31 protein-coding genes (1 of these 31 running past the window's edge) are annotated in these 57,671 nt (G+C 64.2%); 15 read left to right on the forward strand and 16 right to left on the reverse strand.

Annotation, left to right across the window (positions count from 1 at the left end; all coding sequences use genetic code 11):
• The 12 genes from HF203_RS09505 to HF203_RS09560 all read left to right on the forward strand — a co-directional run.
• Positions 1–3,220: hypothetical protein (locus tag HF203_RS09505; RefSeq protein WP_168669032.1), on the forward strand; the 3,220-nt coding region annotated here is incomplete at its 5' end.
• Positions 3,213–4,010 carry a phosphoadenosine phosphosulfate reductase domain-containing protein gene (locus tag HF203_RS09510; RefSeq protein WP_168669034.1) on the forward strand — a complete coding sequence of 266 codons (798 nt, stop codon included), beginning with the start codon at positions 3,213–3,215 and terminating at the stop codon, positions 4,008–4,010. The genes HF203_RS09505 and HF203_RS09510, both read left to right, overlap by 8 nt.
• Before the next feature lie 159 nt (positions 4,011–4,169).
• Positions 4,170–5,213 carry a phosphorothioated DNA-binding restriction endonuclease family protein gene (locus HF203_RS09515; protein ID WP_168669036.1) on the forward strand — a complete coding sequence of 348 codons (1,044 nt, stop codon included), beginning with the start codon at positions 4,170–4,172 and terminating at the stop codon, positions 5,211–5,213.
• A 232-nt stretch (positions 5,214–5,445) separates the two neighbouring features.
• Positions 5,446–6,828: a hypothetical protein gene (locus HF203_RS09520; protein ID WP_168669038.1), complete on the forward strand. Its 1,383-nt coding sequence runs from the start codon at positions 5,446–5,448 to the stop codon at positions 6,826–6,828.
• Positions 6,825–8,489, forward strand: coding sequence for a hypothetical protein (locus HF203_RS09525; protein ID WP_168669040.1), 1,665 nt, complete (start codon positions 6,825–6,827; stop codon positions 8,487–8,489). Before HF203_RS09520 ends, HF203_RS09525 begins: the two co-directional genes overlap by 4 nt.
• Before the next feature lie 52 nt (positions 8,490–8,541).
• Entirely contained in the window at positions 8,542–13,962 is a 5,421-nt protein-coding gene (locus HF203_RS09530) for an ATP-binding protein (protein WP_246221723.1), read from the forward strand.
• A 13-nt stretch (positions 13,963–13,975) separates the two neighbouring features.
• A complete protein-coding gene (locus HF203_RS09535; RefSeq protein ID WP_168669042.1) occupies positions 13,976–14,863 on the forward strand; it encodes a hypothetical protein in 888 nt (295 codons plus the stop codon).
• A gap of 68 nt (positions 14,864–14,931) precedes the next feature.
• Positions 14,932–19,431, forward strand: a complete 4,500-nt coding sequence (locus HF203_RS09540) for a coiled-coil domain-containing protein (protein WP_168669044.1) — start codon at positions 14,932–14,934, stop codon at positions 19,429–19,431.
• A 234-nt stretch (positions 19,432–19,665) separates the two neighbouring features.
• Complete coding sequence (locus HF203_RS09545) at positions 19,666–22,254, forward strand: DNA phosphorothioation-associated putative methyltransferase (protein ID WP_168669046.1); 2,589 nt, start codon at positions 19,666–19,668, stop codon at positions 22,252–22,254.
• Between the two features lie 208 nt (positions 22,255–22,462).
• Positions 22,463–22,963, forward strand: a complete 501-nt coding sequence (locus HF203_RS16265; protein ID WP_281349813.1) for a GAF domain-containing protein — start codon at positions 22,463–22,465, stop codon at positions 22,961–22,963.
• 51 nt (positions 22,964–23,014) lie between these two features.
• Positions 23,015–26,368 carry a PAS domain S-box protein gene (locus HF203_RS09555; RefSeq protein ID WP_168669050.1) on the forward strand — a complete coding sequence of 1,118 codons (3,354 nt, stop codon included), beginning with the start codon at positions 23,015–23,017 and terminating at the stop codon, positions 26,366–26,368.
• Positions 26,365–27,549, forward strand: coding sequence for an EAL domain-containing response regulator (locus tag HF203_RS09560; protein ID WP_168669052.1), 1,185 nt, complete (start codon positions 26,365–26,367; stop codon positions 27,547–27,549). The genes HF203_RS09555 and HF203_RS09560 overlap by 4 nt, the downstream gene beginning before the upstream one ends.
• Positions 27,550–27,623: 74 nt before the next feature.
• Here the strand turns inward: HF203_RS09560 and HF203_RS09565 are convergent, their stop codons facing one another.
• The 3 genes from HF203_RS09565 to HF203_RS09575 all read right to left on the reverse strand — a co-directional run bounded on the left by HF203_RS09565 (position 27,624) and on the right by HF203_RS09575 (position 33,117).
• Positions 27,624–28,886: a Mur ligase family protein gene (locus tag HF203_RS09565; protein ID WP_168669054.1), complete on the reverse strand. Its 1,263-nt coding sequence runs from the start codon at positions 28,884–28,886 to the stop codon at positions 27,624–27,626.
• Positions 28,887–28,957: 71 nt separating this feature from the next.
• On the reverse strand, positions 28,958–31,498 hold the full coding sequence (locus HF203_RS09570) for a YbcC family protein (protein ID WP_168669056.1): 2,541 nt from the start codon (positions 31,496–31,498) through the stop codon (positions 28,958–28,960).
• Between the two features lie 14 nt (positions 31,499–31,512).
• Positions 31,513–33,117 (reverse strand): NADH-quinone oxidoreductase subunit L, encoded by a 1,605-nt coding sequence (locus tag HF203_RS09575; RefSeq protein ID WP_168669058.1) that lies wholly within the window; start codon positions 33,115–33,117, stop codon positions 31,513–31,515.
• Positions 33,118–34,190: 1,073 nt separating this feature from the next.
• Here HF203_RS09575 and HF203_RS09580 point away from each other — a divergent pair.
• Entirely contained in the window at positions 34,191–39,350 is a 5,160-nt protein-coding gene (locus HF203_RS09580) for a RecQ family ATP-dependent DNA helicase (protein ID WP_168669060.1), read from the forward strand.
• A gap of 43 nt (positions 39,351–39,393) precedes the next feature.
• On the opposite strand, the gene HF203_RS09585 is transcribed toward HF203_RS09580, so the two are convergent.
• The 4 genes from HF203_RS09585 to HF203_RS09600 form a co-directional block, all read right to left on the reverse strand.
• On the reverse strand, positions 39,394–39,588 hold the full coding sequence (locus HF203_RS09585) for a hypothetical protein (RefSeq protein WP_168669062.1): 195 nt from the start codon (positions 39,586–39,588) through the stop codon (positions 39,394–39,396).
• A gap of 1,246 nt (positions 39,589–40,834) precedes the next feature.
• Complete coding sequence (locus HF203_RS09590) at positions 40,835–41,296, reverse strand: hypothetical protein (RefSeq protein WP_168669064.1); 462 nt, start codon at positions 41,294–41,296, stop codon at positions 40,835–40,837.
• A gap of 165 nt (positions 41,297–41,461) precedes the next feature.
• Entirely contained in the window at positions 41,462–41,902 is a 441-nt protein-coding gene (locus HF203_RS09595) for an NUDIX domain-containing protein (protein ID WP_168669066.1), read from the reverse strand.
• A gap of 22 nt (positions 41,903–41,924) precedes the next feature.
• Complete coding sequence (locus HF203_RS09600; RefSeq protein WP_168669068.1) at positions 41,925–42,860, reverse strand: DUF808 domain-containing protein; 936 nt, start codon at positions 42,858–42,860, stop codon at positions 41,925–41,927.
• A gap of 127 nt (positions 42,861–42,987) precedes the next feature.
• Between HF203_RS09600 and ubiT the strand changes: the two genes are divergently transcribed.
• Entirely contained in the window at positions 42,988–43,458 is a 471-nt protein-coding gene (gene ubiT / locus HF203_RS09605; RefSeq protein WP_168669070.1) for a ubiquinone anaerobic biosynthesis accessory factor UbiT, read from the forward strand.
• 99 nt (positions 43,459–43,557) lie between these two features.
• Here the strand turns inward: ubiT and HF203_RS09610 are convergent, their stop codons facing one another.
• From HF203_RS09610 to mnmL, 9 genes are all read right to left on the reverse strand, one after another.
• Positions 43,558–44,055 (reverse strand): universal stress protein, encoded by a 498-nt coding sequence (locus HF203_RS09610; protein ID WP_168669072.1) that lies wholly within the window; start codon positions 44,053–44,055, stop codon positions 43,558–43,560.
• Positions 44,052–45,452, reverse strand: a complete 1,401-nt coding sequence (locus tag HF203_RS09615; RefSeq protein ID WP_168669074.1) for a TRAP transporter large permease — start codon at positions 45,450–45,452, stop codon at positions 44,052–44,054. Before HF203_RS09615 ends, HF203_RS09610 begins: the two co-directional genes overlap by 4 nt.
• Positions 45,449–45,994 carry a TRAP transporter small permease gene (locus HF203_RS09620; RefSeq protein WP_168669076.1) on the reverse strand — a complete coding sequence of 182 codons (546 nt, stop codon included), beginning with the start codon at positions 45,992–45,994 and terminating at the stop codon, positions 45,449–45,451. Before HF203_RS09620 ends, HF203_RS09615 begins: the two co-directional genes overlap by 4 nt.
• A gap of 172 nt (positions 45,995–46,166) precedes the next feature.
• Positions 46,167–47,174: a TRAP transporter substrate-binding protein gene (locus HF203_RS09625; protein ID WP_168669078.1), complete on the reverse strand. Its 1,008-nt coding sequence runs from the start codon at positions 47,172–47,174 to the stop codon at positions 46,167–46,169.
• 611 nt (positions 47,175–47,785) lie between these two features.
• Positions 47,786–49,147 carry a sigma-54-dependent transcriptional regulator gene (locus HF203_RS09630; RefSeq protein WP_168669080.1) on the reverse strand — a complete coding sequence of 454 codons (1,362 nt, stop codon included), beginning with the start codon at positions 49,145–49,147 and terminating at the stop codon, positions 47,786–47,788.
• A complete protein-coding gene (locus tag HF203_RS09635; protein ID WP_246221724.1) occupies positions 49,144–51,012 on the reverse strand; it encodes a sensor histidine kinase in 1,869 nt (622 codons plus the stop codon). Before HF203_RS09635 ends, HF203_RS09630 begins: the two co-directional genes overlap by 4 nt.
• Positions 51,013–51,097: 85 nt before the next feature.
• Positions 51,098–52,036, reverse strand: coding sequence for a ubiquinone anaerobic biosynthesis protein UbiV (ubiV, locus tag HF203_RS09640; RefSeq protein ID WP_168669082.1), 939 nt, complete (start codon positions 52,034–52,036; stop codon positions 51,098–51,100).
• A gap of 152 nt (positions 52,037–52,188) precedes the next feature.
• The gene (gene ubiU / locus HF203_RS09645) at positions 52,189–53,184 is read right to left on the reverse strand and encodes a ubiquinone anaerobic biosynthesis protein UbiU (RefSeq protein WP_168669084.1); all 996 of its coding nucleotides are present in this window, start codon (positions 53,182–53,184) and stop codon (positions 52,189–52,191) included.
• Positions 53,185–53,204: 20 nt separating this feature from the next.
• Positions 53,205–54,179: a tRNA modification radical SAM protein MnmL/YtqA gene (gene mnmL / locus HF203_RS09650; protein ID WP_168669086.1), complete on the reverse strand. Its 975-nt coding sequence runs from the start codon at positions 54,177–54,179 to the stop codon at positions 53,205–53,207.
• Between the two features lie 206 nt (positions 54,180–54,385).
• Here mnmL and HF203_RS09655 point away from each other — a divergent pair, with 206 nt between their 5' ends.
• Positions 54,386–57,671 carry the 5' portion of a DUF3683 domain-containing protein gene (locus HF203_RS09655; RefSeq protein WP_168669088.1) on the forward strand. 572 nt of this gene lie beyond the right edge of the window, so 3,286 of the gene's 3,858 nt are visible here — the first part of the coding sequence; its start codon is at positions 54,386–54,388; its stop codon lies off the right edge, out of view.

Genomic DNA, 57,671 nt, shown 5'->3' on the forward strand with positions numbered 1-57,671 from the left:
TAGCAAGCTCCACCAAGCCGATCCCGCCCTGGCCGCGCGCTTCAGTACGGCAGTCGATGGCTCACAGGGTCTGCTGCGTGTTCAAGTCAACGGCATACCGGATTCTCTGACCCGCCAATTGATGCTTGCTCTGGCACGTGCAGCTGAGCAGGCTGGGCTACCCTCCGCTTTGGTCAACCGTATTCAGGCCGCCGCCAGCCCCGACGCGCGCATGGATCACGTCATCGAGCTGGTCGGCGAGGTCAAGGATGGCTGGTCTGAGAGGGGGGGGCGCGGGCTGTTGATCGAACTCGACGAGCTCGGCAAGCTCTTGGAGTTCGAAGCGCACGGCGCCGGTCGGCACGAGATCCATCTCCTCCAGCTCTTGGCGGAAAAGGCTGCCGAGCCGAGCGATGCGCCGCTGTGTATTCTGGTAATGCTGCACCAGGCCTTCGAGCATTACAGCGCGCGTCTCGGCAAGACCCTGCGTGACGAATGGAAGAAGGTGCAGGGCCGATTCAGTGCCATCGCTTTTCTCGAACCCGCCGAGCAATCCTTGCGCGTTGCTGCTGCCGCCTTCAATCGTAGCGCCGATCTGGGCGAAGATCTCGAGGCCGAAATCTTCGAGTTCGCCACTCGGTTGACCGAGTGCTCGGCCCTACCGCTGGGGCTCGATCTGGCTGCAGCCAGCACGCTGTTCGAAGCTTGCTATCCGCTGCATCCAACCACACTGCTGATCCTCCCGGTCTTGTGCCAGCGCGTCGCCCAGAACGAGCGTACCCTGTTCTCCTATCTGGCCAGTACCGAGCGCTTCGGCCTCGCCCGTCGGCTCCAAGAGCTGCGCCCCGGTGACTGGGTCGGCCCCTGGGAGCTTTACGATTACTTCATTCTTAACCAGGCAGGCGGATTCTCCGACCCGCTGACCTATCATCGCTGGGTTGAGGTCATCACCGCCTTGGAGCGCTATGACGGCAATGCCGACAGCAGCGGTGACGACCCGGCGGTGCGGCTGCTCAAGACCATCGGTCTGCTGAATCTCGTCGGTGCTCAACGTGGTCTCAAGGCATCCAAAAACGTCCTCCAGCTGCTCTTCGGTGACGAACTCGACGGGTTGTTGGCAGCGCTGCAATCGGCCTCCATCATTCATTTTCGCGGCTACGCTCAGGAGTACCGCGTCTGGCAAGGCAGCGATTTCGACCTGCACGCTGCCTTGGAACAGGCCACTGCGGAGCAGAGTGGTCGGCTGTTGCCGGATACCCTCAACGCGCTTGCTCCCTTGCCGCCCGTGGTTGCGCGCCGGGCTAGCATTCAGACCGGTACTCTGCGCAGCTTCCAAGTCCAGTTCACCTCCACCGAGCGTTGGCCGCCAGCCAACACGGACGCGGAGCTGAGCCTATGGCTCTATTTGGCCGAGCCGGGTGAGTGCCCCGACTTGAGCGACGCGCCCGATCAGACAGTGGTCGCGATCTGCCGATCTACCGAGCATCTACGCGAGCTGGTGGCCGAGTGGCAGGCCCTAGTCGATCTGCCTAGACAGCATGCCCAGCTCCAGCAAGACCCCGTCGCTAAGCGTGAGCATCAAGCCTGGCTCGAGAACGCCGAGGCGGAGGCCATTGGTGCCATTCGCGCGCTGTTGGAATCACCCGAGCAGCTGCGCTGGTATTTCGGCGGGGAGCATCGACCGATCCAGAGTCGGCGCATGCTGCAATCTCAGCTCTCGGACTGGGTGACGAGCCATTGTTTTCCGCTCACCCCGATTATTCGCAACGAGCTTATCAATCGCGAGCGTCCATCCCCCTCGGCTAGCACTGCGCGCAAAAAATTGGTGGCCGCCATGCTCTCGGTGGCCGATCGTGACGGTCTCGGCATCGCCAAAAGTCCGGCAGAAAAGAGCCTCTACCTCTCTCTGCTACGCGAGAGCCGCCTCCACCGGCCAGACGTCGACGGCCGCTGGGACTTTCGGCCACCAGAGCCGCTGCACGACCCTTGCAACATTCGTCCAGCCTGGAGTGCGATTCACCAGGCTCTTGGCGATGCCGGGCAGCGGCAGGTGCCGGTCCCCGAGCTCTACCGGATTCTGCAAGCGCCGCCGCTGGGGATGCGGCTCGGGGTGCTGCCTATCCTCATCATCACTTATCTGATCGCACACCGCCGCGAGATCGCCTTGTATCAAGAAGGCGCCTTTAGCGAGCGGCTTAGCATCGCCCAAGCCGAGCTACTGTGTCGTCGGCCGGCGCTCTTCGCCGTCGAGCGGTTCGAGCTGAGAGGGCTGCGCGGCGAGTTATTCCAGCGCTACCTCGGCTCCATCGTCGGAAGGCTGACCGAGGATGCCACACTCCTGGATATTGTCCGGCCGCTGATGCGCTTCGCCCAGCAACTGCCCGAATACAGCCTGCATTGCAGTGGTCTCAGTGCAGATGCCGAGCGTGTGCGCGCCGTCTTCCGCCAGGCCAAGAGCCCTGGGCAAATGCTCTTCACAGACCTGCCGCGTGCTTGTGGCTTCGATCCCAAAAGCCTTTTCGCGGGCGATACCGACACAGCCAAGGGTGAAGAGAGCGGTTCCTTGAGCAGCGCTGCGGTGGAACCCTTCATCGCTCGCCTCATCGCTGTGCTGCGCGAGCTCAACGGCGCTTATCCGGCGCTGCTCGAGCATTGGCACCATCGCATCGGTCAGGCGCTGCTGCAGCGCACCGAGGTCGACGACCTTGGCGCCACTCGTGCGGCCTTGGCCGTACGCTATCAAGGACTGGATCGCTATGCTGCTCAACAAGGGACGGCGGGCGCTTTCATTCGCCGTCTGTGCGAGACCCAGCATCAGGATCACCAGGCCTGGCTGGAATCGGTCATGACCTTGTTGGCTAAGGTCCCGCCAACCAAGTGGCGTGAGCCCCATCGGATCAACGCTGAGCTGCGGCTCGACGAAATGGCCGTCCAGCTCGCCGATCTCGAGGTGCTGTGCCAGAGTCTACCGGCTGCAGAGCTGGATGGTCCGGATGCAGCCAATACTTTCCTGTTTAAGCTCGTTCGCCCGGGTGGCGCCGAGCGCCGCCATCTGGTGCGGCTGGATGCACGCCAGCGCCAAGCGGCCGATGCTGCAGCCGAGGACCTGGAAGCAAAGCTGACAGGGCTGGATGCGGTAACGCGCGTGGCGGTACTGGCGAAGCTGATGGAAAGTTTTGCCTCAGATGAGTCGTCGGTGCCCATGACGCAAACCACAGATGGAGAAGCCCGCGATGACTGACACCACGGACAAGCCTACTCGACATCTGCTTGGCCTCTCCGGAGGCAAGGACAGCTCCGCGCTCGCGATCTATCTGCGCGATCGGGTGCCGGAGATGGAGTATTTCTTCGCAGATACCGGCGCCGAGCTTCCCGAAACTCTGGAGTACGTTGACCTCTTGGAAGACTACTTGGGTAAGCCTATTGTGAAGCTGAATGCGGAGCGTGATTTTGAGTATTACCTAAAGTTAAATGGAAACTTTCTTCCAACAACTAAGACTAGGTGGTGTACATCTGAGCTGAAAATCAGGCCGTTCGAAGAGTATGTGGGTAACGATGATGCTATTACCTACGTCGCAATTCGCGCGGACGAAGCGCACCGTAAGGGGTACCTGTCGACTAAGCCTAATATCTCTGCGCGCTATCCCTTTATTGAGGATGGTAAAAATAAAGAGGATATTATGGATATCCTTGAGCAATCAGGTTTAGGTATGCCTGGATATTATGATTGGGGGAGGAGTCGGTCAGGTTGCTACTTTTGTTTCTTCCAACAAAAAGTTGAGTGGGTACATTTGGCTGAAAAGTACCCAGAACTTTTTGCTAAAGCAAAAGAATATGAGCAAAGACATAAGGAAGAAGGTCGCATGCAGACATGGTCTCAAGGAGAATACTTGGAAGATATCTGGGCTCGTCGCGCCAAGATTCTTGAGGAGGCGGCTCAACGTAAGCGAGAGGAATCAAAAAAGCACAAAAAGAAGCTCATCGATGTTGTAAATCCTGACGAAATTCCTTGTCTGCATTGTTTTCTCTAATCAATATAATCTGCTGCGCCTCAGTGTTTAGTGTGAATGTGCAGGTAACCTGAAAAAGCTGATTTTTAAAACGGACGACTGGAAAGTAGCGCTTTCTATTGGCGGTTTTATTAGCTGCTGCTGTCGGATTTGATCGGCGTCGATCTCAAGGAGAGTGTCATGGATATAGTTGAGCGCTTCGCCGCGATTAACGCCAAGCCAAGCGGCGATACGGTTAAGCCTCATAAACCCCTGCTTTTGCTGATTGCTCTTTCCAGGGTATGGCGAAGAAAACCTCGTCTTTCGCCATTTACTGAATATGAGGAGGAGCTTAAGTCATTTCAGGACTTGTTCGGTAACCTCGTTGCGATATATCCGTTTGGAAGGCTTGTCTCTGATGGTATATGGGAAGTTACTGATTGGGAATTATTGACGCGTAATAATTCCGGTGATTTAGTGAAAGCGGATTTGGTTTTAAAAGGCGCTCTCGGTGGGCTTACGCAAGAGATTTACGAGCGTATTTTAAGTGACGATGCGTTAATCAAAAATATTACAAGCAATCTGCTCGAAAAGTTTTTGCCGGTTGAGTTTCACGAGGAAATTTTTAGGCGGCTCGGGTTCTCCAAGATGCGAACGGTATATCGTATCTCTGAATCGTCTGTAGAAGCAACTTTTTCATTTTCCGAGTCGGGAGCCTCTGAGGGGCAGGGTGAATATGGAAAAAGTATGAAGAAGGATAGCGAATTTATTGTTTACCTGAACTCCCTTCACAGCATTCGCGCGATCGGTGCAAACGCCCTCGCGGAGTCTCAGGCGATCAATCCATTTTTCGGCGATCTTTACGAACCGTTTCCGCTGTCGAAGTCTTTGAAAGACCTGCTCCGTGATCAGACGCCGCGTGTGGTGATCCTGAGCGGCCATGCCGGCGATGGCAAGTCTACGGTTGCTCTAGACGTCTATAAGGCACTGCATCGCTTGGACCCGAAGGAGCCGCTGAAAGCGCCGCTTCGTGAGCGGGAAGAGATCCCGGTCGGCTCGCACTCTGTCACTATCGTCAAGGACATGAGTGAGCTGAGCGGCGCGCAGCGGCAGGATTGGTTGCGCGAGGCCTTTGCCGAGGGATCGGGGAGCTGGCTCATCGTCAGCAACACCGGACCAGGGCTATCGCATCAAGCACCCCTAATATTCGATTACGCTAATATTAGATATAATTCAAAGCGATAGGGGGTTCTGCACTCGTTGCTTAAGACGAGGTTTCGCCGAGGGCTCGCTTCTTGGCGCCATGATCAAGACGAAGCCTCGCTCCAGTTGCGGATCTTGTCTTGCACAGTCCGAGATCTTTCGTGGGAATAAGGACGGAGTTTCGATGCACGATGGCGACAATAGACTGATATCAAAAGATATTGGCATCTTATAATATTAGAGATCCTTGATGCGATAGCCCTGCACCGGACCTTTGCTGCACAGCTTGCGTCAATATGCCAAGGGTCGCGGGCGGCCCCAGGTAGAGGACGACATCCTCGAGCAGCTGGATTTGCCTCTGAACGCCGAGCATCTCGAGCAGCATGTCCTCGACGGCTTCGAGAAGCCCCTAATGATCCTGAACCTGAGCCGGTTCGACAATACCGAGCTTGGCGCGCGTTTGCTCAGGCGACTCGTCGACCATCCAGGCTGGCAAGGTTGCGACGGCTGCACCGCATACCACACGCCCTGTCCGATCCGCCTAAATCGCCAAGCACTGCTCGACGTCGGCGAACTGGCCGAGCAACGGCTGCGTTGGCTTTACAGGCGTATTAGCGAGTATGAGCAGCGGTTGACGCTACGCCAGATCGTCGCTCAGCTTGCCTTTTCCCTCACGGGCGGAATGAGCTGTGCATTGGCCAAGGCCGCCATCGACCAGAGTAGTGCGGAAGGAATCGCCCGTGGGACCGAGGCCCTGGGGGACATCGTCTTCAGCGAAGGCTTCTTTGGCTACCGTGGTGGCCGTCCCTTTCCTGACGCTCAAGGGCTGCGGGCCGTGGAGCTGGCGCATCGCATGCATTTCGGTGGTCCGGTGAGTCCTGTCTACGAGCGTCGGTTGCTGGCAAAGACCGCCGAGGCGTGGCCGCAGCTCCCCGAGTCGTTGCTCCACCTTGCCGAGACATGGCGAAAATCGGGCAATAGTCCGCCGCGGCGTGCGGCATTGCGTCGCATGTTGCTGTTGTTCGGCCGTGCCCGTCCCGGTAAAGAGGACGACATGAATGCATTTGTCGACGCTCTGCTGCGTTCGCCGGGGCTGCGAGTATTGGACGACTCGCGTCAGCAAGGGCGACTGGCAATGAGCCGAATCGAGGTTGGCTCGCGGCGCAATGCCTGTTTGGACGTGTTGCGTGAAGCTTTTTCCGGTTTTACTGCCAGTCAGTTCGGCCCACGCGACGATGACCTCTATATGACCCTGCGGCGACCCGATCGGGCCGTGGTGCAGCCGACCCAGTTGGTCGTCGGTAGCCTGTCTTTCAAGGATTTCGACCTCGACTATGATCCGGTCGCACGGCTGCCCGTACTGACCTACAGGCGAGGCCGTCGACACGCGCCGGTCGAACTTCGGCTCTCGCTGCCGCTGCTGGACTACATCCTGCGTCGGGCCGACGGCGAGTTGGGAGCGGCCCTGGACCCTATCCACCAGGCGCAGCTAGACGGCTTCCAAGCGAAACTCCTGCATCTGGACGATGCCCGCTCGCGCCAAGAAGGCGAGATCACCTTGCTGCGAGCTGATATCAGCGGGTCTGTGGAGGTGTATAGCTATATCCTCGATAAGGACGCGAATGGCAAACCGCAGCGACTGGTGATGCAGAGATGAGTCAACGTTTTCCTTATAACGACACCAGCACCGATGGTGCAGATAATCCGGCGATACAGATCTATGGGCGCAGGTTTTACAAGGACCAAACGCCGGTTGAGTACTTGGCAGAGTTTCTGTTGGTCTTTGCCTCGCCGAAAGGGCCCAGTCCTGATTTAAGTGAGGACGAGGGCGAGCGTCCATGCGTATTTAGCTTCAGTGTTGGAGATGGGGCAGCTCCAGTCGAATATTGGCCAAAAGACCGTGTGGCGTTAAAGCTCTTTGCGTTCTTTCCAACTTCGAAATTAGATACTAGGCATGACGCCCATCAAAAGGCTTACTCAGAAGCATTAAGTAAGCTAGCGCAGGCTATTAAAGCGGGGGAGGTAGAAAAAAACGAAGCGATCCGTCTTTTGCAAAGCCTATTTGCAGGATTTGTTGGAGTTGCGAAAACGCGAACGTGGGTGACACAAAGTTTTCTACCTGTATCCGATGCTCTGCTCGCTCGCGAGGTTACATGGAAACATCCTGAAGCACTTAAGAATAAGGATGGAAAAGATGAGGCTTCCTGGGAGGAGATGTGTGCCTATTTCGACCGTGGGACGCACAATTTCATGGGGCGTGGCGGTGAGCTGCTTTTTATGCAGCTTGCCCATTTGTTTCATTGCTTACCTAAAGAAAAGATGGGCGATCTCCTGCCGGCTCAGGTTAGTGAATCCGCGAAGCGCTTGAAGGTTTGTGAGGTTAGGGATGTATTAGAAGATTCTCTGCAAAGGCTTTTGACAGAGTCAATCGGTCCGGTTGGAGAATTGGCGCGTTTTTGTGAAGAGTTGCTTTGCGATTACCAGCTTTTTGGTAAAGATAGTGCCCTCAAGAAGGATTCTTCTAATAGGCTTGGGTGGGTTCCGGTGTCAACAATTCCGGAAGCTGCGTTATTTGCAATAGAAGCCTACCATATAGTGATAGCGGAATTGAGCCCGCTGGAAAAGATTGAGCGTCTGCAAACGCTTTGTTTGATGCAGGTTCTTAGAAGCCTGTGCTTTAATGCTGTCCGTTATCTGCGGGAGGCTGTCTCAGATGAGTCTGGTGACGATTTTAAAGTTCCAGGCACGCAGGGTGATTACAGTTGGATATGCGCAAATCCGACAGTAAGTTCCACGCATGCGTCGGGAAAAATGGCGCAAAGATCGATGGAGAATATCGAGAGTATTCTCTATCGCGTAATTCGTTTGCCAGATTTTTCTCATGACCTGCAAAAAGTTGGGGAAAAGAAGGTTAGTCAGGCGCTTAAAAATGGTGATGATAACTGCTTTCGCTTGTTCCGCAAAATTGGTAAAGATCTAGGGCTTGTAGTTCCTCGAGTAGGCAAGGGACAACGCTTCGTCCTTCCGCCGCATCTACTGCACTTTCTTGTGATTGCAATAATCGAGCCCGGTGGCCGAATCCCCCTCGACACTTTCTACGAGCGTGTTTTCGCGCACTACGGCATTGCACTCGGTCCTCGGCAGCTTGCGGCAGCGCTAGCGGGACAAGGTCAAAATGGCGCCGCCCATCATGAGTACGCGGTTGCTGCCGATACGCGCTGGATCGAAGAGACCCTGCGACAGGGAGACTTCCTGGTAGAGCTGTCGGATGCGGTGAGCATCGTGCGCAACCCGACGGCACGTGCGGCGCTAGCCTGATTAGTGCGATCCACGGTCATAACGAAAATAGAAGACAGGAAGGAGACGACGGATGAATCTCTTCGTCGAGGCGTTGGCCAATCACATCATCTCCACCTGGGATGACGGGCTCAAAAGCGAAGGTGCAAGTGAGGTCCGGTTCATTCTGCAGAGTCTGGGCCCGGTCGAGACGCTGTCTCTCTTTGAGACGCTGGATGCGCACGCCAAGAAAGACTATGACCCAGGCACTACGGGCTGTTTCTTCCGCGCCGCAACTGGGCTTTGGAATGCTTGGCAAGAGGCTTCCGGGGGCGCAGATGCCGCTATCCAGGGGCTCGAGGCCCAGGGGTGGATCGACAAGCAGGATCAGCTTACGAAGTACCGTAATTTGCTTGCCAAGGATGAGGGTAAGGCATCCCTGGTCGTGGTCCTGGTGGGCCTGAATCACGCAACGGATCAGGGAGGACTCGCCGACTTCCATGTGGTCGATGAGCAGCGCATTGCTCAAGCGTTTGGTGGGGGGTTCCGCCCTTGGATTGGGCGTATCGCCGAGCGCCTTGGTCTGACGCCGAGTGATGGGCAGGTCAAGAATTTTGATGAGCTGCTACGCACCCTGAGCCAGCTGCGACCGATGCAGTTAGGTCGGTTGGCGAGTTTTCTCGAGCCGATGATTCAGGAGGGAGATTGCTTCGGTCTGGATGAGTTTCGGACCCGCGTGCTGCAGGCCCTCCCAGCATGGGATATTCCCCCCTTGCTGCCGGATGCCTCGGGCACCGTGCCAAGCGGCAAAGAGGCGGTGAAGGCATTAAAGGATGCGGAGGCCTTCATTTCGCACGTCGGTTACAAGACGCGTGCGAAGCAGCAGCGCGACTTTGGGAAACTCGAAAAGGCGATCAATGAGCCCGACTTCACTTTGCCGACTAGGGCTAACGGCGCTAAAGAATTCGATAATAAGAATGACTATCTGAATTGCCTGCGTATCTTTATCGAACGTGCCGATCCAGATGCCCGAGAGCGACTGCTTCGGGTCGATGCCATGCCAATCGTCAAGGCGCTTCGCCGCAAGGGAGACAGTTCCGGATCCACGTCTTCAAAGGAAAAGGTCAAGGCATTCGACGATCTGAGCTTGTTCGCCTTCCTTCAAGCCTTGTGGGATGCGTTGCTCGACTTCGAGAAGTCGCTCGCGAATGACGAGCACATCGATGAGCTGTTGGGCGACATGCGCATCACCCTCGTCACACTGGAGCACGACTGTCGCGATAGTGGCAACGACGGTGGTGCGAACGCAGCGGCCCAAAAACTTTTGGCTGGACTGCTTGGCGGTCTCGAAGAACGTTTGAGCGAGATTGCCGAGAACTTGTCTGAGCGTTGGCAGCGCCAGATTGCGATTGACTGTGAGCCGGATGACGGAGGGCTTAAGGTCCAACCTGTCAGGGGGAGCAAACGTCCTAGCCTGCTGTTCCGCGTCAGTATCGCTGATATCAATCATACGCTTCGGGTCGAGGACAAGCCCTATCGCTGGTTCCTCGACGCCACTCAGCCCGAGCGCGTTCGTCACTTCTGCATCGAGAAGACGAAGCGCGAGCGCAAGAAGCTCGGTGTCGACGGGCAGCGGCTGCTGCCCGCATTTCGCGTCGGTAAGGTGCATCTGACCGCCCTGTTCTATGCCGCCGACGCCGAAGAGGGCAACCGCCTAGTCGCCAATGCCATGCAAGATATGACCTTGATGGATCTGCTGGAGGGCTTGCGGGAGTTCGGTCTGGATCCAGAGCTGCAGTCCCCGCTTGAGACATTTGTCGAGCGCTATTGGAAGTGGCTGGATGCGACCCTCGAGAAAGGTTATTACCGGGCACTCGCTCAATATGAGCCGCCGCTTCGACAAGCCTATACGGCTCTGTGCACGAAGCTGCTGGATACGGGGCTGGCTGGAGCGCGCGACCTGCTGCACCGGGTCTACAAGGCATTCCTATTGGTTGACGATTCGGTTCAGCCCAGCGATTCCTATCTCGCTTACTGCGCAGCATGGGGGCTGAGTCCGGCGGTCTTGGAGCTGAGTCAGGCACAGACTTGCTTTCTGCGCGACTACTTCCCGGAGGCATTGGACGAGCTTGCAGAGCGCGGTGTGCCACATGGCAAAAAGGTGTTCGAGCGCCTGCTGGGTCTAGCGCGCATGCAGCGGCCGGTGACGGCTCTTGTGAAAAACAGCACTGGCGCGCTGACGACGCGGACCCGAGGCATGGGGCTGTTGCACTGTGTGGGCGAGGTGGAGTCAGATGCCAAGAGTCTGGCGGTGCAGACCCTCTTGAAGGAAGAGGACGAAGGCGACGAGGAGGAGGAGCTGACGCGCATGCTGAGGCCCTGCGCGGAGCAGCAGATCGTGCTGCGAGTGCTGAAACTCTACGCCGAGCTGCACGACTACGCCGCAGACGGGCTGCGTATCCTGGCGGTGAACGTGGCCGACCTTTCGATGATTCTGCTGGGGGTCGAGCAATATCTGAAGGGCGTCTGTGAAGACCATCCGGATTATCCGCCGTTCGAGTGTACCTTGATGGTGTATTCCAGTGCCGCATCACCACTCGCCATGGAGAACCGGCTCTCGCGCTGGCGCGAACGGGTGGTGGAGGCTTGCAAGGAGAGCGAACGACCCTTGCTGCTGACGGTGGGGCATCGCTACGCGCCTCGCGAGAAGTTAGCCGAGCAGGTGAGCAAGGAGCGGCATGGCTATGATTTGGCATTCCTTTTCCACTTCCTGCGCGCGGATATGGAAGGCAAGATCGAGGCCGCTCCGGCGTTTGACGGGTCGTCCGACGCGGCGTCGAGCATCTTCCCGATCTCTGAGTATCCGCGTCCCATCCAGGAGGATCAGCCGGACCGGCGCGAGATGCTGCTCAGCAACCGCCGTCTCATGGTGCAGACACATCACGCGGATCTCTCCGCGCGCCTGCACTACCAAGGGGACCAGGCGGAGCACCACCTCGTGTTGGGGCAGGTGAGCTTCAATGGCTGGTCGGAGTCCGTCAAGGCACTGCACAAGCAGGCGCAGTGGGTCGCCTGCATCGATCCCTTCGTCGACAAGCGGCTGCTGGGCCCGCGTCGCTCGGCTGCGGGGGGGGCGGTTGGCTCGTGGCGCAAGATCGTCGGTTTCGAATCCGGCGTCGGCGATTATGGCGAACTGAACCTGACCATCTCGACCGAGCAGGACACCCTCGAGCGCCTGATGCAGCGGGTTGCGGGCGAGCTGAGTGTGCTTCTACCACATGCGCCCGAGGCGGCGAGCAGTCAGGCCGCCGCGCGCATCGTTGCGCAGGCTGAGAAGATCGCCGGGCTGGCCTCGCTGCGGGCTGTGCTCGGCGAGGGTGAACAGATCCGCGAGGTGGTCGGCTATGGTGCGATCAAGCGCATGCTAGAGACCGGCGATGTGCTGATCTCGCAGCTGCTGCCGCTCGATGCCATGCGAAACTGGATTGCGGCGCCAGGCCCTCAGAACGAATACCGTCCGGACCTCTTGCAGCTGTCCTTGGCCTTGACCGACGAGGGCATGCCGCATATCCAAGCTACCGTGATTGAATGCAAGGTAGCAGCCCGAAACCAGGTTCATACCGCCAAGGCACTGCGGCAGGTGCGCAGCGGCTTGTTCCAGCTGAGTCGGGTGTTGGCGCCGCGCTGCAAGCTGTTCGCCGGGTTGACCTTCGACCGCCGCTATTGGTGGGCCCAGCTCCAGCGTGCCATTGCGTCGCGCAGTGAGGTGAGGCTCTCGGCGGACGATTGGACGCGGCTCAATGCCGCCCTTGAGCGTGTCGCCGAGGGTCAGTACCTCATCTCCTGGCGGGGCATGGTCTTCACCTTCTGGTCGGATGTCGCGGGTCCGGAGCCGGAGGTGATCCCTCATCAGCTCACCGAGCAGATGGTGCCGACCTCGGTCGAAGTGCCGGAGGGTTTCTGCATCGAGCAGGTGGTCTTGGGGTATCAGGGGCTGACGAATTTGTTCGCGACCAGCGAAGTATCGGAGGCGCTCAAGGTCAAGCCGACCTCGCCGCCGATCTGTATCCGCTACAACGCTGTCACCACTTCACCCTCGCGCGAGGTCGCACCGCCGGAAGACATGATGCCGCCGGAGCTTGCCGAGCCGCAGGATGAGGAGATGCCAGTGGATGCCGACCAACCGAGTGGGGATCAGGCGACGGTCGCAGTGCAGCCACAGGATGGCTCATTGGACGGGGCGCGTCCTGCTGGTTCCGAGCCGGTCGTTGCCAAGACGGGGGCGGTTGAGACGCAATCAGTAGGGCAGTCCGATCCTGGCGTCGAGCAAACCAAAGACGATGCGAGGGCGGTAGGCACCGTGGACGCGACCGATGGTGGGATCGCAGCTACGCCGGCGTCAGGGGTGCCGGACCGGATCCTCATCGGGACGCGCACGAATGGCGAGCCAGTCTATTGGTATTTCGGGCATCCCAAGCTGCTCAATCGGCACCTGCTGGTGTTCGGCAACTCGGGAACCGGCAAGACTTACGGGATTCAGTGCCTGCTGGGGGAGATGGCGGTCGCTGGTATGCGCTCGCTGATCGTGGATTACACGGATGGTTTTCTGCCAGCACAGATGGAGCAGCGTTTCCAGGAAGTTGCGCGACCGAAAAGCCACTTCGTCATTACGGAGCGGCTGCCGATCAATCCCTTTCGGCGGCAGCGGCGGAGCATCGATCCGTCATTGCCCGTGATCGAAGAGAACAACTATCAGATCGCCTCGCGCATTGCGAGTATCTTCGAGTCGGTCTACGCAGTTGGTGAGCAGCAGCGCGCGGCGTTGAGCCGTTCCTTGCAAAAGGGGTTGGACATGGGAGCGTCATTCTCGCTCGATGCGCTGTTGTCGCTTTTGAGAAACGACGGCTCGGAGGGGGGAACGCTCGCGAGCAAGATTGAGCCCTTCGTTCAAGCTCAGCCGTTTCGGGGCGCTTCGGAGTCGGCGTGGGAAGAGCTGCTCGGTGCGCCCGATCACGGCGTGCATGTCCTGCAGCTCGGCGGATTGTCGCGCAAGATCCAGCGCATGGTCACGGAGTTCGTGCTGTGGGACCTTTGGGATTATGCCCAGAACGCCGGCAATAAGGATCGTCCGCTACCGATCGTGCTCGATGAGATCCAAAACCTGGACCATCGCAGCGATTCGCCGATCGACAAGATGTTGCGCGAGGGGCGGAAATTTGGTGTTGCGCTGATGTTGGCGACACAGACGACGAGCAACTTCAAAGCCGAGCAGCGCGATCGCTTGTTCCAGGCTGGGCATAAGCTGTTCTTCAAACCCGCGGATACCGAGATCGACCGCTTCGCCGATATCCTTTCGAAGACAACGTCTGGTGTGAGCCGGCCCGATTGGGCGGACCGGCTGGCACGTTTGGATAAGGGGCAATGCTGGTCGCTAGGTCCCGCTCTGCAAGCCGACGGTACCTTCAAGCAGGTCGCCACGCTGGTCAAGGTCACGGCGCTCGAGCAGCGTTTCTAAAGGGGATTGATGGATGACGGATGCTGCCGCCATGGCCTGCGAGCCGCTGCGCCTGAATTTCCCCCAAGACTTTCTGCCCGACCGCGCTCTGCTTGCCCGCCTGCTGGACTTCGCCGCCAAGGGTGGCGTCGGCGACAAGCTAGCGATCAGTGACGCCACGGGGATTCCGACTGGCAAGAGCACCGGGAAGGTGGAGCCGATGATCCACTATGCCCGGGGAATGGGCTTGGTCACCGGCGAGTCCGAGCGGGGTATTTGGCGCTTACGGGCTACGGGGCTCGGGGAGCGTGTCGTCAGCGAAGACCCCTTTCTGGGCGAAGCGGTGACGCAGTGGGTTTGCCACCTGTTGCTGTGTCGTCGCAGCGGTCCGGAAGAGCCGGCGCGCGGTCTCGCCGACGCTTGGTTCCTGCTGTTCGCCGAGGGCGCGGCGCGGCTTGGCAGCCGTTTCAGTCGAGATGCTTTCGAGCGCGCGCTGCGCGATCGCCACGGCGAGGCGAGCTACCTACGTGCCCTCTCCGGGTTGGTCCCTCGTGCTTATTTGGAGCCTGGATGTTTCGGGGAGCTTGAGGTGCTGCGCCGTGTCGGTAGCGGCAGCGACGAGCTCTATGAGCGGATACCCGCGTCAGCGGGTCGCCCCCTGTTTCCGGCATTCACAGTCGCGCTCTTTCTCGCCTGGGAAAGGCTGTTTCCGGCCCAGCAGCAGGTGCCGCTGCAAGGACTGCTCGACGGCTCGCGCCTGCTTGGGGTGCTGCATTGGCGCCGTCGCGATGCCGAGCCCTGGATCAGTTGGATGTGCGATCGCCGCCTGATCCGGCTGGACCAGCTCACTGGTGACACGGTTGCGCAGCGTCTCGTCCCGACACAGGCGGTGGTGCAGGGGCTCTACGACGAGCTGGTTTAGGGCTGCATTCGTCTGAGGCATCCGCATTGGTGCCACCCCAAAGGAAAAGAATCAAAGGAGGTGCGGTCGTGAAAATCGGAGAGGTCGTTCGGTTTCAAGAGGAGCGTTTCTTCAATGGCGCCGTCCAGCTCGGTTGGGTACGGCAGCAGCCTCAGCTGGCGCAGGAGGTGGCACGGGCCTTCGTCTTTCACGGACCTCGCTATCATGGCGCCGATGACGTCGGCGGCGAAGATCTCGAATCCAGCTATCGGTTGGTCGATACCGCGAGCTTCCTGCTCAAGCTGCTGCGTGCTCGCGACCAGGCCCGCAGCGGCGCGGAAATCAATCCTTTTTGGCTTGCCATCGCCGGCTATGGCTCGGGTAAGTCACATCTTTCTGTCACCCTGACCGAGCTGCTGTCGGATCCCGCTGGCGCGACTGCGGAGACCGTGATCCAGCAGCTGGATCATGCCGACGCGGCCATTGCCGCCGAGACGCGGGAATTGCTGGCTGCCCAGGAGAAGCCGATGCTGGTGCTGCCGGTGGACGGCTCCGCCGGCAGCTTCCACCTGGGCTCGGTATTGAGTCGAACCGTATTTGCGCAGTTGGCGCGCGCCGGTGTGGATGCTGATGCCGTGCGCGCCTTGTCGCCGCGCTTCGAGACGGCATCGGAATTCGTCGAGCGAAACTACGCCCTGCGCGCAGAGTCGTTCGCCCGTCAGCTCCCCGGTCGCGATGCCGAGTCGATCTGCGCCGCCCTCGCCGAGCAGGACGAGGATGCTTTCGATGCAGTGAGCGCGGTCTATCTGGAGGCGAATGGTCATCCAATCCCCATCGAAGGGCAGGAGTCTGCTCAGGCCCTTTTGGAGACCTTAGCTGCTCAGTATTGCGGAGACCAAGGGCCGTTCTCCCATGTGCTGGTCTTGTTCGATGAGCTGGGGCTCTATCTGGAGCACGCCGCGGAGCATCCCGAGCGTGCCGGTGCGCGCGCCCTCCAAGAGATCTTTCAGGGGATTCAGGACAACCGCTCGCGTATCCATTTCCTCGGCTTCATCCAGTACGAGCTGAAGGCCTATCTGCAGCGCTTCGGCGGTGCGGATCTTCGCCATCTGCAGCGCTATCTCACGCGCTTCGACGGCGCCGACAAGGCCTATCTCTCGACCAACCTGGAGACTCTGTTCGCGCATCTGATCCATAAGGATGAGGCTGCCCTGAATAGGCTCTGGGCTCAGGCCGATGCGGAGCATGCCGCCTTTACGACCTGGCAGCGCCTGTCGCTCGCGCTTCCCGGGCTCGCCGAGGTGTCGCCGTGGCGGGAGCAGGCCGCGTTCGGTCAGGTAATCGCCCGGGGCTGCTGGCCGTTGCACCCGATGGCGGTGTGGCTGCTGACGCGGCAGGGCGATCTCATCCAGCAGCGCTCGGCGCTCGCCTTCGTGAAGCAGGCAACCACGGAACTGGCTGGCGCAGAAGCGGTTCAGGACGGGCAGCTTCGGCAGGTCAGTGCCGCCGAGCTGTTGCATGACTACATGCTCGAGCAGTTTGCGGCCAGCGACCGCCTGCCGGGCGGAGTGGTCGAGATCTTGATGCACCTGCTGGACAAACATGGCGCGCGACTGGATCGACCAATGCGGCTCGTCATGACCGCTGTGGCGGTGCTCGACAAGCTGCGTGCCGAGAGGCAGGCGCGAGAAAACGCGGATGCACTCCTCTGCGAGGCCACGGCGCTGCCTCACGTGGTTGTGGAGCAGGCCGTGGATGCCCTGGTCAACATGGGCGTGCTGGACTGGAACGAGGATCTGGCTCAGTACGAGCTGCTGAGCGACGGCGCTAGTCGCGGACAGTTTCAGCAGTGGCTGCGGGCGCAGGCGGCTCAGCTGACTCGCTCCGAGGTGCGCAATGTCTTCGTGCGACGCGGCATCGTCGACTGCAATTTGATGCATCCGGTGCGAACGGATTTCGGTCCCTTAAATGAGATCAAGACGCCGGATTGGCGGTTTGATGCGATAGCTGCGCAGATCGATACCGTCGATCAATCGATCGCGCAGGCATTCCAAGACTGGCGACAGGCGCGGCTGCCGGATGCCGCCAAGGGGCGGCTGATCTATCTGTTCCTCGATGAGGAAGCTGATCCTAGCGATGCCGACGAGCGTGTCATCAAGGCCCTGGCGCGTGAGCTGAACAAGTATGCCGTGCAGTCGGCGCCGATCTGGGTGGTGGCTGTCACCGATTCCCACGGCAGCATTGGCGGGGCTTTGGCGCGGCTCACGGTGCTCGACGAGCAAGCGAGTGCTGCGGATAAGGACCGTTTTCGTCGCTTCATCGATGACGAGCGCGGGAGGATCGTGGAGCGCTTGCGGTCGGCAACCGATGATGCGGTGAGGCAGCGGCGCTATTGGGTTGCAGGCTTTGCCGATCCGCCGATGCTCCCACTGCGTAAGAGTGCACTTGCAATCTTCGAGCGTGTCTATCCTAACGCGCTGCCGTTCCCGTTCGATGGCTTCTCCACCTCGAGCGGTAACGGGCCGCGAGATCTATCGGCCATCGCCAAGAGCCTGATGATGGGCGAGATCAATCAGGCTTGGATTTCGACCCAGCCTGCCGCTCGGCGCAATCGAATCGATGAGGTCCTCATTGGCAGCTGGAAGGCTTTGGACGCGACCGGTACGCCGTGTGTGCCATGCGCGCAGGCGTTGGGGGCCATTTATCAAACCCTGGAAGCAGCGCACAAGGCAGATTCGGGTCGGGCGCTGGCGGTATCCTTCAACGAGCTGATCGCACCGCCTTATGGTATGAGCGCGGCATCTGCAACCCTGATGCTGGGCTTGCTGATCGGCTTGCCGAGTCCCCAGCGGGGGCTATTGCTCGACAGTACACCGGTGAATGCGGCCGACTGGGTGAGTTCTGCCTTCCCGCGTGCCAAAGCGAAGCACTATCTCGACGAGGCCGTGCTAGCGCGCACGCGATTGCAGCTTTTCGATGAGGATGCCGAAAGTCGGTGGCGTCGTTTCCTCGACGACTGGGAGTCGGAGCAGCGGATTGACCGTATCGCCATGCTTGGGATGCAGGCTCAAGAACGTCTGCAGAATGATCCGATTCCGCCTTCCTTGGCCGAACGACTGGCGCGACTTAAGGTCGAGGCCGAGGGCGCCAATGCGCGCTTTCTGGAAATGACCGTGCGTTTGCAAAAATTGCAGCGTGAAGCCGAGCAGGCGGTGACGCGCGAGAGTGTGCACCACTGCCTGAAGTGGGGCCATGAGCTGCGTAAGACCCGAAACGAGCTCTCGGAGGGAAACCGCTGGCCTGAGACGATGGCGCAAGAATGCGACGATACCTTGCGGATGATTGGCGAGGTGATTCAAGCGTACATCACAGACTGGATACCTCGCCAAACGGCACGCACTGTTGCTCAGGCGAGCGATTTCCGTCATCGCACCGAGGCGGAGGTGCGTTGGCTAGAAGAGCTGGGTTACCGTGCTGAGGCAAAGGCCTTGGGGCAGCAGGCGGCAAGCGTCTTACACCGTCTGAGCGAACTGGAGAAGCATGCCTTGACGTTGGCGCTGGCGGGGGATTATCCCCGCCAGCCTTTGCCGCGTGGTAACGAGCCGGTGCTCGCTCTGCGTGAAGACGCGAAGCATGGGAAGGATATTGCCGAGAATCTTGCCAAGATTCAGAGTCTGACCGAAGGTGAGCGGCAGGCCCATATTGCGGCGATCGAACGGCGCGTGGCTCAGGTGCAGGAAGTCATCGCACAGCAAGAGAAGCGTTTGACGGATTTTTCGTCCATCCAAATCTCGAGTGAGGAAGAGCTGCGCGAAGCTATTGCTACCGTCGAGCAGCTGCGTGCGATCTTCTCGGGCGATCGCAATGAGGACTACATCAACGAGCTTGCGCGCCATCTGCGTCGCATCAGCGAGGACCTGGAGGCCTGGGAGCACGACGACTTATCCCCAGAACGCCTTGCGGTCGTTTTGGAGGATCGGGTCGGCCATCAAGTGTCTGCTTTTGAGGCATGGGTCGACGCGGATGACGAGTTGGATTCGCCCCCCTGGGAGCTGCGTAGCCTCTATCAAAGTCTGGCAGCCGAGCGAGTTGCGTTCGCGCGGCGGCGCTCGGGCGAGTGGATGCGGCCTTGGTTGGGTACCGAGGGGGAGGCCCCGACGCTGAATCTGGAGAGGGCGCGTCGGTTGTTGTCGGAGCTAAATGCGGTGCCTCGGTTTCTGAGCGAGGTCGATGCTAACGCGCTCTCACTCATTCGTGATGCGCTCGAGAAGCGCGTCGCTGTTTTGGAAGAAGAGGCGCAGCGACGGCAAATCTCGGCTTGGCGTTCAGGCTTTCCTGATCTTGCTGGGATTGAGGCGCTGGGGAAGAGGCGGATCACAGAGCTGTTGACGGCATTGCGAGAGCCGCCGGCCCCCCTGGCCGAAGACGATCTTTCGTGGCGGGAGCAGATGACCGAGGTGCTGACCGCGCAGCTCGATAGGCTGAGTCTCGATGCGCTCTTAGAGCGCATCACGCGGTTGTCTCCCGATATGCGCCGTCAGCTTCTCGAACGGCTAGATGCCTTGGTCAGAAACGCGAGCACCGGGTAGTGGCGACGGCGCCAATTATGGTGCCATGACGGCGGTATCTGCTGGGTGCAATCGTGTCGTGCTCCCAGCACGAGCCTTGATGATCGACAAACAGGTTTCGCCGCGGGGATCTGAAGCGGCATATACACGAGATTCGCTATCCTGTTGGGTCTCCAGGATTCGATAAGTCAACATTATCTGTCAGACGCAGAAGATGTGTCTCATATCAAAGTGGTCAGCTGCAAAGGATTCTCGATGAAGTTGGTTCCGAGAAAAGTCGTCGCAGGCCAATCCTATGTGCTTGTTGACACTCTATCTCTGCTTGATTCGGAGAGTGCAAGGCGCGTGGCCCGAGCCGAACAGTTGGCAAATGTAAATCGTCACTGTGAATTCAATCTTGTTCGCTTTGACGATGAGGTATCCCGTGTTGCGCTGCTGAGTTATCCGGAACTCGCCGAGGATCCCTTTCCGGCTCTGCGCGAGAGCTGGCTCGTCGACCTCGAACTCGAGACAGTCAGCTATCGAAGCTATAGCGATTCGCTCAATCCGCCGATCCTGCATCGCAAGGAGCTGCTGTTTGCCGACGATGATCCGCGCCGTGCTAAGTACGCAGCCCTGACGTCTGCTTGCGAGGTTGTGGGTCTGTTCGATGATCCTCGGCGGATTGGTTATCGCCGCCAATGGCTCGCCCTGATCCGTGAACGAGGTTATCGGCTCGAGGGGCACGCCTTAGTGCCCCTTGGAAATGAGGAATCCGACGTTGACTTGGAGGTATCGACAGAGGGGCGGGCGCCCTGGCTGACTGGCTGGGAGGCCTCTCGTCACCTCACCGCTCTGGTTCGCTATGGCTTTTCGGCTCCCATTCAGTCCCTGGCTCGCCATGGCTTCCTCGACGGGCGCCATCGGCTGTTCGATTATGGCTGTGGTCGCGGCGATGACGTGCGCGGTCTGGTTGAGAACGGTCTGAGTGCGGCTGGCTGGGATCCCTACTATGCGCCGGACAATCCGATCGCATCTGCCGATCTGGTCAATCTCGGCTTCGTCATCAACGTCATCGAAGATTTCGACGAGCGGTTGGAGGCACTGACTCGCGCCTGGTCCCTGGCCGAGCGTCTGCTAGTGGTCTCGGTGATGCTATCGAATCAGAACGATCCGCGCGGTGAGCGCTTTCGTGATGGCGTTATGACTCAGCGTGGTACTTTTCAAAAGTATTACACCCAGGCCGAGATCAAGGCCTTTCTCGAGCAGGTGCTCGACGAGGAGGCGATCCCGGTCGCGCCGGGTGTGCTCTATGTCTTCCGCGACAAGGATGCCGAGCAGCGCTTTCTCGTCGACCGCTACCGCAGCCGGCGCAACCGCTTGCGCGATCCGACTGTACGGCCACCTGATCGGGTGCGCGCACGGCGTGATCGTGCAGCCGAGAAATATGCAGCTTATCAGGTTCCGCTGGAGCGCCTCTGGGAGCAATGCATAACGCTTGGGCGCTGGCCGGACAAGTCCGAGGTTGAGGATCTGATCGTACTGACCGAGGGCTTTGGCTCACTGCCCAAGGCGCTGCGTTTCTTGGAGGCGCGTCATGAGACCGAGGCGCTCGAGCAGGCCGCTGCGTCCCGGACCGCTGACCTTGAAGTCTACTTTGCCCTCCAGCAGTTCGAGCGGCGCAAGCCCTACAGTCATCTCGAGCGCGGTCTGCAGCGCGACATCAAGACCTTCTTCGGTGACTATGCCACGGCCAAGACCCAGGCTACTGAGCAGCTCTTTCGCATCGCCGATATCGGTGCCATTGAGGACGCCTGCCGCGCCGCTGCTGAGCATGGTCTCGGCTGGCTGGAGCCTGGCCAGTCACTCCAGCTGCATGTCAGCCTGGTCGAGCAGCTCCCGCCGCTGTTACGAATCTATGTTGGCTGTGCCGCTGTGCTCTATGGTGACTATCGTCATGCTGATCTGGTGAAGATTCACATCGCCTCGGGCAAAGTCAGCCTGATGCGCTATGACGACTTCCAGGGCCAACCACTGCCGCGCTTGATCGAGCGGGTCAAGATCAAGTTGCGGGATCTGGACATCGAGTATTTCGCCTATGGGGAGGACTACGAGCCGCCGTTCCTCTTCTATAAGTCGCGCACCATCAATGAGGAGTTTCCGAACTACCCCGAGCAGCTTGCCTTCGAGCAGGCCCTCGAGGATCTGGGCTTGTTCGATCTCACCGGCTATGGTCCGCTACCTGCCCTGTTTCAGGAGACTCTGGCTCGACACCGCTGGACGATCGTGGGCTTCGAGCTGGTCCGCGCCCAAACAATCCCCGAGCTGGATGATCCGTGCGGACGCTTCCTCAGCTTCCGTCAGCTCATCGAGTGCGGTGAGACCCAGGCGAGTACTGGGCTAGCCAATCTCCCCAAGCAGCTCGAGAGTTACAACGCCCTCCAAGAGCTGGCCGAGCAGGTGCTCGACCCCGTCATCGACTACTTTGGCATGATCCATCTCACCTATGGCTTCTGCTCGCCGGAGCTGGCGAAGGCGATCCCCGGGCGCATCGATTCCAAACGCGACCAGCATGCTGCACACGAGCGTAACCGGCTGAACGATCCGCTGTGTGTACGTTTGGGCGCGGCGGCGGATTTCTTGGTCGAGGATGAGAGCATGCTAGAGGTGGCGCAATGGATCGTCGCCAACACGCCCTTCGATCGGCTCTACATCTATGGCGACGATCTGCCGATCCATGTCAGCTATGGACCAAACCAGGATCGCCAGATCGTTCGGATGGTCCCGAGTAAGAGTGGACGGCTGGTGCCGCGAGTGATTGCGCCGGAGGTTTTCTTGGAGATGTCTCCTAGCGATTTTGCCTGAGTCACTCAAGCGCATTCGTGATTAGTGTTGGCAATGGGCGTGCGAACTCTTTGAGGCTTCCCCTCCAGCCCATCGCCCCCTGCTTGGTTTTCCTCCTGCTGTCACCATCCCTGTAGCAACGGTTGCATCCCGCCGTTGGCGGGGAGGTCACGGGGTGTCGTGTGGCTGGAGCCAGCAGGGAGCTGTCATGGAGGTCAAGCGAGGTCTTATGAGCGAAGACAGCAACGAAGCGGATCGTCTGGCCGCGCTCGCGCGCTATGGTCTGCTCGATACTCCGTCCGAGGAGGGGTTCGATCGGCTGACGCGGGTCGCGGCCTTTCTGTTCTCGGCGCCGATCGCGCTGATCTCGCTGGTGGATCGGGATCGACAGTGGTTCAAGTCGGCCTGTGGGCTGGCCGGGCGCGAGACCCCGCGTGAATGGGCCTTCTGCGCCCATGCCATCCGGGGCACCGAGGTGATGGTGGTGGCCGATGCCACGCGTGACCCACGTTTTCGCGACAATCCGCTGGTGACGGGGCCGCCGCACATCCGTTTCTATGCCGGGGCGCCACTGCTCACCGGCGATGGCTTCGCGCTCGGGACCCTGTGTGTGATCGATGCCACGCCTCGTCCCGGGATGTCCGGCGCGCATCAGCTGATCCTGCGTGATCTCGCCTCGGTGGTCATGGATCTGCTGGAGTTGCGTCGGATGCGGGGCGACGTCCATTGATGGTTTTGGCCTGAGGTCGGCATGGACGGGAGCGGGCGCGGCGATGGTGCGATGTCGGGACGAGCCGAGGGGGCGGGGCCGACCGAGGTCGATGGCGGCCGTGCGGACTGGCGTCTGTTTGGCGGGGCCGATGTCGTTGTCTTGCGGGGTTATCTGATCTCCGGTCTCGTGGTGCTGGCGTTGCTGCAGACGGCGGCATTCTGGACGGTGTCGCTGGAGCTGCGTCAGCTCGAGGATGCCAGCCGGGTGGTCAACCTCTCAGGGCGCCAACGCATGCTGGTGACCCGGGTGGATGCCTTGATGACGCGGTTGGTGCTGCTCGACGACCCGCACCAGAGGCGGCAATTGCACGCTCTGCTCGGTGTCGATCTGGACCAGCTCGAACGTGTCCACCATGGCCTGTTGGCGGGTGCCGCCGAGCTACGCCTCGATCCGGTCGAGAGCCGTGCGGTACATGCCATCTATGCCGATTCGCCCTATCGGCTCGATGAGGCGATGGGGCGTTATCTCACCCGGGTCAGGGCGCTGTTGGCCGAGGGGGGCGAGGAGATCGCTGCGGCGCTGCCGGGGCTGTGGGCGCAGCGCGACGAGGTGGTGCGTGGGCTCGAGGTGCTGACCAAGCAGTTCGAACGCGAGGCGGCGATCGAGGTGCGCGTGCTCGAGTGGGTCGTTGCGTTGTTGGTCGCCGCGTTGTTGCTGTGCCTGGTGGGGGTCTGGTATTTCAGTTTCCGTCCGCTGGAGCGGCGCATCATGCGCGAGCGCGAGCTGTTGCGCGGGGTCACCGAGCAGGTCGCCGATGGTATCGTCACCGTTGATGGGGCGGGCCGGGTCCGCTCGGCAAATCCGGCCGCGGCCGCGCTCTTCGGCTGCACCCCGGATGCACTGCTCGGGCAGGCGCTGCAGACGCTGATCCCGGGGGCGCCGATCGATGGCGTGGCGAGGTGCTATGAGATCGAGGGGCGGCGTGGCGATGGTTCGACTCTCCCGCTCGAGGTCTCGGTTAGTGCGATGCACGCCGCTGGGCTGCGGCTGTCGATCTGCGTGGTGCGCGATGTCTCGGCGCGCCAGCGCGCCGCGCAGGCGTTGCGTCTGGAGCGGGCGCGGCTCGAGACCTTTGTGCGCCATACCCCAGCGGCGGTGGCGATGTTCGATGACGAGATGCGTTATCTGCTCTGCAGCGAGCGCTGGCGCATCGACTACGGGCTCGGCGATCGGCCGCTGCTGGGGGTGAGTCACTACCAGATCTTCCCCGAGATCCCGGCACGGTGGCGGGCCATCCATCAGCGCTGTCTGACCGGCCAGGTCGAGCGTTGCGAGGAAGACCCCTTCACCCGCGCCGATGGCTCGATCGACTGGGTGCGCTGGGAGATTCACCCCTGGTTCGATGGGGAGCGGGTCGGTGGGATCATCATGTTCACCGAGGTGATCACCCAGCGCAAACGGGCCGAGGCCGCACTCAACCTGCGTGATCGCGCGATCGAGGCGGCCAGCTGCGGCATCCTCATTGCCGATGCCGTTGATGCCGACAATCCGCTGATCTATGTCAACCCCGAGTTCGAGCGGATCAGTGGTTATCGCGCCAGCGAGGTGATCGGTCGCAACTGTCGATTGCTGCAGGCCGGTGATTGCGATCAACCCGGGGTGCGGGTGTTGCGCGCGGCCTTGGCCGAGCAGCGTGCGGCAACGGTGCTGCTGCGCAACTATCGTAAGGACGGCAGCCTATTCTGGAATCAGACCTCGATCGCCCCGGTCTTCGACACGGGTGGGGCGTTGACCCATTTCGTCGGCATCATCACCGATGTCACCGAGCGTATCCGCGCCGAGGAGGCGCTGCGCGAGAGCCGCGAGCGTTATCGCTCGCTCTATAACGACACCCCGGTGATGCTCAGCTCGATCGATGCCGAGGGGGCGCTGGTGGCCGTCAGCGACTATTGGCTGCGCAAGCTCGGCTATACCCGTGAGGCGGTCGTGGGGCGAGCCTTGGTGACGTTTCTGACCGAGGCCTCCGCTCATGTCCACACCCAACAGGTGTTGCCGATGCTGCTGCGCCAGGGGCGTTGTGAGGAGGTGTCCTATACGCTGAGGTGCGCGGATGGGGCGACCATGGAGGTCGAGCTCTCGGCGATCGCCGATGTTGATGCCGACGGGCGCTTGATCCGCGCCCTGGCGGTGATGAACGACGTCACCGACAAGAAGCGTACCGAGGAAGAGCTGCGCCAGGCCCAGAAGCTCGAGGCGGTCGGCCAGCTCACCGGGGGGATTGCACACGACTTCAACAACCTGCTGGCGGTGGTGATGGGTAATCTGCAACTGCTCGAGCGCAGGGTCGAGGGACCGGCACGGGCACTTGCCAATGTACGCAATGCCCTTGAGGCCAGCGCCAGGGGCGTGGAACTCACCCGGCGGCTGCTCGCCTTTGCACGGCGTCAGCCGCTCACGCCCCAGCGCATCGACGTCAATGCCCTGATCTCGGGGATGCGCGATCTACTGCAACGCACCCTGAGTTCGCAGATCGAGATCGAGCTGCGCCTGTGTGAGTCGGTCGCGCCGGTGATGGTCGATCCCACCCAACTCGAATCGGCGCTGCTCAACTTGGCGATCAACGCCCGCGATGCCATGCCCGAGGGCGGTCGCCTGCTGATCGAGTCGGCCGATGTCGTGCTCGATGCGACGGATGCCGCCGCCCATCCCCAGCTTGCTGCCGGCGCCTTCGTGATGATCCGCGTGACCGATACCGGGGTCGGCATCCCGTACGAACTCCAGGGGCGCATCTTCGAGCCCTTCTTCACCACCAAGGCCGCCGGTCATGGCACGGGGTTGGGGCTGAGTATGCTCTATGGCTTCGTGCGCCAGTCGATGGGGGCGCTGCGGGTCGACAGCGAACCGGGCCAGGGTGCCGCGTTCGAGCTCTATCTGCCCCAGGCGCAGACCGCCGGCGGGGGCGCCGCCGCGCCCCATACCACGGAGGTATCCGCGGTCGTCAGGCGGGGGCAGGGTGAGTGCATTCTGCTCGTCGAGGACGATGCCCTGGTCCGTGAGACCAGCCGCATGCGACTCGAGACGCTCGGTTATCGGGTGATCGAGGCCGAGGATGGTGAACAGGCCTTGGCTCGGCTACGCGAGCGCCCGGAGATCACGCTGCTGTTCTCCGATGTGGTGATGCCCGGTGGTTTCTCCGGCCCGGAACTGGCTGCACGGGCGCGGGTGTTGCGCCCGGGGCTGCCGGTGCTGCTGACCTCGGGGTATCCGCGTGATCATCTGGCCGGTGCGCTGGAGACGGAGGCCTTCATCCCCAAACCGTGCTCCGAGCACGCCCTTGCCGAGGCCCTCAGCGGCCTGCTCGTCGAGGTCGGGGGCGATGGCGCGATCCAACCGATCAACGCAGTGAAGGATGGTGCTCGATGACGCACAACCAACGACTCCTGGTCGTCGACGACTCACCCGGTGTCTGCGATCTCATCCGCGATGTCGCCGAGGACCTCGGCTACGAGGTCCAGACCGTCATGGCGCGTGATGACTTCGAGGCGGTGTTCACGGCCGTCGATCCGACCCTCATCACCCTCGACCTGCAGCTTACCGGTGGCGATGGCATCGAGGTGCTGCGCTATCTCGCCGACTACGGCTCGACCGCCTCGATCATCGTCATCAGCGGCTTCGATACCCGGGTGGTCAGCTCGGCGTTGCGTATCGGCCAGACGCACGGGTTGCGGATGCTGGGCTCGTTGCGCAAGCCGTTCTCGGTGCAGGATCTCGAGAGGTTGCTCTTGCCCAGCGGTCAGCGTGCCTTCGAGCCGGTCGCGGCGGATCTGCGTACCGCCCTCGAGCAGGGGGAGATCGTGCCCTTCTTCCAGCCCAAGGCCTGTTTGGTCCATCCCGGTGGTCCGGCAATCTGTGAGACCGAGGCGCTGGCACGCTGGCAGCACCCCGAGCATGGCTTGATCTCGCCGGCGCAGTTCGTTCCGCTGGCCGAGTCGACCGGGCTGATCCTGCCGCTGACCTGGGGCATGGCCGAGCAGTGCGCGCGTCAGCTCGCCCAGTGGCGCGCCCAGGGGATGTCGCTGTCGGTGGCGATCAACATCGCGCCGGCGGTGGTCCAGGACCTCGACTATCCCGATCATCTCGCCGCCTTGGTGACCCGCGCCGGCGCCCAACCCGACTGGTTCACCCTGGAGATCACCGAATCCGGGGCGATGCGTGACTCGGAGCGGGCCATGGACATCCTCACGCGGTTGCGGCTTAAGGGCTTCAACCTCTCCTGTGACGATTTCGGCACCGGTTACTCCTCGCTGGTACAGCTCTATCGCATGCCCTTTTGCGAGCTTAAGATCGACCGCTCCTTTGTGGCCGACTGCATCGAGCAGGCCGAGGCACGAGTGATCATCCGCGCCTGTATCGAGCTGGGTCACAGCCTCGGTCTGACGGTCTGTGCCGAGGGTGTGGAGACCCAGGACGTCTTCGACTTCCTGCGTATCCAGGGGTGCGATTCCATCCAGGGCTATCACGTCGGCTATCCGGTGCCGGCCGCTGACCTCCCCGAGCTGGTGCGCGTGGCCTCGCTCCAGTTGCTCGAGATCGCCGCGCCTTAGTCGGACCAGGTGGGGCTGCGGGCCGAGCGCGGGGGGGCGCGACTCATGCCGCGGTGATGTGCCGGGGGATGGACTCAGGTCGAGAGGCGCGGGCTGGCGCCGAAACGTCGGCTCAGTGCCTCGACCACACGCTCTAGCGCCATCGCCCGCGAGCCCTTGATGAGCACTGTGGTCGTCGGGCTGAGGCCTGCGGCGATCCGTGACGACAGCGCCGGGTGCCAACTCGGGTGGTACGTGACGCCGGGGGTGGGGGCGGGCGTGGCGGTGGCGGCGAAGCCGGGGCCGATGAGGATACAGCGCTCGGCGCTGGTGGCGGCGAGGGCGGCGATCTCGCGATGCGCGGTGGCCGTGCGCGCGCCCAGTTCGTGCATGTCACCGAGCACGGCCAGGCGCGGTGCCGGATAGGTGCGTAACAGTGCGAGCGCCGCGCGCATCGAGTCGGGGTTGGCGTTGTAGCTGTCGTCGATCAGGGTCGGGCGCGTGGGGTCGGTTGCGAACAGCAGCCGACTGCGTCCGGGGAGTGGCTGGGCGGTGCTGAGCGCGGCGCGGATCCGGGGTTCGGCGATCCCGAAGCGTCGCGCGATTGCGATCGCTGCTGCGGCATTGAGCTGGTTGTGCACGCCGGGCAGCGCTGCTGCGACCAGCCCCGGCGCGGGAGCGAAGCGCGCGATCCGGGCATGGGTCGACGGTGGTTCGATCGCCAGCCAAGGGGGGGCCGGGAGCAGCGCCAGGGCGTCCGGGGCGAGCTGGTCGAGCAGCGCGAATTCCTCGCGCGCGACCCCGGCCAGATCGCCGAAGAAGGCCAGGTGTTCTTCGCCGATGTTGGTGATTACCGCGATATCGGGTTGGGCGAGCGCGCCGAGCGCGGCGACCTCGCCGGGGTGGTTGGTACCGATTTCGCAGGCGACGAAGTCGTCCTCGGGCCGTGCCGCGAGCAGGGTCAGTGGTACCCCGAGATGATTGTTGAAGCTGCGTGGGCTCTGGGTGCCGCGCAATCCACAGGTGCTCAGCACCTGGTGGATCAGGTGGCGGGTGGTGCTCTTGCCGTTCGAGCCGGAGACACTGATCACCCGGCACCCGGCGGCGCGCAGCCGCGCGCGGTGCGCCACGGCGAGGCGGTGCAGGGCGGTGAGGGTGGAGTCGACCGCGAGCAGCGCCAACCCGGGCGGCGGATCGGGTGGGGCGCGTTCGACGATGGCGAGCGCGGCCCCGGCGTGCGCGGCTTGATCGAGGAAATCGTGGCCATCGTATCTTGCCCCAGTGATGGCGATGAAGACCTCGCCCGGGCGCAGCCGCCGTCCATCGATCCCAAACCCGGCGAGAGGTCGCTCGGTCACCGCTGGACCGGTCCAATACCCCCCGACCACCTTGGCCAGAGGCCCCGGGCCCCAGTCGGGCATGGCGGTGGTCAGCGTGGCTCGGTCGGGCACCACTGGCCCTCGGGTGTGCGGCGGGCGATCTCGCCGTTCGGGTCGATGGCGAACAGGTGCAACCAGCCGTGCTCGACGAGTTCACCGACTAGATCGTGATGATCGATCACCGCGTCGATCTCATCCTGTGGCGCCTCGATGAATACGCTCAAGCGGATCGGCTCGTGGATCCAGCGTCGGCCGTCGTGCAACGACTGCAGCGGCAGCCCTACGCGCAGATCGCCGCCGTTGCCCTCGAGCACGCCGATGGCCCCGCCGACGACGTTGTGCAGCACCTTGTTGCCACTGCCGAAACGGCGATTGTCGACGCAGGAGGCGTAGTACTGGAGGTTGATCCAGGTGGCGACCACCAGCGGCGCGGTCATGATCAGCTCTAGGGTCGCGAAGTCGTGATCGTCGCGCCAGTCGTAGTCGTGGAGGAAGGCGCGGCCGCCGAGGTCGAGACCCTGGGTGCGCGCGCGGGGCGCGGCGACGAAGCTGGCGTTGCCGGCCAGCCCCCACTCCGGGCGCACCTGTGACCAATCGCGGGCGCGGTGCTCGATCCGCCTGGTCAGCGCCCGCCCCTCGCGTCCGCCGAGTCCGAGCAGTGTGGCGCGCTGTAGCCGGGTCAGTTCGCCGGCCTGATCGAGCCGACTGCCGAGTTCGGCCAGCTCCTCGGCAGAGTCGGCGGGGAGGCGCTGGTGGTCGAACAGTCGGATGCGGTCGGTGGTGGTGTCGTGGAGTGCGGGTAGGAACCAGGTGTCCTGCGGGATCACGATCCCGCGCTCGGCGAGTCCTGCGCGGACCTCCGGGGCGTTGAGCAGCGCCGCGACCACGCGGGCGTTGGTCTCGCCGCTCTGGCCGCCGCAGGCGCCGCAGTCGAGTCCGGTGGCATGCGGATTGTTGACGCTGTTGCTGCCGTGTCCGACCAGCAGCACCAGCCGGGCGAAGCCGGTGGTCAGCGACATGCCGCGGAGGATGCCCTCGGCGAGCGCGATGCGTTCGGCCTCGGGGATGCCGAGTGCGTGCTCGGCATGATGGTGGCCACAGGGCGCGAGGCTGGGGGCGATGCGTGCGGCCTGCTCGGGGTCGAGCCTGGGGTCGTCCGGGGCCGGCACCGGGCGGCTCCAGCCGAGGCTGTCGCCGATGAGCTTGGGCGCGTAGAGCCAGAGGCCGGCGGCCTCGACGAAGGAGAAGCACGAGGCCGCGCCCATCTTGAAGGTCTTCCATGCCTTGCCGATGCCGAGCCGCCGGTGCTGGGCGGTCAGCGCCTCGGCCTGCTCCTCGGGTTCGGCCTCGTGCAGCTCGGAGCAGACCCGATAGCGCGGCGCGAGTAGTACCGGGAGCTGCGGGCGTGCTCGATCGGCGCCGAACGGTTGGTGGGCGATGGGGGCGCCGAAGAAACCGGCAAAGCCGAGGGTCTGGACCTGGGGGCAGATGGTCTCCAGCGCGCGGCGGATCACCTCGGAGCGCACGTCGATGCAGAAGGCGGCCTGGAGCGGGGGGCGGGTGGTGGGTGCGCTGTGGCGGCGTGCGCGCAGTCGCGCGATCAGACTGCGTTGATAGGCCAGCTCCTGGGCGCACAGCAGCACCCGGTCGATGGCGTCCTCGGGGTCGGAGGCGGCCGGGTCGCGGGCGCGTCGTTCGAGGGCGGCGCAGAGCGCGTGCCAGCGCGTGGTGAGGCCGGGGTTGGCCTTGTGCTCGTAGACCAGGACCTCCCAGGCCAGACGGATGGCGAGCAGCGCCTCGATGTGGTCGTCGCTGCCGCCCTCGAGCTCGGCCTCCCAGCGCAGCAGCCGGGTCCAGGCCGCCCAGCCGCCGACATCGAGCAGCGCGGCGTGGAGATAGTCGACCCAGGCCGGCTGAGGGATGCCGAGCCGGCCCAGGGCCGCGCCGATACAGGCGCGCGGCGCCTCGGGCAGGGCGCGCACCCGGGCGCGGATGCCGCCTTGGCCCATCATATCGGCGCTGTAGTCGAGCGCGGCGAAGGCGCGCCAGGCATCGTAGAGGCGCATCCCCGACCAGGGGTGATCCCAGGTCGCCTGGCCCATGTCGAAGTAGGCCGCGCAGTGATGGCTGATACGATCGATCACGAACCCCGACCAGTCGTCGGCGTCGAGTTCGTCGACCAGCGCGGTGATCAACGGTACCCCGGGGTCGGCGCTGCGTTCCCGGGTGAGCGCCGCCCGTAGCTGCTTGGGGGTGAGCGTGCTGTCGCAGCGTGCGGCGGCCTCGACGAGGTCCCGTTCGCCGATCTCGCCGCGCTCGAGCCGCTCGCGGAAGTAGCCGCGCGGCATGTACATCCGCACCCCAGCGATGCGTCGCAGCAGATCCCCGGCGTGGTCGAAGTCGAGCGCGCGCAGCCCGTGGAAGGGGTTGACCGCGACGAAACGGTCGAGCGGCCAGAGCGGGGCGATGCGCGCGCAGGCCGTCTCGATCGCCTCGATCAGGTCGTGCTCGCCGGGACGTGGCGTCTCGGCATCGAGTGGCAGTTGGCCGGCCATACGTGGCTCCGGGGTGTGCAGGTCATTGGGCTTCATCGGAGATCCCTCCATCAGGCCGTGACGGTCGCCGGACGCGGCGGCCACAGTCGGGTGATCAGCCGGGTCACCAGGATGTCGACGTAGAGTCCGTTGTAGAGATGGACCTGGATCGCTTGACGCAGCGGTCCGTGCAGCCGGGTGAACAGATGCTGGAGCAGCAGCAGGCCGACGAAGACGGCGACGATCGCCAGCGCGGTGAGGGTGCCGAGCCGCGCGGCGGCGACCGGCAGCGCCACCAGGTCGTCGGCGACGGCCAGCTCGAACAGTCGGTGCAGACCGAAGTAACCGACGCAGACCAGGGCACCGATCAGGGTCGCGCGCGGCAGCAGCGCCGCCTCGGCGCCGAGGCGCAGCGCCTGCAGCAGCAGTTGGGCGACGGCGACGGTGACGATCGCCCCGGCGACGAGCAGCGCCGGTTGGTGGCCTGGATCGATGCCGAAGGCCAGCGCGGCGAGCAGCGCCATCAGCAGCGCCCCCTGGAAGGCGACCAGCCACTGCCAGGGCGCGAGCGGGGCCTGGGCGAGCTGCGGCGTGGGGGCGCGGAAGCCGTCGACGCTGCTGCCCGAGGCGAGGAAGGCGTGCGCCTTGTAGAGCGAGTGGGCGACCAGGTGCAGCAGCGCCAGGCTGTAGAGCCCGAGCCCGGCCTCGAGCAGCATGAAACCCATCTGCGCCGAGGTCGACCAGGCCAGCGAGACCTTGATGCTGGTCTGGGTGAGCATCACCAGCGAGGCGACCACCAGGGTGACGAGCCCGATCAGCGCGAGGGCGTCGAGCGCCGCGCCCGAGAAGGACATGATCGGGCTCATGCGGATCACCAGGAAGGCGCCGGCATTGACGATCCCGGCGTGGAGCAGCGCCGAGACCGGGGTCGGCGCCTCCATCACCTGCAACAACCAGCCGTGGAAGGGGAACTGGGCGCACTTGAGCACCGCGCTCAGCACCACCAGCCAGGCCGCCCACTGCAAGGGCGCCGATAGCGGTCCGAGATGCCCGGCCATGGCCGCGTGCAGCCCGGCGAACTCCAGGGTGTGCAGCTCGGTGCCGATCAGCACCACCGCGATCAACAGGCTGACATCGCCGATGCGGCTGAACACGAACTTCTTGTGCGCGGCGAGCTGCGCGCCGGGACGCTCCGGGTAGAACAGCAGCAGGCGGTGCAGGCTCAGGCTGGTGGCGATCCAGGCGAGCGCGAACAGCAGCAGGTTGCCGGCGACGATCAGGGTGAGGATCGCCGCCAGGGTCAGCAGCAACCACTGGTGAAAGCGCCCCTCACCAGGGTCGCCGGCCATGTAGTTACGCGCATAGCGGGTGACCACGGCGCCGACCAGCGACACCAGACAGAGCATGATCGCGGTCACCCCATCGAGATAGACCCCGAGCCCGAGGCTGCCGAACAGCGGTACCGGCAGTGACAACAGGGTGATCGACTGCGCCGGGCCGAAGCCGTGCCCGATGAGCGCGACCAGCGCCAGCGCGAAGGCCGTCCAGGCCGCCAGCCCGGAGAGCCTAGCCATCCCCGGCCCGGCCTCCCGCGCGCGCAGGCCGGGCAGCGCCCCGGCGGCCCAGAGCACGACAGGCGCGAGCAGGGCGGCGAGGGTAGAGAGCGTGAGCGTCATACGAGTCCTCCCGCGACGGTCAGTCCATGGATCATGACAACAGCGTAGGCCGATCAGATCCCCGTGAAGAAATCGATATTTATGCCGATTTATATCGATTTTTTTCGATGAGTTAGTGTTTGCGCTGAGCGATCGACAGGGAAATGAACCGCGATGACACGAAGGGTGGGCAACGATCGTAGGGTGGGCAAAGTGCAGCGTGACCACCGTGGGCCATCCGCCAGAAGATCGAACCGCGATGACGCGAAGGACGCGAAGGGATTTCGTGAGGTGGACAAAGGCGCCGTTGTTTCAGGATAGCCTCGTAGGTTGGGTTGCCGACGGCAACCCAACACCGGCGCCGTTGCCCGATGATGACCCGCCGATGCCGGGTGACAGGTCCACGGGCATTCCCAGCTCGTCGACTGAGCGGTGCGCGGACGGGACGTCGAGCCCGGGTTGATCGCGATCTCTTCGGATCGAATCCCCCCAACCCCCTTTGACCAAAGGGGGCTTTCAAGGCTCGCGTGTCTTTGGCGTCAAGACGGTTCAAGTCAGCTTCCTGCCGCCAGTCGGAAGCCTCGTAGGTTGGGTTGCCGACGGCAACCCAACACCGGCGCCGTTGCCCGATGATGGCGCGTCGATGCCGGGCGACAGGTCCACGGGTGTTCCCAGCTCGTCGACTGAGCGGTGCGCGGACGGGACGTCGAGCCCGGGTTGATCGCGATCTCTTCGGATCGAATCCCCCCAACCCCCTTTGACCAAAGGGGGCTTTCAAGCCCTTTGCGTCCTTCGCGTCATCGCGGTCCAATCTGCTGGCTGCTGGCTGCTGGCTGCTGGCTGCTGGCTGCTGGCTGCTGGCTGCTGGCTGCTGGCTGCTGGCTGCTGGCTGCTGGCTGCTGGCTGCTGGCTGCCGTGCATGGTGGGCACGCTGCGCTTTGCCCACCCTACAAAAAACCTTCGCGTCATCGCGGTTCAATCTTCTGGGGACTGACCTTGCATCGGTCGCGATCTGCGTCTAACGTCCACGGTTTGCGGCGCGCCTGGTGGTTGGCGGTCGAGGATGCAGGATTCGAGCAGGAGCTGGGTGTGCGGTGGATGGGTTGATCGTCGACCTCGAGGTGGTTCCCGCGGGCGACGAGGCGCCCGCCCGTATCTTCAAGATCGGTGCGCTGCGCCAGGGGTCCGGCGAGACGCTGGAGCTGGACACCGACGGCGGGCTCGATGCCGCGCTGCGGCGCCTCGATGCCCTGGCCGAGGGTGCCGACTGCGTGCTCGGTCACAATGTCCTCGACCACGACCTGCCGCTGCTGCGTGCCGCCGCCCCCGATCTGAGGCTGTTGCGCCTGCCGGTGATCGATACCCTCAGGCTCTCGCCGCTGGCCTTCCCCCAGGACCCCTATCACCAGTTGGTCAAGGACTACAAGGCGGTCGCGGCAAGCCGTAACTCGCCACTGGCTGATTGTCGCGCGACTGCGGCCCTGTTCGATGCCGAGACCGAGGCCCTCGCCGCGCTGGGCGCGCGCTGCCCCGAGTTGCTCGACTGCTATCAGACCCTGCTCACCGAGCGCGCCGACGGCGGGCTCGGCGCCTGGTTCGCGGGCCTGACCGGGCACGCGCCACATGCGGCGGACTGGCTGGTCGGGGCGTTGCGCGGGTTGCTCGTCGACGAGACGACGGCGGCGGTCGTCCGGGTCTGTCCCGCCGCGCTGGAGGCGCTGCTCGCCGGGCTGGTCGTCGACACCGAGCGGCGCTGGTCGCTGGCCTATGCCTTGTCCTGGCTGCTGGCGGGCGTGGGCGAGGCGGTGCTCGCGCCCTGGGTGCGCCATCAGTTCCCCGTCACCGCCGAGCTGATCGCGCGGCTGCGCGACACCCCCTGTGGCGATCCCGCCTGCGCCTATTGCGCGCAGGTCCACGACCCGAGGACTCAGCTCCGGCGCTATTTCGGCTTCGAGGATTTCCGCCGCGAGCCCGAGGGCGGCAGTCTGCAGCACGATCTGGTGCTCGGTGGCATGCGCGGCGAGTCGCTGCTGGCGGTGTTGCCCACCGGCGGTGGCAAGTCGCTGTGCTACCAGCTCCCGGCGCTCAACCGCTATCAGCGCAACGGCGCGCTGACGGTGATCGTCTCGCCATTGCAGTCGTTGATGAAGGATCAGGTCGACGGGCTGCTGGCGCACAACCTGCACTGCGCGGCGACGCTCAACGGCCTGCTGACCCTGCCCGAGCGTGCCGACGTGCTCGATCGCATCCGGCGCGGCGCGGTCGGACTCCTGCTGGTCTCGCCCGAGCAGTTCCGCAACCGCGCCTTCCGCGCCGCCATCGCCCAGCGCGAGGTCGGTGCCTGGATCTTCGACGAGGCGCACTGTCTGTCGAAGTGGGGCAACGACTTCCGGCCCGACTATCTCTATGTCGCGCGTTTCATCCGCCGCTTCGGCGGCGACGATGCGCCGGTGGCGCCGATCGGTTGTTTCACCGCCACCGCCAAGCCCGATGTGCTGGAGGACATCCGCGCCCATTTCACCGAGGTGCTGGGGATCGGCTTCCGCGACCTGATCGGCACGCCCCGACGCGCCAATCTCGACTACGGGGTGCTGCCGGTCGGCGCCGCCGAGAAGCCGGTGCGCATCCATCAGCTGCTCACCGAAACCTTCCCCGAGCCCGACTCGCCCGGCGGCGCCGTGGTGTTCGCCGCCAGTCGGCGCCATGCCGAGGAGCTGGCCGACTTCCTCGTCGGGCAGGACTGGGACTGTCGGCACTTCCACGCCGGGCTGGCGCCGAACGCCAAGAAGGACATCCAGGACGCCTTCAAGCGCGGCGAGCTGCGGGTGATCGTCGCCACCAACGCCTTCGGCATGGGGGTTGACAAGCCCGACGTGCGGCTGGTGGTGCACGCCGACATCCCCGGCTCGCTGGAGAACTATCTGCAGGAGGCCGGTCGTGCCGGGCGCGACGGGCAAGCGGCGCGCTGCGTGCTGCTCTACGACCCGCAGGACATCGAGACCCAGTTCGGGCTCGCCGCGCGCACCCAGTTGAGTCTGCGCGACATCCAGCAGATCCTCCGCGCCCTGCGCAAGATCCGGGGCGCGCGCGGTGATGCCGCCGAGCTGGTGGTCAGCAGCGGCGAGATCCTCCAGCACGCCGCGCTCGATGCCGGGTTCGACGCCGATGCCGATCACGCCGAGATCAAGGTGGTGACCGCGATCGCCTGGCTGGAGCGCGCCTTGCTGCTCGAGCGCGATGTCAACGAGACCCGCATCTTCCCCGCGCGGCTGCACGAGCCGGATCGCGCCCGCGCCGCCGCCCGCCTCGACCGGGCGGGGTTGCCACGCCGCCAGCGCGCGATCTTCGACACCGTGCTCGATTGCCTCTACGCCGCCGCGGCCGATGCGCGGATCGACACCGACGCCCTGGCGCGGGCGACCGGGACCAGCGGTGAGGAGGTGACCGGGGTGCTGCGCCAGCTCGAACAGCTCGGGCTGGTGGACAACGACACCCAGCTCACGCTGTATCTGCGCCATGGCGTCAGTGGCGCGGCGAAGGGGCGCCTGGAGCGCTGTCTCGCGCTCGAACGGGCGCTGTTCGCGCTGTTGCCGGAACTCGCCCCGGATGCCGACCAGGGCGAGTGGCAGGACCTCAACCTGCCCCGGCTCACCGCGCGCCTGCGCGAGGAGACCGGGCAGGACGGGCTCAGCCCGCCGCGAGTGCTGCGGTTGCTGCGTGGACTCGCGCAGGAGCGCGATGGCGACAGTCGCCAGCCCAGCGCCTTCGAGCTGGATGCCTTCAGTCGCGACCATCTCCGATTGCGGTTGCGCGGGCGCTGGGGTTGGAGGCAAATCCGTGAGTTCGGCGAGCGCCGGCGCGCGCTCGCGGCGACGCTGCTGCGCTTCCTCATCGCGCGGATCCCCGAGGGGGTCAGGCGCAAGGATGTCCTGGTCAGCACCACCTTCGGCGAGCTGCTCGGCTGCATCGAGGGTGATGCGGTGCTCGCCGCCACCCTGCGCCCGGAGCAGCGTCGCGCGGCCATCGAGCATGTGTTGCTCTTCCTCCATCAGCAGGAGGTGCTGACGCTCAATCACGGCATGACGGTGATGCGTCGGGCGATGACCATCGCGCTCGCGCCCGAGCGCACCGGTGGCTACCAGCGTAAGGACCACGATCGGCTCGATGCCCATTATCGCGAGCGTCGCATCCAGATCCACGCCATGCGCGAGTATGCCGAGCGCGCCCTCGATAATGGCATGGAGGCGGCGCGGGCGCTGCTGTCCGACTATTTCAGCCAGTCCCGCCAGGCCTTCCAGCGTCGCTACTTCGCCGGCAAGGCCGAGGTGCTGAAGTTGGCCACCAGCGAGGCGTCGTGGCAGGCGATCGTCGAGCCGCTCAACGCGATCCAGCGCGGCATCGTCACCGCCCACGACGATCGCAACCGGCTGGTGCTCGCCGGGCCGGGCTCGGGCAAGACCCGGGTGGTGGTGCACCGCATCGCCTATCTGTTGCGGGTGTTGCGGGTGCCGGCGGCGAGCGTCATCGCGCTCACCTTCAACCGTCACGCCGCCAACGAGATCCGCCGACGTCTGTTTGACCTGGTCGGGCGCGATGCCTGGGGGCTGACGGTGCTGACCTATCACGCCATGGCGATGCGCCTGACCGGCACCAGCTTCGAGCGGCGCGACAGCGTCGACGAGGCCTGCCTGGGCGAGGTGCTCGACCGCGCCGCGGCGTTGCTCGAGGGCGCGGTCGAGGTCGACGGCGAGGACGATCTGCGCGAGCAGTTGCTGCGCGGTTATCGTTACATCCTGGTCGACGAGTACCAGGATATCGACGACCGTCAGTACCGCCTGGTCAGTGCGCTGGCGCGGCGGCGTGCCGAGGGCGAGCAGGACGCCGGGCTGTGCATCCTCGCCGTCGGCGATGATGATCAGAACATCTATGCCTGGCGCGGCGGCAACAACCGTCACATCGAGCGCTATCGCGAGGAATACGACGCCGAGATCGCCTATCTGGTGGAGAACTATCGCTCCAGTGGCGCCATCGTCGCCGCCGCCAATCGGCTGATCGCGACCAACTCCAACAGGCTCAAGGAGGCGCACCCGGTACGGGTCGATGCCGCGCACGTGCAGGCGCCGCCGGGCGTGCGCTGGGCGGCGCTCGATCCCGTGGCGGCAGGGCGGGTGTGCTCTCTGCGCCTGCCCGAGGGCGACCGCGCCAGCGGCAACCAGCAGGCCCAAGCCGCGCTCGGCGAGCTGCGCCGGCTGCTCGTGCTCGAGGGCGAGGGTGAGTGGCAGGGCTGTGCGGTGCTGGCGCGCAGCCATCGCTATCTGCGCCCGTTGCAGGCCTGGTGCGAGCGCGCCGGGGTGCCCTACCACCTTGCCGCCGAACAGGGGAGGGCGCTGCCGCTGACCCGTGAGCGCGGCTTCCTGCGGGTGATCGACGCGCTGCGCGCGTTGCCCCGCGAACAGGTGCTCGATGCCGCCGCAGTACGGGCGCGGATCGCGGAGCTGGGGCTCGAGCCGCGCTGGCGGCGCTTCTTCGCCGAGGCGTTGGTGGCGCTGGCTGGCGAGCTTGGTGATTGCCAGCTCGCACCGGCGACGCTGATCGACTGGCTCTACGACCATGCTCGCGAGATCCGCCAGCAACCGCATCCCGGGCTCTTCCTCGGCACAGTGCACGCGGCCAAGGGGTTGGAGTTTCGCCATCTGGTGCTGCTCGACGGTGATTGGCGCGCGACGCCCGAGGCGATCGAGGAGATGCGCCGACTCTATTACGTCGGTATGACCCGTGCTCGCGAGACCCTGACGCTGTGCGCCATCGGCGCGGGGAACCCCTGTCTCGATGCGCTCGGCGAGGAGCTGTTCGAGCGCCAGGTGCGGCTCGCGCACGCCCCCGAGCTGGAGGTGTGTTATCAGCCGCTGGGGTTGCAGGAGATCGACCTTGGCTATCCGGGGCGCCAGCCCGAGGGGGCGCCGATCCATGCCGCGATCGCCGCGATCGTGCCGGGCGAGCGTCTGCTTCTGGTCCCGGAGGGGGAGCGTTATCTGCTGCGCCGCGCCGATGGTCAGGTGGTCGGGCGGACCGCGCGGGCCTTCCGGCTGGGGCTGGTCGATCCGGTCTGCGAGGTCGTTGCCATCATCCGCCGCGAGGCCGAGGACAGCGAGCCACCATTCCGCAGCAAGCTGCGCTGCACGCGCTGGGAGGTGGTAGTGCCGCGGCTGATCGGTCGGCCGCAGAGGCGGGTGGCGGCGCTGTCGGTGGGTTGATCGCGCGGGGCACCAGGGGTGCTGCCCCGCGCCGGTCGGTGTCTCAGGGTTGCTGCGGCATCATGCCCATGCCGCCGAAGAGGGCGCCGATGATCGCCCCGATCACGGCGAAGATGAGGCTGAGGATGATGACGGCCGGGATCGCGGCGATGGAGACCTTGACCAGGAAGACCACCATCGACCAGAAGGGCATCTTGATGTCGGTGATGCTGACCTGGGTCGAAGCCGTGTTGTCCATGCGAGCTGCTCCTTGATGTGGTGGGGCTGACCCCCGTGCCCGGATCACCGCGCGGACATCGTGCGAGCGTCGTCCCCGGCGTGGTGACCCCCTGTCTCAGGGTAGACGATGGTGTCCGGGTTGGGGCTTGACCGCCGTCAGCCGCCAGGAGATTGAACCGCGATGACGCGAAGGACGCGAAGGGATTTCGTAAGGGGGCAAAGGTACCGTTGTTCCAGGATAGCGTCCCGCGCCCTGTAGGTTGGGTTGCCGTCGGCAACCCAACACCGGTGCCGTTGCCCGATGATGACCCGCCGATGTCGGGTGACTCGCCCACGGACGTTCCCAGCTCGTCGACTGAGCGGTGCGCGGACGGGACGTCGAGGCCGGGTTGATCGCAATCCCTTCGGATCGAATCCCCCAACCCCCTTTGACCAAAGGGGGCTTTCAGGTCCCTTGTGTCATGACGGTTCGAGTCAACTTCCAGCGACCAGCGACCAGCGACCAGCGACCAGCGACCAGCCGTCAGCCGTCAGCCGTCAGCCGTCAGGAGATTGAACCGCGATGACGCGAAGGACGCGAAGGGTTTCGTAAGGGGGCAAAGGCACCGTTGTTCCAGAGATAGCGTCCCGCACCCTGTAGGTTGGGTTGCCGCCGGCAACCCAACACCGGTGCCGTTGCCCGATGATGACGCGCCGATGCCGGGTGACTCGCCCACGGACGTTCCCAGCTCGTCGACTGAGCGGTGCGCGGACGGGACGTCGAGGCCGGGTTGAGCGCAATCCCTTCGGATCGAATCCCCCAACCCCTTTGACCAAAGGGGGCTTTCAGGTCCCTTGTGTCATGACGGTTCGAGTCAACTTCCAGCGACCAGCGACCAGCGACCAGCGACCAGCCGTCAGCCGTCAGCCGTTAGGAGATTGAACCGCGATGACGCGAAGGACGCGAAGGGTTTCGTAAGGGGGCAAAGGCACCGTTGTTCCAGAGATAGCGTCCCGCACCCTGTAGGTTGGGTTGCCGCCGGCAACCCAACACCGGCGCCGTTGCCCGATGATGACGCGCCGATGCCGGGTGACTCGCCCACGGACGTTCCCAGCTCGTCGACTGAGCGGTGCGCGGACGGGACGTTGAGGCCGGGTTGATCGCAATCCCTTCGGATCGAATCCCCCAACCCCCTTTGACCAAAGGGGGCTTTCAACGCCTTTTCAATACCTTCGTGTCCTTCGCGCCATTGCGGTTCAATCCCCCGGCGTCTGGCGGCTCCGACCTATCCGTTGCGGGAGATGCGGATGCTGAAGTCGATCTGCTCACCGCGTCGTGCCGAGGCGCGGGGCTGGAAGGGGCGGATCAGCCAGACGGTCGGGGCGGTGGCGGTGAGGGTGGCGGTGCGGCCCTCGAACTCGCCGCGGAAGACCGCGTTGCCGCTGCCGTCGGCGGCGTCGTGGACGTTGAAATAGACGTTGCTGCTCGCGCTCTCCAGGGTGATCTCCAGACGCTCGCCGGGTGCGCTGCGGATGGCGTAGGCGGGACTGGCATAGCCGTCGATGCGGCCTTCGAGGCGTAGTGGCTCGGCGCCGCCGGTCTGGACCTCGACCAGGGTCTCGTCGGGGCCGAGCAGGCGGGGGATGGCGGTGTCGGTGAGGTCGTCCTCGGTGGTGGTGGGCATGCCGGTGCAGGCGACGAGGAGTGCAAGCAGTGGCAGGGTGGCGAGATGGCGGATCGGGCGCATACAGGTGCTCCTGGTGATCGGGTGACAGGGCTTGATGTTGACGCCCTGGCGCTCTCGATCAAGTGGATCGGTGCCTTGGGACACGCGTTGCGTCGTCGCGAGGTCCCGGTCGGTTCTCGGCTGACCGGTATTGCGGCTGTGTCCTCGGGGCTGAGGGGCGCTCGATCAGCCCAGGCGTGGTGGCGGCAGGGTGCCGACCAGGCGGAAGCGGCGATAGTCGGTGAGGATCTCGGCGTGATCGAAGGCGAGTCGCTCGGGGAGTTCGTCGGGATTGAACAGCTCCACCCCCTTGGCATCATCACGGGCCTCGGGTTCGCCACTGGCGGTGGCGATATAGACCGCGCTGGCGGTATGGATGCGGGGGTCACGCAGCGGCGCGGAGTAGATCCCGAGCAGTGCTTGTAGCTCGACCTGTAGGGCGGTCTCCTCCAGTGCCTCGCGGACCGCGGCGCGCTCGACCCGTTCACCGGGATCGACGAAGCCACCGGGGATGGCCCAGCCGTGGGGGGGATTGCGCCGCTTGATGAGTACGATCGGGCGCTCCGGTCGGTCGATCAACTCGATGATGACGTCGACGGTGAGCAGTGGGGTGGCGGGTGCGGGCATCGTTGACCTTTTGGGGTTGGGGCTATGCGCGACGCAGCCGACCGATGGTCTCGATCACACCGAGTACCAGGGCGCCGGCGAGGATGCCGATCAGGGCGTTGATCAGCAGTGGCGTCAGGGTCGCGAGCAGGACGCCGAGTAGGGGCAGCCCGGCGAGGACCTCGGCGAGGTGGTGGAGTGGGTCGCCGATCATGGGGAGTCCGTGGACGAGGATACCGCCGCCGACCAGGAACATGGCGATGGTACCGACGATCGAGAGCCCCTGCATCAGTCGTGGTGCGGCGCGCAGGATGGCCGCGCCGAGTCGGCGCTGGCCCTGGGCGAGGCGCCCGTCGCCGTCGCGGTGACTGAGATAGAGCCCGGCGTCGTCGAGCTTGACGATAGCCGCGACCAGACCGTAGACACCGACGGTCATCAACACGGCGATGCCGGCGAGGACCAGTACCTGGGTGAGGAAGGCGGCCTGTTCGACGGTGCCCAAGGTGATGACGATGATCTCGGCCGAGAGGATGAAGTCGGTGCGGATGGCGCCGGCGATGCGCGTGCGCTCGATGGTGGCGAGGTCGGTCGCGGGGTCGGCGAGGGCCTGTTCGAGTTCGGCCTCGTGGGCCTTGCCCTTGGGGTTGCCGTGGAGGCGGTGGGCGACCTTCTCGAAGCCCTCGTAGCAGAGAAACAGCCCGCCGAGCATCAGCAGCGGCATGATCATCCAGGGGGCGAGGGCGCTGATCAGCAGCGCGGCCGGGACCAGGATCAGCTTGTTGCGTAGCGATCCCTTGAACACCGCCCAGACCACCGGTAGCTCACGCTCGGCGCGCAATCCGTGGACCTGCTCGGCATTGACCGCGAGGTCATCTCCGAGCACGCTTGCAGTCTTGCGCGCCGCGACCTTGGTCAGTAGCGAGACGTCGTCGAGGACGCTGGCGATGTCGTCGATCAGGGCAAGCAGGCTGGTGGCCATGGTCGTGGATTCTCCAGTGGCGCGCGGCCAAAGTCGCTATTTGATATGCGTCATTCGCTTGTGTCGAGAGAGCAGCGAAAATTCAACGTTAATCTGATAAAAGTCTTTGATAGAGATCATTACCACCATGTCGTCAGTTCTGCCCCCCCGCCTCCTGCGCCCGCTGTCCCTACCGCTGCGTCTGATGCCGACGACCCTGCACAGTCGCGCGTTGGCGCGTATCCTCAATCAGGTGATGAAGGAGTCGATCGCCGACGGTGAGCTCGATTTCCTCGAGGGCCGTCAGGTCGCCATCGAGATCGCCGATATGGGGGTGCGTTATCGGCTCGGCTTCGAGAACGGTCGTATCCAGGGTTATGGTGAGCAGCGTCCGGCCGATGCCAGTATCGCCGGTGACACCCGCGAGTTCATGTTGCTGGCGGCGCGTCAGGAAGATGCCGATACCCTGTTCTTCCAGCGTCGGCTGCGGATGTCGGGCAGCACCGAACTGGGGCTGTATCTGAAGAACTTCCTCGATGCCTTCGAGCCACCGGAGCGTTGGCAGCCGCTGACCCGGGCGATGGACCGCATGGTCGGGATGCGCTTCCCCGGTCACTGAGCCCCCCTGGTATCGCTCGTGAAAACGCCCCGTCAGGCCTGGCCTGACGGGGCGTTTTCGTAGGTGATGCCTGCCTGATGCCGTCCCTGGCTCAGCGACTCAGTGGTTGGGCACGATCAGCACCGGGATCGGGCTGTTGTGCAGCACCTTGCGTGCGGTCGAGCCGATCGCCCCCAGGCCCATCTGGGCGTGGGTGCGGGTGCCGAGCACGATCAGATCGGCCTTTCGGGCAGCGGCCACGCGCAGGATCTCCTCCGAGGGCAGTCCGCTGGCCACCTCCAGTGCCTCGACGATGTCGGCCTCGGCGCTGCACGAGCCGGGGACCTCGGCGCAATACTTGGCCAGGCGCTTGTGGAGGGTGGCGAGCACCTCCTTGAGCACCTGCTGTTCGTGTCGCTTCATGTCCATGTCGGGCAGATAGGCGCCGACCACCGTCTGGCCGGTGTTCCCCATCGGCTCGACCACGTGCAGCATGGTGATGCGTGCGCCGGTGTACTTGGCCAGTGCCACGGCGTTGTGGAACACCGGTCGGGTGTGGGCGCCGAAGTCGGAGGCGTAGAGGATGTGCTGATAGGTCGGCATCTGGTTCGTCATCATTTATAACCCTGCAATTGGTCGATGTACTCCGGCAGGAACAGCGAGATCTGCGGGATATAGGTGATCAACATCAGGAAACCAAGCAGCAGCAGCATCCATGGCAGTACCGCCTTGATGACCCAGCCGATGCTCTCGCCGGTGATGCCGGCGGTGACGAATAGGTTGAGTCCGACCGGCGGTGTGAGCATGCCGATCTCCATGTTGACGACCATGATGATACCGAGATGGATCGGGTCGATCCCGAGCTGCACGGCGATCGGGAACAGGATCGGCGCCATGATCAGCAGGATCGCCGAGGGCTCCATGAAGTTGCCCGCGATCAGCAGCAGGATGTTGACCACCACCAGGAACATCCAGGGCTCGAGGCCCCACTCGACGATCGACTCGGCGATCTGGTGCGGGATGCGCTCGGTGGTCAATACATGGGCGAACAGCATCGCGTTGGCGATGATGAACAACAGCATGATCGAGACCTTGGCCGCGTCCAGCACCACCTTGCGCACCTCGGGGTGGGCGAAGCTGGTGGCCAGTGCCGTGGGCACCTGCCAGGTGTTGCGCCCGAGCATGCGGAAGAAGCCCTCGCCCTGGTAGCGCCAGGGCACGGTCTTGAGCGGGCCCATGTCACGATAGCCGATCACCGCGACGAAGAAGGCGTAGATGGCCGAGACCGCCGCCGCCTCGGTGGGGCTGGCCACGCCGCCGTAGATCGAGCCGAGCACGATCACGATCAGCAGGATCCCGCCAGAGGCGCTGAAGGCGGCACGCGAGACCTCACGGATACCCGGCCAGGGCTGTGAGGGCAGCTTCTTGACGCGGGCGACGATATAGATGGCGATCATCAGGATCAGCCCCATCATCAAGCCGGGGACGAAACCGGCCATGAACATCCGCGCGGCCGAGACCTCGGTGGCTGCGGCATAGACCAGCATCACGATCGAGGGCGGGATGAGGATGCCGAGGGTGCCGGCATTGGTGATGACGCCTGCGGCGAAGGCCTTCGGGTAGCCCGACTTGACCATGCCGGCGATGACGATGGTGCCGATCGCGGCGACGGTCGCCGGTGACGAGCCGGAGACGGCGGCAAACAGCATACAGGCGAGCACCGAGGCCATCGCCAGACCGCCGCGGATGTGTCCGACCACATCGGTGGCGAACCGGATTAGGCGTTTGGCGACCCCGCCGGTCGACAGGAATGCCGAGGAGAGGATGAAGAAGGGGATCGCCAACAGGGTGTAGTGCGCCGAGAGCGCCTCGAACAGCTTGAGTGCGATCGAGGCGAGCGAGTCGTTGGAGAACAGTAGGATGGTGGTGATGCTCGACAGGCCGAGCGCGATGGCGATCGGCATGCCCAGCAGCATGCAGCCGAACAGCAGCAGGAACAGGGTTGCGGTGGTCATTTCTCGGCCACCTCACGCTTGAGCTCTTCGGCCAGGTGCATGCTTTCCTCTGCCTCGTTGGTTTGGTGGAAGCCGGTGGCTCGGCCGGTGATGACGGACCAGAGCAGTTCGAGCAGGCGGATCGAGAGCATCACTAGGCCGATCAGCAGGATGCTGTGGGCGACCCAGGTCTGGATGGCGATGTCCTCGAGCTCGATGCCGATCATCTTCATCTTGGCCAGGTAGACCCAGGCGCCGTAGATGAACAGACCGCAATAGGTGAGCGCGAGCAGGATCGCGACGGTCGAGATCAGCCGCTGGCCGAGCGGCGAGAACAGCCGTACGAAGGCGTCGACCCCGATGTGGGCGCCGACCTTGAGTCCGTAGGAGGCGCCGAACAGGACGAACCAGGCCGACAGGTGCAGAGTGGCCTCCTGCCCCCAGGAGACACCGGTGTTGAAGCCGAATCGCATGACGACCTCGGCGAACACCAGGAGGGTCATCGCCACCAGCAGCAGCGAGATGATGGCCTCCTCGGTCTTGTTGATAAAGCGCAAGAACATGGTCAATGACGCTCGAGTTGGATGAAGGTGATCAGATTGAGGTTAGACACTCGCGCGTCGGTTGGCGCGCGTGTTCATACCGTCGATGAGGCAGTGCGCCCCGCCGGTTGACCGGTGGGGCGCACTGACCGAGGCCGCCGTGGCGGCAGGACGGGCCCGCCGCCGTCGGGCCTCAGTTGCCGCGGTTCGAGGCGTAGGCGGCGTCGATCAGCTCGGCGCCGATCTCATCCTCGAACTGCTTCCACACCGGCTTCATCGCCTGCACCCACTGGGCGCGCTCTTCCGGCGAGAGGGTGATGATTTCGGTGCGCCCGGATTCGACGATCTTCTGACGATCCTCGAGCTCCTTCTCACGCGCAACCTGGTTGCCGTAGGCCACGGCCTCGTCGAGCGCGGCCTTGAGCTCGGCGCGCAGATCGTCGGGCAGGCCGTTCCAGAAGTACGACGAGGTCACCACCAGGTAGTCGAGCAGACCGTGGTTGGACTCGGTGATGTAGGGCTGCACCTCGTAGAACTTCTTGGTGTAGGTGTTCGACCAGGGGCTCTCCTGACCGTCGATGGCCTTGGTCTGGAGCAGGGTGAAGACCTCGGAGAAGGGCTTCTTCAGCGGGGTGGCGTCGAGCGCCTCGAACTGTGCCTCGAGCACCTCGGAGGACATGATGCGGAACTTCAGTCCGGCAGCGTCCTCGGGCACGCGCAGTGGCTCGTTGGAGCTGAACTGCTTGAGACCGCTGTGCAGATAGCCGAGACCAATCAGTCCCTTCTTCTCCATCGAGGACATCAGCCCCTGGCCGGCCTCGCTCTGCTGGAAGCGATCGACCGCATCGAGGTCCTCGAACAGGAAGGGCAGGTCGAAGAGGGCGAGCTTCTTGGTATAGCGACCGAACTTGGAGAGCGCCGGAGCGGCCAGCTGGACGTCGCCGAGCTGCATCGCTTCGAGCACCTTGTCGTCGCCGAACAGCTGCGAGTTGGGATAGACCTCGACGATCACGCGATCGCCCATGCGTTCGGCGACCAGTTCCTGGAACTTCTGCGCCATCAGGCCCTTGGGCGTGTTCTCGGCCACCACGTGGGAGAACTTGATCACAATCGGGTCATCAGCGGCGCTGGCGGTGCCGGTGACCAGGGTGGAAGCGGCGGTGATCGCTGCCAGGGAGAGTGCGGCTAGAGTCGGTTTCATCAGTTCCTCCGCAAGAGGCCCCGTCTTTTTCGATCGGGGGAGTTAGCGGGCCGCCCGCTGGGGCGGCGGTTTTCCACTCACGTGCCGGGGATCCCGGGGTGGGGCGGTGGCGTGTCGTATCGGCAGCGACCGCCCCCCCTGGAAGGTTAGCGCGGCCAGCCTGCTTTGTGCTCGCGCCATCCCTGACTCGGATCCTCATCGCCCGCCTGGGGCGCTGAGGGCCGCCATCTCCCTGATGCTGATGCCTGACGCCAACGACTCCCCATCGGGTCCACTCCGGATCCCCGGACCGAGGCCGACCTTAGCGGTGAGGCCACGGTACTCACGAAAATGGGTGATGTCTCGCCGATCCTGGTGGATCGAACGCATTGTTTAAGCAATTCGTGGGCCAGGTATCTATGGCCTAGGATGATTCACGCAGGGTGTTTCTGGATTTTCGAATATTATTTTTTTCTTTCAGTGGGTTGCGGGGCGTGTGCGAGATAGATCCAGAGGTTAGGGTGGCGCGCTATCCGGTGTCGCGGCACGGTCGTACTCGGGGCGGGGTGTGGATGGGTGGAAATCCACCCATTTGATGTGTCGGCGGGCGGCGGATATCCGCCGATCCGTGCTCATTCCTTGTAGTCGTCCTTGTCGAGTCCGTGCTTCTGCATCTTGTCGTAGAGCGTCTTGCGGGGGATGCCGAGGGTGGTCATGGTGTCCTTGATGCTGCCCTTGCTTGAGGCCAGCGCCTGCACGATCAGGCTGCGCTCGAAGCACTCGACCTGGGCCGGCAGGGTCTGGGGCAGGCCGCTGTCGGGGTCACCGGCGAACAGGGTCTCGAGCGACCAGTCGTACTGCTCGCCGATCAGGACATAGCGCTCGGTGAGGTTGCGCAGCTCACGCACGTTGCCCGGCCAGTCGTGACCGAGCAGGCGACTGATCTGGTCCTGCTCGGGGAAGGGGGCGTCGCGCTGGAAGCGGTCCTGGGCAACGAGCAGGAAGTGATGGAACAGCAGCGGGATGTCCTCGCGGCGCTCGCGCAGTGGTGGGATGTGCAGGGTGAGGACGTTGAGCCGGTAGTAGAGGTCCTCGCGGAAGTCGCCGGCGGTGGCCGCCTCGCGCAGATCGATCTTGGTCGCCGCCACCACGCGGAAGTCGAGCGGGATGAGCTGATTGGAACCGAGCCGCTCGATGGTGCGCTCCTGGAGTACGCGCAGCAGCTGTACCTGGGCCGGGGCGGGCATGCTCTCGATCTCGTCGAGGAACAGGGTGCCCTCGTGGGCGTGCTCGAACTTGCCGATGCGTCGTGCCTTGGCGCCGGTGAAGGCCCCGGCCTCGTGACCGAACAGCTCGCTCTCGATCATGCTCTCGGGGACCGCGCCGCAGTTGACCGGCACGAAGTTGCGGTCGCGGCGGTTGCTGTGTTCGTGCAGCGAGCGCGCCACCAGCTCCTTGCCGGTGCCGGTCTCGCCGAGGATCAGCACGTCGGCGCCGGTATCGGCGATCTGCGAGATGGTCGCACGCAGCCGGCGCATCGCCGGACTGTGCCCGATGATGCGTGGTCCGAGCGCGGTATTGGCCATCAGTTCGATACGCAGGTTGCGGTTCTCCATCACCAGGGCGCGCTTGTCGAGGGCGCGCTGCACGGTATCGAGCAGGCGTTCGGCCGGATAGGGCTTCTCGATGAAGTCATAGGCCCCGGCGCGCATGGCGCTGACCGCGGTGCTGATATCGCCGTGGCCGGTGATCAGGATCACCGGCAGGTCGGGGTCGATGGCATGGGCCCGGGAGAGCAGCTCGAGTCCGTCGATGCCGGGCAGACGGATATCGGTGATTAGCACCCCCGGCCAGTCGCGGCTGAGCAACGGCAGGGCCCGCTCGGCGCGGTCGAACACCTGGGCGTTGAGCCCGGCGAGTTCCAGGGTCTGGCGGTTGGCGGCGCAGATGTGTTGCTCGTCGTCGACGAAGATGACTTGGGGGGATTGACTCATTCGGGGGTCTCCGCAGCCGGCAGGCGTAGCTCGAAACAGGCGCCCTCGGGTGCGGGCTTGGCGACCAGCGCGCCACCCATCTCGGTGGTGATGCGCGAGGAGATCGCCAGCCCCAGCCCGAGTCCGTCGCCTGCGGCCTTGGTGGTGAAGAAGGGTTCGAAGATCACGGCTAGATCCGATTCGGGGATACCGGGCCCGGTGTCACGGACCCAGGTCACGACGGTGTCGCCCTCGCGGCGGGCGTCGATCTCGATACGGCGCTGCTCGGCCTCGGCGATCGCCTGACAGGCGTTGCCGAGCAGATTGACGATGACCTGTTGGAGCAGCACGTCGTTGGCGCGTACCTGCAGGTGTTCGGGGACGTGCGCGACCAGCTCGCCGTGGCAGCGAGCCAGCATCGGCGTGATGATCCGTGTGGCCCCCTCGATCACCGCCGCCAGCGGCAGAGGCGTCAGCTCGCCCGAGGTCTTGCGCGCGAACAGCTTGAACTGGGAGCCGATCTTGGCCATGCGCTCGGTGAGCGCGAGGATCTGCCCGAGGTTGGCCTCGACCTCGGGGTGGCGGCCCTTGGCGAGCAGCAGGCGGCCGTTGTCGGCATAGGTGCGGATCGCCGCTAGCGGTTGGTTAAGCTCGTGGTTGATGCTCGCCGACATCTGCCCGAGGGTGGCGAGCTTGGCCGACTGGATCAGTGCCTGCTGGGTTTCGCGCAGCGCCTGCTCGGCGCGCAGTCGTTCGTCGACCTCGGCGCGTAGCCGGCGGTTGGTGCGGGTGAGTTCTGCGGTGCGGGTGGCCACCCGGGCCTCGAGTTCGAGGTTGATGCGCTCGAGGGTGGCGCGGGCGCGCTCGGTGAGCGCGGCATGGGCGCGGCGGCTACGCTGGCGCTGGAGCAGCAGCGCGACGCCGAGCGCGGTGACTGCGAGCAGCGCGCCGGCGAGCGCGGTCAGCTTGAGGCTGTCGCGCATCACCGCGCCGGTGTCGGAGAGCACATGCACCTGCCAGCCGGCGTGCTGCATGGCGCGAGACTGCAGTAGATAGGACGGTGGTTCGGGCCAGGGCGCGGGGGGGCCGAGTCGGACCAGGGCACCATCGACCGTGGTCTTGCGTACCGAGAGTTCGAGTGGTTCGAGCGTGGCGTCGAGATAACGGTTGCTGGCGCGGATGCGGTGCCTGACCTCGGGGTCGAGCGGGTGCAGGGTGTGGAAGCGTTGTGCAGGTTCGGTGGAGATGAAGATCACCCCGTCGGGGTCGGTGACGAGGAAGATGTGCCCGGACTTGGCCCAGCGACGTTCGGCCTCGGTGACATCGATCTTGACCACCACGGCGCCGAGGATCTCGCGGCCCTCGCGCACTGGATAGGCGAAGTAGTAACCGCGGCGCTTGGAGGTAGTGCCGAGGGCGAAGTAGCGTCCAAGCTCGCCTTCCATGGCGTCGTGGAAGTAAGGGCGGAAGCTGAAGTCGCGACCGACGAAGGGGCGTTCGGCGTTCCAGTTACTCGCGGCGATGGTCAGACCCTCGGCATCCATCAGATAGGTATCAGTGGCATCACTGATGCGGTTGACCGTTTCCAGATAGTGGTTGAGGGCGACGATGCTCTCACGCCCGCCCGGCGCACGCAGGAACTCGGTCAGCCGTGGGTTGGTGGCCAACAGTTCGGGGAGCGGCTCGTACTTGGCCAGGAGCCCCTGGAGGTGGACCACATAGAGATCGAGATCGGTGCGCGCCTGCTCGGCCAGTCGCGCGACTCCGTCGTGATAGGCCCAGCGCGCCAATCCCCAGAGCCCGGCGCAGACGAGCGCGAGCAGCACCAGCCAGGGTAGGTGGCGGGTGAGACGAGCGGGTTGCGGGGGGGCGTGGTCTGCGATCAAGCGCGTCGTCCGGCCTGGGGCCGGGCGCGCCGTCCCGCATGAGGGCGGGCGGCGCCTCGGGCCCCGAGGCGCCGGGGTGGCGGGATCAGGCCGGTCCGGGAACGGCGATGCTGGCACTACCGGCATAGCCGGCGGCACCGGTCCAGTAGCCGTCACACAACCCGGCCGGGGCATACTCGCGCAGTCTGGCCAGGCCCTCGGTCTGGCTCATGGCGCCCCGCAGACAGGCGTCGAATACCGCGATGATCTCGGCGGTGTGATGCGACTGCGGGCTGATGCGCAGCAGGTCGACGCCGAGCGCGGTGACCTCGTCGAGGGCGCCGAGCAGGGTGTGGGTGCTGGCCGACTGGGTCTGGATCCCGTTGAGGGTGAGGAAGGGCTGGCCTTCCTGGGTATCGATGGTGAGCCCGTCGGGGTAGTCGATGCAGCAGAACTGGCAGTCGTCCTTGGCCAGGTCGCGGTTGTAGGCGGTGAAGCAGCGCGCCGAATAGGCCAGTGGCAGTCGGCCGAAGGCGAACAGCTCGCACTCGACACCCTCGGGGCGGGTCTCGATCAGGGCGCGGGCGGTGTCGCGGCCGAGTTCGACCGGCAGCACCCAGCGCTTGAGTCCGTGGCGGGCGAGGAAGGCGAGGGTGCGGTCGTTGTAGAGGTTGATCGAGTGCCCGGCGACGAAGGGGTGGCCGTCGAGGTATTCCAGGGCACCGAGGTCGTTGGCCTCGACCAGGAAGCGACGATCGGAACAAAGCCGCTTGAGGGTCTTGAGTTCGCCGTCGGATTCGATCAGCGCCAGGGTCGAGATCACCGGCTCCTTACCGGCGGCGGCGACGCGTTCGGCCAGCTCCCAGTAGTCTTCGGGACGTAGCAGACGGCGCTTGGAGCAGATGGTTTCGCCGAGGTAGATGGTCGTGACCGGGGTCTCGAGCATTGCGGCGTAGAAATCCATCACCTGTTCGCGCGGCCAGTGATAGAGCAGGGGGCCGAGCGAGAGTCGGGGGCGCTGATTGGGCGTGTGCTGGGCTTGCATGGTATCTGGTGTCAGTGGAGCTGTAGGGATGGAGTGGCCCAGGGGCTGGCGTCTTGCGCCGTCCCCCGGGTCATCCGCGCTGGCCAGACGGCCGGGGCCGCGCGCCCTGCCCCGGTGTGGGCGGCGGGGCGTGCGGCTGGTCCCGATCATCGTTAGTGCCACTGGCGATGGTAGGGGCCGAGCGTGGTCTGGGTCCCCTCGGAGACCTGGGCCAGGGCCTCGCGCCAACTGTCACGTGGGCGAAAGCCCTGGGGGTCGCGTTGGCAGGTATCGATCGCCTCGCGCCACACCCGGGTGACCTGGGTGACGTAGCGGGTGCTGCGCTGGCGTCCCTCGATCTTGATCGCGCTCACCCCGGAGGCGAGGATCTCAGGGAGGATGTCCATGGTGTTGAGGCTGGTCGGCTCCTCGATGGCATAGCGCAATTTGCCCTCGACCTGGTAGCGCCCCTTGCAGATGGTCGGGTAGCCGGCCGGTTCGCCATGACCACGGCGTTCGAGCAGCACCCCGCCGAGGCGGGTGTCCTGACCGGTGGCGGTATCGATCCACTCGACATGGGTCGCCGGCGAGCAGGCCCCGAAGGTGTTGGGCGACTGGCCAGTGGCATAGGAGGAGAGCAGACAACGGCCCTCGACCATCACGCACAGGCTGCCGAAACCGAAGATCTCGACCGGTACGTCGCAGTGCTCGATGAGCTGTCCGACCTGAGCGAGCGAAAGCACGCGCGGCACCACCACGCGCTTGATGCCGAATTGGCGGTGCATGAAGTTGATCGCTGCCGGGTTGGTCGCCGAGCCCTGTACCGAGAGGTGGAGGTTGAGCTGCGGGTGCGTGTTTGCGGCATAGTCGAGCACGCCCATGTCGGCGGCAATCATAGCGTCGACGCCGAGGTCGGCGGCGCGGTCGACCGCCGCGCTCCAACGCTCCCAGCCATTGGGCTGGGCATAGGTGTTGATCGCGACGAAGACCTTGACGTTATGCGCGTGGGCGTAGCGCAGACCCTCGCGGATCTGTTTGTCGCCGAAGTTCAGGCCGGCGAAGTGACGGGCATTGGTATCGTCGCGAAAACCGATGTAGACGGCATTGGCGCCGTTGTCGACGGCGGCCTTCAGCGCCGGTAGGTTGCCGGCGGGACAGACGAGTTCCATGATGGATGGTCTCCAGCGAGTCAAGCAGTACTTGCAAGTTTGCGACAGGACGAGGGCATGATCAGGTCGCCCTGGCGGGTGCCGCGTCGATACAGCTCGCCCTCGATGCCGTTGAGCACGGCCCATTTCTGGCTACACCAGTCGGGGGCGAGCAGGATGTCGCGCGAGGCGGTGCCGGTGACCCGGTGGAAGGTCACCTCGGGCGGGGTGCGCTCGATGATGTCGGCGCAGGTGGTCACATAGTCCTCCAGCGCCAGGGGATGATAGTCGCCACGGCGCCAGTCGATCGCCAGGCGGGTGTGACGGACGACGTGGAGTGCGTGCAGCTTGAGTCCCTCGACGCCAAGCTCGACGACCCGTTCGAGGCTTGCGAGGGCGTGTTCGCGGCCCTCGCCGGGGAGCCCGACGATGAGGTGTGTGCACACCGGGATGCCGCGGCGGTGCGCGGCCTGCACCGCGCGCTGGTAGTCGGCGAAGGTGTGGCCGCGGTTGACGCGCTCGAGGGTACGGTCATTGGCCGACTGCAATCCGAGTTCGAGCCAGATCTCCTTGCCGCGATTGCGGTAGCGGGCGAGCAGGTCGAGGACCGGATCGGGGACGCAGTCGGGCCGGGTGCCGATCGACATGCCGATTACGTCGGGGTGGACGAGGGCGCTGTCATAGCGCTCGCGCAGCGCATCGATCGGGTCATAGGTGTTGGTGTAGGCCTGAAAATAGGCCATGAAGCGGCGCGCCCCGGTGCGTTTGGCAAGCACCGCGCGGCCGGACTCGATCTGAGCGGCGATCGAGGGGGCCTCCTTGGCGTTGGGGCTGAAGGAGACGTTGTTGCAGAAGGTGCAGCCACCACGACCCTTGGTGCCGTCGCGGTTGGGGCAGGTGAAGCCCGCGTTGAGGGCGAGCTTGTGCACCCGCTGACCATAGCGGTTCAGCAGATACTGTCCAAAGGTATTGACGCGATCGCTGAGGATGCGCTGTTGGGCATGAGGCGGGGGCATCCGAGTAAAGCTAACTGTGCTCGATGAATAACCGTTTGATCCAGATCAATGAATTGGCAATCCAGGGTCTGGGGCGAGGGCCGATGGGGATGGCCAGGAGATGGGGTGCGGGCTGAACCCTGACAACTCAGGGGCATGTTCGGGTCAGCTTTGCAGTACCATTTTGGGAGTAGTGCAAGCAAACCCACTTCAAGAACTGGAACTTCATGATAGCCGAATCCCAGCCCCGCATCCGCGAGATCCCCTACAACTACACCTCGTATTCCGACCGCGAAATCGTCATCCGGTTTCTCGGTGAGCCCATGTGGCGTCTGATCGAGTCGCTGCGGGGAAGTCGACGGACCGGACGCTCGGCACGGATGCTGTTCGAGGTCTTGGGCGATATGTGGGTGGTCTCGCGTAATCCCTACCTGCAGGAAGACCTGCTCGAGAACCTCGACCGGCGCCAGCTGTTGCTGCAGGGGATGCGCCACCGACTCGACCAGTTCGAGCAGCGTCTCAACCACAACCAGCGTGCCGCCGAGCTACTGGCCGCTGCGCGTGGCGCGGTCGCGCGGCTCGAGGACTGGTTCGTGCAGGAGCAGGCGCAGCGCGAGCGGTTGCGCAAGGCGCTTGCCGGTATCACCCACCCCGACAACCTCGACTTTGGTGGGCTGGCGCGGGTCTCGCACGCCACCGATGCCACCGATTGGCGCGTCGAGCTGCCCTTCGTGGTGATCTCCCCGGACAGCGAGACCGAGGTCGCCGCCATCGTGCGCGCCTGTATCGATTGCGGGCTGACGCTGATCCCGCGTGGTGGTGGTACCGGCTACACCGGTTCGGCGGTGCCGCTGCACCCGCACACGGCGGTGATCAATACCGAGAAACTCGAGTCGCTCTCGGGGGTCGAGCGGGTCGCGCTGCCCGGGGTCGAGGGCGAGGTGCCGACGGTGCGTTGCGGTGCCGGCGTGGTCACCCGCCGGGTCTCGGACCTGGCCGACAGCAACGGCCTGGCCTTTGCCGTCGACCCGACCTCGCAGGACGCCTCCTGCATTGGCGGCAACATCGCGATGAACGCCGGTGGCAAGAAGGCGGTGCTGTGGGGCACCGCACTCGACAACCTCGCCTCGTGGCGGATGGTCACCCCGGATGCGCAGTGGCTCGAGATCGAGCGGCTCGATCACAACCTTGGGCGTATCCACGATCAGGCGTTGGTGCGCTTCCGCCTCTCGCGCTACGACACCGACGGGCGCACCCCGGTTGGCGAGCCCGAGATCCTGGAGATGCCCGGTGCCTCGTTCCGCAAGGCCGGGCTCGGTAAGGACGTCACCGACAAATTCCTCTCCGGTCTCCCGGGGGTGCAGAAGGAGGGCTGTGACGGGCTGATCACCTCGGCGCGCTTCATCCTCCACCGCATGCCCGACCACGTACGCACGGTGTGCATGGAGTTCTTCGGCACCGATCTCGATCTTGCGGTACCGGCGATCGTCGAGATCAAGGACTACATCGAGTCCTTGCCCGAGGTGCTGGTCGCCGGGCTCGAGCACCTCGACGAGCGCTATGTGCGTGCCGTCGACTACAGCACCAAGGCCTCGCGTCGCGAGTTGCCGAAGATGGTGCTGATCGCCGATCTGGTCAGCGACGACGAGACCGCGCTCGATGCCGCTGCGGCGCGGGTGGTGGAGCTGGTGCAGGCGCGCGATGGCGAGGGCTTCATTGCCGTCAGCCCCGAGGCGCGCAAGCGCTTCTGGCTCGATCGTGCCCGCACTGCGGCGATCTCGCGCCACACCAACGCCTTCAAGATCAACGAGGACGTGGTCATCCCGCTCGACCGGCTCTCCGACTACAGTCGGGGCATCGAGCGCATCAATATCGAGCAGTCGATCCACAACAAGGACGCGATCATGGCGGCCGTGCTCGAGTACCTCAACAGTGGTCTGGAGGAGGCGCGCCGCGCCGGTGACTACGAGGTCTCGGAGGAGGATGTCGCCATCCTCGCGGCCAAGCGCGATGCCGCGCGCGAGGTGCTGGAGACGGCGCGGGCGCGCTGGCGCGCGATCCTCGAACACCTCGACGACTCGGCCGCCGCGCATCTCGAGTGGCTCCACGAGAAGGAGCGCGCGCGAGTGCGTGAGGGCGATACCCTGCTGGCGATGATGCTGCGTCGCGACCTGCGCCAGTCCTATGTCCGCGAGGTCGCCTCACGGCTCAACGAGATCTTCTCCGGCAAGGATCTGGAACGGGTGCGTACCCGCCTAGTCGAGATCCATCGGCGGTTGCGCGACTCGCGGCTGTTCGTGGCGCTGCACATGCACGCCGGTGACGGTAACGTCCACTCCAACATCCCGGTGCACTCCTCGGACTACGTCATGCTCCAGGAGGCCGACGAGGTGGTGGCGCGGATCATGGCCCTTGCCGCCGAACTCGGTGGAGTGATCTCGGGTGAGCACGGTATCGGTCTGACCAAGCTGCAGTATCTGGAGCCCGAGAAGCTCGCCGCCTTCGTCGCCTACAAGGAACAGGTCGATCCGCAGCAGCGCTTCAACCGTGGCAAGCTGATGCCCGGGGCCGGGCTCGAGGGTGCCTACACCCCCTCGTTGCGCCTGGTGCAACAGGAGGCGATCATCCTCGAGGAGACCGAGCTCGGCGCCCTCAACGACGACGTCAAGAACTGCCTGCGTTGTGGCAAGTGCAAGCCCAAGTGCATGACCCATGTGCCGCGCGCCAACCTGCTCTACTCGCCGCGCAACAAGATTCTCGCCACCGGGTTGATCATCGAGGCCTTCCTCTACGAGGAGCAGACCCGGCGCGGGTTGTCATTGCGTCACTTCGATGCGATGAACGATGTCGCCGATCACTGCACCGTGTGTCACAAGTGCCTTGCCCCCTGTCCGGTGAACATCGACTTCGGTGACGTCACCATGCGGTTGCGTCGCATCCTGGTGGCGCGCAAGCGCAATCGCTTCTCGCCCGGGGCCTGGGCGGCGATGCGCTTTCTCAACGTCACCGATCCACGGGCCGTACGACTGCTGCGCACCGCGCTGGCGCGCTGGGGCTTTGCCGGCCTCAACCTCGGGCACCGGGTGGCGCGGGTGCTCGGGCTGACCCGCGCCCCCACCCGTCATCCGGGGATCACCACCGGCAAGCCGAAGGCCGTGGGTCAGGTGGTCGAGTTGGTGGCGCGACCGATCCGGGTGGAACTGCCGAAGCAGACCTTCCGCCAGGCGCTCGGGCTCGAGGACAAGACCCAGATCCCGATCCTGCGTGACCCCAAGATCGCTCCCGAGGACGCCGAGGCGGTGTTCTACTTCCCCGGCTGTGGTTCGGAGCGGCTGTTCTCCGACATCGGTCTGGCGACCCTGGCGATGCTCTGGCGCGGTGGCGCTCAGACCATCCTGCCGCCAGGGTATCTGTGCTGTGGCTATCCGCAACGCGCCGCTGGCCAGGAGGCACGCGGTCAACGCATCACCATGGAGAACCGGGTGCTGTTCCATCGGGTGGCCAATACCCTCA

Source organism: Marichromatium bheemlicum (genome assembly GCF_012276755.1).
In the GTDB taxonomy this organism is placed as follows: domain Bacteria; phylum Pseudomonadota; class Gammaproteobacteria; order Chromatiales; family Chromatiaceae; genus Marichromatium; species Marichromatium bheemlicum.

Excerpts from the sequence above, each read along its gene's own strand:
- HF203_RS09510 (WP_168669034.1), top strand. The coding sequence starts at position 3,213 with ATGACTGACACCACGGACAAGCCTACTCGACATCTGCTTGGCCTCTCC.
- HF203_RS09515 (WP_168669036.1), top strand. The coding sequence starts at position 4,170 with ATGGATATAGTTGAGCGCTTCGCCGCGATTAACGCCAAGCCAAGCGGC.
- HF203_RS09525 (WP_168669040.1), top strand. The coding sequence starts at position 6,825 with ATGAGTCAACGTTTTCCTTATAACGACACCAGCACCGATGGTGCAGAT.
- HF203_RS09530 (WP_246221723.1), top strand. The coding sequence starts at position 8,542 with ATGAATCTCTTCGTCGAGGCGTTGGCCAATCACATCATCTCCACCTGG.
- HF203_RS09535 (WP_168669042.1), top strand. The coding sequence starts at position 13,976 with ATGACGGATGCTGCCGCCATGGCCTGCGAGCCGCTGCGCCTGAATTTC.
- HF203_RS09545 (WP_168669046.1), top strand. The coding sequence starts at position 19,666 with ATGAAGTTGGTTCCGAGAAAAGTCGTCGCAGGCCAATCCTATGTGCTT.
- HF203_RS16265 (WP_281349813.1), top strand. The coding sequence starts at position 22,463 with ATGAGCGAAGACAGCAACGAAGCGGATCGTCTGGCCGCGCTCGCGCGC.
- HF203_RS09555 (WP_168669050.1), top strand. The coding sequence starts at position 23,015 with ATGTCGGGACGAGCCGAGGGGGCGGGGCCGACCGAGGTCGATGGCGGC.
- HF203_RS09560 (WP_168669052.1), top strand. The coding sequence starts at position 26,365 with ATGACGCACAACCAACGACTCCTGGTCGTCGACGACTCACCCGGTGTC.
- HF203_RS09570 (WP_168669056.1), bottom strand. The coding sequence starts at position 31,498 with ATGAAGCCCAATGACCTGCACACCCCGGAGCCACGTATGGCCGGCCAA.
- HF203_RS09575 (WP_168669058.1), bottom strand. The coding sequence starts at position 33,117 with ATGACGCTCACGCTCTCTACCCTCGCCGCCCTGCTCGCGCCTGTCGTG.
- HF203_RS09585 (WP_168669062.1), bottom strand. The coding sequence starts at position 39,588 with ATGGACAACACGGCTTCGACCCAGGTCAGCATCACCGACATCAAGATG.
- HF203_RS09590 (WP_168669064.1), bottom strand. The coding sequence starts at position 41,296 with ATGCGCCCGATCCGCCATCTCGCCACCCTGCCACTGCTTGCACTCCTC.
- HF203_RS09595 (WP_168669066.1), bottom strand. The coding sequence starts at position 41,902 with ATGCCCGCACCCGCCACCCCACTGCTCACCGTCGACGTCATCATCGAG.
- HF203_RS09600 (WP_168669068.1), bottom strand. The coding sequence starts at position 42,860 with ATGGCCACCAGCCTGCTTGCCCTGATCGACGACATCGCCAGCGTCCTC.
- ubiT (WP_168669070.1), top strand. The coding sequence starts at position 42,988 with ATGTCGTCAGTTCTGCCCCCCCGCCTCCTGCGCCCGCTGTCCCTACCG.
- HF203_RS09610 (WP_168669072.1), bottom strand. The coding sequence starts at position 44,055 with ATGATGACGAACCAGATGCCGACCTATCAGCACATCCTCTACGCCTCC.
- HF203_RS09615 (WP_168669074.1), bottom strand. The coding sequence starts at position 45,452 with ATGACCACCGCAACCCTGTTCCTGCTGCTGTTCGGCTGCATGCTGCTG.
- HF203_RS09620 (WP_168669076.1), bottom strand. The coding sequence starts at position 45,994 with ATGTTCTTGCGCTTTATCAACAAGACCGAGGAGGCCATCATCTCGCTG.
- HF203_RS09625 (WP_168669078.1), bottom strand. The coding sequence starts at position 47,174 with ATGAAACCGACTCTAGCCGCACTCTCCCTGGCAGCGATCACCGCCGCT.
- HF203_RS09630 (WP_168669080.1), bottom strand. The coding sequence starts at position 49,147 with ATGAGTCAATCCCCCCAAGTCATCTTCGTCGACGACGAGCAACACATC.
- ubiV (WP_168669082.1), bottom strand. The coding sequence starts at position 52,036 with ATGCAAGCCCAGCACACGCCCAATCAGCGCCCCCGACTCTCGCTCGGC.
- ubiU (WP_168669084.1), bottom strand. The coding sequence starts at position 53,184 with ATGGAACTCGTCTGTCCCGCCGGCAACCTACCGGCGCTGAAGGCCGCC.
- mnmL (WP_168669086.1), bottom strand. The coding sequence starts at position 54,179 with ATGCCCCCGCCTCATGCCCAACAGCGCATCCTCAGCGATCGCGTCAAT.